The sequence below is a fragment of the Nonomuraea sp. NPDC003754 genome (genome assembly GCF_053605785.1).
The window spans coordinates 84,364-131,544 of sequence record NZ_JBSGJX010000015.1 but is presented as its reverse complement, the minus strand read 5'-3'; the positions used below and the strand labels follow the sequence as shown (position 1 = coordinate 131,544).

Below are 47,181 nucleotides of genomic sequence, written 5' to 3'. Positions count from 1 at the left end.
GGGTGGGAGTGGCTGAGGGGCTGAGGGCTCAGGTGGTGGGGAGGGTGCGGGCGACCTCGTGCGCTTCCTTCACCGCTGCCGGAATGTCCAGGACGGGGAAGATCGTGTGCCGGATCACCCGCTGCCCGTCCACCACCAGGATGAGCCGCTTGAGCCGTACCGTCTGCCCCGCCCTGAACGTCGGCAGCCGCAGGGCCGCCGCCAGCCGCGACTCGGTGTCCGACAGCAGCGGGAACGGGATCCCCTCCAGTTCCGCGAAGACCGCCTGCTCGTCGGGACGCTGCGTGCTCACTCCCCGAATCGCGATCCCGTCGCCCGCGAACGCGGAGGCGTGGTCCCTGAACAGCCGGTTCTCCAGGGTGCAGCCCACCGCCCCCGGCACCTCGTTCCATGCGGGCGGCAGCGGCGACGGCACGCCGGTGGCCGGGTAGGTGAACAGCACCGTGGGACCGTCCACCAGCTCGACGGGGCCGGAGGCGCTCGGCAGTTCCACCGGCGCCGGGATCGTGGTCCCGGCCAGCGCCCGCACCCGCTGGGCCTCCGGGCTGCCGGGCGGTGCCACCCCGGTCAGCGTGCCGTCCCCGGCGAGCCAGCGGTCGCCCCAGTCCTGCAGGGAGATCAGCACCGGCGCCAGGGCCCATCCCACGTCGGTGAGCACGTACTCGTGCCGGACCGGCCCCGACTGGTACGGCCTGCGCTCCAGCACCCCGCGCTCGACCAGGTGCCGCAGCCGTTCGGTGAGGACCTTGCGGGAGATGCCCAGCTCGACCAGCAGTTCCTCGAAGCGCCGGCGCCCCCGCGCGGCCTCGCGCACGATCAGCAGGCTCCACCAGTCGCCGACCACGGACGCGGCCTGCGCGATCGAGCAGGGGATGTCCTGTCCGCGAAGGACTCGGTTCATGTCCTCACTGTACGCCTGGGCGAGTCTCTAAAGGAGACTGAGAATGCGCACCAGCGCGCTCTCCAGCGTGCCCGCCGGGTCGAGGTCGGGGCCGGCGCTGCGCCAGGCGACGTACCCGTCGGGGCGCACGAGGACCGCGCCGGCCTTGCCCACGCCGTACCGCTCCAGCCACTGTCCCTCGACGTCCAGCAGTTCGCCGCCGATGCGGTGCGGCGCCAGACGCACGCCGAGCTGGTCCCTGACGGCGCGGCCGGCGTCCACCCAGCTCTGCCCGTACGGCCCGGCGAGCAGCACGAACCCCGACCCGAACAGGTCGAGTGTCGAGATCGTGCGCCCGTCCCAGTCGAGGACGACGTGCGGGGCGCGACCGCCGGGCCGGCCCGTGGCGACGCGCGGGTCCTCCAGCAGCGAGCCGTCGTCGTCCGGCTCCGACAGGATCGCGGCGGAGTGGTACCGGCACCCGAGGATGGCGGCGAAGGGGTCCTCGAGCGGCTCGGGGTAGTCGACCTGCTCCGCCGGCGGCATGCGGAAGCCGAGGTTGGCCAGCTGGGCGTCGGCGACCAGCTCGCCGACCGGACGGCGTTCGGCGTCGTAGGAGTCGAGGAAGGCGGGATCGGCCTGGCCCGAGACGACCAGCCAGAGCCGCCAGGCGATGTCGCAGCCGTCCTGCAGCGCGGTGCTTCCGCCCTGCCCGCCGGTCGGCGGCATGGTGTGGGCGGCGTCGCCGGCCAGGAACACCCGTCCCACACGGTAGGTGTCGGCCAGGACGTGGCCGATGGCGAACGACGTGGTGTCCAGGACGGTGACGTCGAGGTCGGGCACGCCGACGCCGAGCCGTACCATCTCGACGTCGTCGAAGCCGGGCTCCTCGCCGTCGTAGTTGACGCCGAGCACGTGGGCGCCGACGCCGGTGCCGGTGATGAGCGCGCCGGTGAAGGCGGTGTTCTGCAGGAACCAGAGGGTGACCTCGCGCTCGTTGACCAGGGCGGTGAGGTCGGCGTCGAACATGATCGCGCGCATGTGGCCGAGCACCCCCTTGCCCGAGGTGGTGACGCCGAGTGCGGCCCTGATCGGGCTGCGGTAGCCGTCGGCGGCGATGACGTAGTCGGCCCGCACGGTCGTCTCGACGCCGTCGGCGCGGAGCAGGGCGGTCACGCCGTCCTCGTCCTGCTCGAGCGACACCAGTTCGGTGGAGAAGCGCAGGTCGGCGCCCAGTTCTTCGGCCTTGCGGCGCAGGATCCGCTCGACCTCGGCCTGGGGGGCGCCCAGGTCGGGCGCGGGCGACAGGTGCCGGGGGAAGGGCATGGTGCTGGTGTCGAGGATGATGTTGGCGTCGGGGTCGGTGAGACTGGCCGCGATCGCGATGCGCATGCTCTCGCCGATGCCTTGCCAGATACTTCGGAGCTCTTCCTCCAGGCCGGAAACGGGGCGCAGCAGCTCGACGGCGCGCGTGCTGACGCCGAACGCCTTGGGCTGGATCGAGGTGCTCGCGTGCCGCTCGACCAGCATGACGGGGACGCCGCGCCAGGCGAGCATGGTCGCGGCGCTGAGGCCCGCGTAGCCGCCGCCGACGATCAGTACGGGAACTCGCATCGTTCGCTCCTTCGAGACATATCGCGTATCGTCAAGATATGACGCGACTTCTCGATCGTCAAGATATATCTCGACTTGCTCGACTCGTCGGCTTCGGGTCAGGGTTCCGGCTCGGGGTTCGGTCCGTACGGCTCCCGCACGGGCGTCGCACCCCCTGAGCGGTCCTCGCCGCGGCAACGCCCCAAGTGGACTCAGTAGTCAGCGGGGGCCTCGCCACGCCCGTCACACCTTCGTGACGACGCGGCAGCGCCCAGCGCGGGTCCAGTCCGCCACCTGGGCTGCGCATCGCAGGCGCCCGAGAGCGGGCCACCTCGCTCGGAATGTCCGGCGTGCCTGCTCCGGCGCGGGTGGTGCGCGATCAGTCGCGCAGGTGCTGCTCCAGCCGTTCGACCTTGCTCGTCATGCCGTCGGAGACGCCCGGCCGGACGTCCGCCTTCAGCACCAGGCTGACCCGGGGAGCGACCTCGCCCACGGCCTCGACGGCCCGCTTCACCACGTCCATCACCTCGTCCCATTCGCCCTCGACGGTGGTGAACATGGCGTCGGTCCGGTTGGGGAGCCCGCTGTCGCGGACCACCTTGACCGCGCGCGCCACCGGCTCCGAGACTCCCTCGCCGACCCCGAGCGGCGTGATGGAGAATGCAACGATCATGACTCGATCCTAGCCGCGAGAAACCACCAGCCACCGAGCCGGCTCGCGCTTCGCGCGCGCACCAGCCAGACCGATCGGCTCGGGCTGCGCTTCCGTATCGGGTGCTTGATCGGTTCGGGCTGCGCTCGCGCGCCGGGTGACCGATCGGCTCGGGCCGCTTGTCCACCGGGTGACCGATCGGCTCGGGCCGCGTTCGGGCGCCGGGCTGCCGGGTGACCGATCGGCTCGGGCCGCGTTCGGGCGCCGGCCTGCCGGGCGGCCCCGCGCTGCTCTTGCCTGCCGGGCTGCCGGCTTGCTGCGCTTTCCTCGCCCGGCTGCCGGTCGGTTCGCGGTGCGCGACGTTTCCGGTTTACTCAGGCGGTTACGTTGGCGGGCTGTCCGCCGGGCCGGCGCGTCGGCGTCGCGGTCCCGTGGGAGCCGCGTCCCCGGCCGCGCATGCCGGAGGATCGCCCTTCCCGGGGAAGGGCCGTGGGTGGGAGCGGTGGCTCCCACCCCTGAGCCTCAGTGGTCGTGACCTTCGTGGTCATCCTCGTCCTCGTCGCTGGGCCCCTCGGAGGGCTCAACGCCCAGAACGGCCTCGCGCGGCTCGACCTCCTGGATGTGGTCGATCAGCGACAGGACATGGTCGGGCTCGATAAGCCACTGCAGCGCGGTCGCGCCCGTCTCGTCGGAGCTGACCAGCTCCGCCTGCTCCTTGCGCTCGTCCTCGTCGAGGTCGGCGTCAGGGTGCCGGATCTCGGCGAGGGCGGCCGCCTGCAGGGCGGCGACGTCCAGCACCTCGACGGTCAGCTCGACCGTGAGGCGGAGGAACTTTTCTTCATCACTCATGGCAGAAGAGCCTAGGGCAGCTTCCACTCCACGGGCGTCGCGCCTTGCTGGACGAGCAGCTCATTGGCCCGGCTGAAGGGGCGCGAGCCGAAGAAACCGCTGCGGGCCGACAGGGGCGACGGGTGGGCGGACTCGATGCGCGGCACCTGTCCGAGCATGGGCGCGAGGTTGCGGGCGTCGCGGCCCCACAGGATCGCCACCATCGGCTTGTCACGCGCGACCAGTGCGTGGATGGCCTGCTCGGTCACCTCTTCCCAACCCTTGCCGCGGTGGGAGGCCGGCTTGCCCGGCATGACGGTCAACACCCTGTTGAGCAGCAGGACGCCCTGCTCGGCCCATGGGGTCAGGTCACCGTTGGACGGCATCGGCAGGCCGAGGTCGGTCTCCATCTCCTTGTAGATGTTGCGCAGGCTGCCGGGCAGCGGGCGCACGTCGGGGGCCACGGAGAAGGACAGCCCCACGGGGTGCCCTGGCGTGGGGTAGGGGTCCTGGCCCACGATCAGCACCTTGACCTCGTCGAAGGGCTGGTTGAAGGCTCGCAGGACGTGGGAACCGGAGGGAAGGTACTGCCTGCCCTCGGCGATCTCGTTGCGGAGGAAATCTCCCATGTCCGAGATGCGCTGGGCGACGGGCTCGAGAGCGCTGGCCCATCCAGGTTCGACTACTTCGTGTAGGGGACGACCGACCATGGACATGCACCCTACCGATCAGCTCCGACAAACCGCAGGCCGTACCGAAAAGATCACAAAGCGGGCTTGCCCGGTGTGTACAGCCAGGTATCGAACAGGGTGTCGAGCTGCTTGCCGGAGATTCGTTCCGCCAGGGCGACGAAGTCGGCGGTGGTGGCGTTGCCGTACTTGTGGTCGGTGACCCAGGTGCGCAGGATCCTGAAGAACGTCTGGTCGCCGACCGCCTTGCGCAGGACCTGGAGGGTCATCGCGCCGCGTACGTAGACGGCGTTGTGGAAGAGGTGCTTGGGGCCGCCGGGGTCGGCGGGCGGAATCTTCCAGAACGGGTCCTCGGCGGGCTTGGCGTAGGCGTCGGCGAAGGCGGACGACAGGCGGACGGTGCCGAGCCTGTCGGCCCACATCCATTCGGCGTAGGTGGCGAAGCCCTCGTTGAGCCAGATGTCCTTCCAACGGGTGGGGGTGACGGCGTCGCCGAACCACTGGTGGGCCAGCTCGTGCGAGAGCAGGACGTCGTCGGGGACGTTCGGGTAGACCGGCCTGGTCTGCGCCTCCAGCGCGTAGCCGACGGTGGGGACGTTGTCGGCGATGGCGCCGGTGGTGGAGAACGGGTAGGGGCCGAACATCCGGCTGAAATAGGCGAGCAGGGGGCCGTGCCGTTGGGCCAGGCGCTTGCCGGCGTTCCCGAGCGCGGGATCGACGGCCACGATCGTGCGCAGGCCGTTCACCTTGGTGTCGGTGATGGTGAAGGCGCCGATGGTGACGGTCGCCAGGTAGCCGGCCATGGGCTCCTTGGCGGACCAGACGTAGGTCGTCTTGCCCATCGCGGCGTTCTTGGAGACCAGTTCGCCGTTGGCCACCGCGACGCGGTCGTTCGGCACGGTCACCCTGAACCGGTAGCCGGCCTTGTCGGTCATGTGGTGGTTGCCGGGGTACCAGCTCATGGCCCCCTGGGGCTGGTTGGCGTTGAACACGCCGTCCGGGGTGCGCACCCAGCCTTCCTTGGAGCCGTCGGGGTCGACGACGTAGGTGGGCCGGCCGTTGTAGGTCACCGCGACGGTGAACGCCTTCCCCTTGGCGATGCCGGCGGCCGGCGTGACGACCACCTCGTCGTTCCTGCGGGTGAACCGCGCGGCCGTCCCGTCGACGGTGACGGAGGAGACGGTCATGGTCCTGACCAGGTCGAGGTTGAACCGGCTGAGGGCCTGGGTGCTGCGCGCGCCGATCGTCGCCGTGCCCTGCAGGACGCGGGTGCGGGGGTCGTAGTCGAGCGCCAGGTCGTAGTGGCGGGCGTCGTAGCCGCCGTTGCCCTGCGCCGGGAAGTACGGGTCGCCCGCGCCCGGGGCGCCGGGGGAGTCGGCCACGGCGGAGGCGTGCGGAAGGGCGATGACGGTGAAGGCGGCCAGGGCGAGAAGACGCTTCATAGAGCGATTCTCGCGCACACCCACCGCCCGCTCGGAGCGCATGCCCGCCGCCCGCCGCCCCGCTGGGAGCGGCGCGCCTCTGTTCCAGGCGGAAGCCAGGCGCCCATTCCGGGCGGAAGCCAGGGGCCCATTCCGGGCGGATGTCAGAAGGCGCCCCCGTTCCGGGAGCGCGTCGCCAACCCCGGCAGCGCCCGCCCGCAGCGCGCGCCGCCCTCCCGGAGCACGCGGGCCGAGCGCTGCCAGGAGCGCGCGGGGCCGGAGGCCGCCCGCGGGTGGCGAGCGGCGCCGGCCGAGTGATCCACGGGCGCCCGCCGCCCCGAGCCAGGCGGGCGCCCGTGGATCAGTGCAGGTGGCTCACTTCACCGAGCCGGCCATCATGCCCTGCACGAAGTACCGCTGGAAGGCGAAGAACAGCACCAGCGGGATGATCAGCGACAGGAACGCGCCCGGCGCGATGATGTCGACGTTGGTGCCGAACTGCCGCATCTGCGACTGCAGCGCCTTGGTCATCGGCTGGGACGCGGTGTCCGCGAAGACCAGGGCGATGAGCAGGTCGTTCCACACCCACAGGAACTGGAAGATCCCCAGCGAGGCGATCGCGGGCTTGCCCAGGGGGAACACCACGGTCGAGAAGATCTTCCACTCCGACGCGCCGTCCATCCTGGCCGCCTCCAGAAGCGAGGAGGGGATGCCGACGAAGAAGTTGCGGAGCAGGAAGATCGCGAACGGCAGTCCGAACGCGACGTGGAACAGCACCACGCCGGGGATCGTGCCGAAGATGCCGACCTGGCCGTAGAGGGTGGCGATCGGGATCAGCGCGATCTGGATGGGCACGATCAGCAGGCCGACGACGACCAGGAAGAGCGTGTCGCGGCCGGGGAACTCGATCCAGGCGAAGGCGTAGGCCGCCATCGCCGCGATGCCGATCACCAGCACCGTGGTCGGCACGGTGATCAGCACCGTGTTCCAGAAGGAGGCGGTGAAGCCGCTGGCCAGCAGGTTGGTGTAGCTGCTGATCGTCAGCTCCGCCGGCTTGGTGAAGATCGTCCACCAGCCCTCGGAGTTGTTCACCGTCTCGTCGCGCAGCGACACCACCAGCAGGCCGAGGGTCGGGACCAGCCAGAACAGCCCGATGAGGATCATCACGACCTGGACCGCGCCGCTGCCGAGGCGGTCGACGAGCCTGCCGATGGGGCCTCGCCGTACGGCTCCCGCGTGAACGTGAGCCATCACTGCTCCCTCCTGAACCGGCGGATGTTCATGATCATGAACGGCAGGACCAGGATGAGCAGGAAGATCGCGAGTGCGCTGCCCAGCCCCTGGTTGTTGCCGCCGCCGAAGGAGACTCGCCACATCTCCAGCGCGATCACGTTCGCGTTCGGCTGCACCGATCCCGGCGCGATGATGAAGACCAGGTCGAAGACCTTCAAGGTATTGATGATCATCGTGACGAACACGACGAGAAGCACGGGCGACAGCAGCGGCACGGTGATCTTCCTGAAGACCTGCCACTCGGTCGCGCCGTCGATGCGGGCCGCCTCCAGCGCGTCACGCGGGATGCCCGCCAGGCCCGCGGCGATCAGCACCATCGCGAAGCCCGCCCACACCCAGACGAACGCGCCGATGATGGCGGGCGTGATCAGGGTCGGGCCGAGCCAGGTCAGGCCGTTGAACGGCGCCTCGAAGTTCGACTGCGGCAGCCGTACGGTGTAGGAGCCGGGTGCCAGGCCCGCGAAGGTGAAGGTGCCGTCGGGTCCGGTGGTGGCGGTGGCCGCGACGGAGTCGCCGCTGACCGCCTCCACGGTCACCCCTGGCAGGCCCTTCTCGCTGCCGTCGACCTGGCCGGCCTTGCCGCCGCCGCCGGGCGTGAAGTCCAGCCAGACGGTGCCGCTCAGCCCCTGTCCCGAGGCCGCCGCGGCGGGCTCGGCGTCGGCGGGCACCGCCTCCGGCTTGAGCCCGACCAGCGGGATCAGCACCGGCTGGCCCGCCTGGGCGGGCTGCTTGGTGACGACGGCGCCGTCCTGCTCGGCCACGGGCGAGGCGTCGTTCTCCCTCGGTCGCGCTCCCTCCAGGCCGCCCCCGCTGGAGAACACGCTCGAGACCGTCGACATGAGCGCGTTGGCCACGCCGCGGTCCGGGTCCTCCTCGTAGACCAGGCGGAAGATGACGCCGGCGGCCATCAGCGAGACGGCCATCGGCATGAACACGATGAGCTTGAAGGCGGTGGCCCACTTGATGCGCTCGGTGAGGACGGCGAAGATCAGGCCCAGGGTGGTGACCACGATCGGGCCCACCACCACCCAGATCAGGTTGTTCCTGATCGTGGTGAGCGTGCCGGAGTCGGTGAAGATGGTGCCGAAGTTCTGCAGCCCGACGAACTGGGTGCCGGTGGCGTCGTAGAGGCTGCGGAAGATCGAGTAGACGATCGGGTAGATGACCCAGATGCCCAGCAGGAGCATCGCGGGAAGGACGAAGAACCAGGCCACGATGGCCGAGGGGCCCAGCTTGCCGCGGCCGGGCTTGGCGGCGGCAGGGCGGCTGCTCGTCTCGGTGGCGGTGGCGGCGCGTGCGGTCGCGCCGGCGCCGGCGGGATCGGGGTTCTCGGTGGGGGAGGTGCCCGACTCCGTCTGGGGGGTGGGTTCTGGCCCGGGGGTGGACCCGCGCGACGTGGTGTCGCGCGGGCCGGTCGGGCCGTTCAACCGGTCGGTCACGGCCTCGCCCCTTTACTTCCAGGCCTTGGCGGCCTCGGTCTCAAGGGCCTTGGCGGCGGCCTTGGCGTCCGCGGGGTTGCGCAGGAAGTCCTGAAGGACCTTCCACTCGCCCTTGCCGTCGGTGCCGCCGAAGGCGCTCGGCGCGAGGTCGGACATGTCGTACCGGACGCTCTCACCGGCGGAGATGATCGTCTGCGCCAGCTGCTTGGTCATGTCGCTCGGGTAGTTGTCGGGGGACACGTTGCGGTTCGGCGACAGGTAGCCGGGCAGCTTGGCCCACACCTCGCCGCCCTCCTTGGAGGCCAGGAACTCCAGCAGCGCCATGGCGCCGGGGGAGTCCTTCAGCGCGACCGCGATGTCACCGCCGAGCACGACCGGCGCGGTGTCGCCGACCTTCGGGAAGGGGAACACCTTGGCCGTCTCGCCGATCTTGGCGCCGGACTGCGTGGCGGAGGCGGCCACGAAGTCGGCCTCGATGACCATCGCGCCCTTGTCCTGGCCGTACACCTGGGTCACGCAGGTCGGGAAGTCGGTCTGGAGGGCGCCGCTGTTGCCGCCGACCATGTACTCCTTCTTGCCGAAGATCTGCGCCATCTTCTCCAGCGCGGTCACGACGGAGGCGTCGGTCCACGGGATCTCGTGCTTGGCGAGCTGGTCGTACTTCTCCGGGCCCGCGCTCGACAGGTAGACGTTCTCGAACAGGTCGGTGAGGGTCCAGCCGGAGGCGCCGCACAGCGAGAACGGCGGGGTGCCGGAGTCGGCGATGGCCTGGGCGGTCTTCATCAGCTCGTCCCAGGTGGTCGGAGCCTGCACGCCGGCGTCGGTGAACGCGGCGTCGCGGTACCAGACGATCGACTTGTGCGCGGCCTTGACGAGCACGCCGTACACCTGGCCGTCGGCGGAGCCGAGCTCCTTCCAGTACGGGGTGTAGTTGTCGTCGATCTGCTTCTGGACCTCGGCGCTGAGGGGCTTGAGCGCCTTCTGGTCGGCGTACTGCTTCACCAGGCCGGGCTGCGGGAGGATCGCGATGTCCGGCGGGCTGCCGCCCTGGATGCGGGGGCCGAGGTAGGCGCCGGTGTCCTCACCGGTGGAGGCGTAGGTGACCTTGGCGCCGGTCTTGTCCTGGAAGGCCTTCAGCACGGTCTCGAAGTTCGTCTGCTCCTCGCCCGTCCACTTGGCGGCGACCTCGATGGTCACCCCCTCGAGGGGCTTGGCACCGGCGGCCGGGGCGGAGCTGGCCGCGCCGGTCTGCTGGGGGGTGGTCGTTGGGGCGTTGCCGCAGGCGGCGATGGCTACCGCGAGCCCCGCCAGAACAACTGCTTTGCGCATGATGCCTGACCTCGAATCACTGGGTTGCGATGATCTCGGCTAGCTCTGCCTTCATGGAGGCCGCCACGTCATCGGTTGATTGGTCGTACGGCGGGCTGAGCGCCTTGGAGACCGCGCTGGCGATCACCAGGCTCAGCTGGTCGTAGTTCGCGCTGACCGGTCGCGGCTTGGCCGCGAGGATGCTCTCCTTCAGCACGGGCAGATAGGGGAAGCGCTTGATCAGCGAAGGATCGTCATAGAGCTCGGCCCACACCGGAGGGAAGGAACCCTCGGTCAGGACGCGCCGCTCGTTCTCCAGACTGGTGAAGTACTTGATGAACTCCTGCGCGGTGTTCTGCCGCTTGGAGTAGGCGCTGATGGCCAGGTTGGCGCCGCCCAGCGAGCTCGATCCCGGTCCGTCGGGTCCGGGGAGCCTGGTCACCGCGAACTTGCCGGCCACCTTGGACTGGGTGGCGGGCCCGTACGCGTGGGGCCAGTTGCGGGCGAAGACCAGCTGGCCGTTCTGGAAGGCCAGCCTGGACTCCTCCTCCTTGTAGTTCAGCGCCTGCGGAGGTATCCATCCCTCGCGCAGGCCCTGGGTGAAGAAGTCGAGCGCCTGCTTCGCCTTGGCCTGGTCCAGGTCGGGCAGCGTCCCGCCCGCCGACTGGACCGCTTCGGCGAAGTTGACCGTCAGTCCCTCATAGGCGGCCAGCTGTCCCGCGTAGCCGCCGATGTCGTGTTTCTTGGTGATCGCAAGGGCCTGGGCGCGAAGCGCGGCCCAGGTCGTGGGCGGCTTCTTGACCAGGTCCTTGCGGTAGTAGAGCAGCCCTGCGTTGCTCGTGTACGGCACCGCCCAGAGCTTGCCCCGGTAGACCGCGGTGTCCACGACGGGCGGCAGGAACCTGTCGAGCGGGAACTGCCCGCGCTCCAGGGGGATGATCCAGCCGTTGTCGGCGAACTCCGCCGTCCACACCACATCGAGTCCGAGCACGTCGTAGCGGTCGCTCCTGGCCTGCAGGTTGGCGACCAGCTGCGCGCGCTGCTCGTCGGCCGCTTCCGGCAGTTCGAGCAGCGTCACCTTCTGTGCCGGGTGCGCCTTGTTCCAGCGGTCCAGCAGGGGCTGCAGGTAGCCGGTGGTGTCGCGCCCGGTGGCGAAGGTGATCGGACCGTTGGGGTCCTCCCCGCCCTCTTCCGTTACCGACGCGCATCCGGCCACCAGGAGCGCGATCAGCATCACGGACATGGGGCGGAACACGTATGACCTCCACATTCCGACCGGATTACATTCGTGTTAGGTAGATGCATTCATGTTATGCACAGCGCTAATCTGAACGTCAACGGATATGTCCGTAACGAGCGCGTAACGAGGAGGTGGGGCGTGCGGTTGCACCTGCTGGCGCTCCTCGCGAAGGAACCCGCCCACGGGTACGAGCTCAAGCAGGCTCTGGAGCAGACGTTCGGCACGGCCTACCCCTCACCCAACATCGGCCAGATATACGTGACGCTCGGCCGTCTGGAGAAGGACGGCCTGGTCAGAGCCGTTGACGTGGAGCAGTCCAACCGGCCGAACAAGAAGGTCTACTACCTGACCGCCAAGGGCCGCGACGTGCTCACCGACTGGGTGGACGAGCCGACGGAGGGCCCGAGGGTGCGCGACGAGTTCTTCATGAAGCTCGTGCTCGCGCCCCTGACCGGCATCGCCGACCGGATGGCGTTGATCAACCGCCAGCGCCGCCACTACCTTGCGCTGATGCGCGATCTCAACGAACTCGCCGAGCGGACCGATCCGGGGAATCAGGTCGCGCTCCTGCTGATCGAGGGCGCCATGCTGCACCTGCAGGCCGACCTCGACTGGCTCGAACGCTGCCAGGAGGACCTGACGTGACCGTGCTCAAGACCGTCAACCTGGTGAAGATCTACCAGAACAACCACGTGCCCGTGCCCGCCGTACGAGGGGTGGACCTGCAGGTCGACGAGGGCGAGTTCGTCGCCATCATGGGTCCTTCGGGCTCCGGCAAGTCGACGCTCGTGCACATGCTCGGCGGGCTCGACTCCCGCACCAGCGGCGAAATCTGGCTGGACGGCAAGCGCGCCGACACCCTCTCGGAGAGCGCCTGGGCGCTGCTGCGGCGGGAGAAGATCGGCTTCGTCTTCCAGTTCTTCAACCTGGTCGCCAGCATGACCGTCGCCGACAACGTCGAGCTGCCCGCCCTGCTGGCGGGGGCCTCGCCGAAGGAGGCGCGCGAGCGCAGGGAGTACCTCCTCGACGCGCTCGGCCTCACCGAGCGGGTCGAGGCCGCCCCTGCCCAGCTGTCGGGTGGCGAGCAGCAGCGGGTGGCGCTGGCCCGCGCCCTGTCCAACAAACCCAGCCTGCTGCTGGCCGACGAGCCCACCGGCAACCTCGACAGCCGCAACACCCGAGACGTGCTGCGCCTGCTCAGCGAGGTGCACCGCGAAGGGCAGACGATCGTCCTGGTCACCCACGACGCCAGGGTGGCCAGCCTGGCCGACAGGGTCGTCTCGCTGCTCGACGGCCAGATCGTCGACGACGGCAAGATCGTCCGCAGGCGGCCCGGCAGGGGCGGCGCCGGAGAGGTCATCGACCTGCGATGAGAGCCGGCCTCCGATGGATCAGGGCCGACCTGCGCGCCAGGCGCGGACAGGCCCTCCTCACCGTGCTGACGATCGCCGGGATCGTGGCCGCGCTGATCACCGCGGCCACGCTGCTCGAGGACGGCACCAACCCGTGGCGCGGCCTGTTCGCCGAGACCAACGGCGCCCACCTGTGGATCCACACCAAGGACCGGCCGCAGGTCGTCGCGCTCAGGCAGATCGACGGGGTGGAGCAGGCGACCGGGCCGTACCGCTCGGCGCCTGTGACCGTGCTCCAGGAGCGCAGGAAGGCCCCGGCCGCGCTGCGCGCCATGCCGGTCGCCGCCCCCGAGGTGGCCAGGCCGGTGGTCGCCGAGGGTGCCTGGCTCGACCGCGCCCAGCCCGACAGCGTGGTCGTCGAGCGTTCCTTCGCCAGGGCGCTCGGGCTGCGCCTGGGCAGCGCGGTCACCGTGACCGCGCTCAGCGGCGCCCGCCACGTGCTGTACGTGCGGGGCATCGCCGACTCGGCCGACCAGGGGTTCTATCCCGAGTGGACGCCCGGCCTGATCTGGGTCCTGCCCGAGAAGCTCGACCGGGTCGAGCCTGAGCTCGGCCGCAGCGAGTGGGTGACGGGCCTGCGCCTCGAGGACCCCGAGGCCACCCAGTTCGTCTCCCAGCGCGTCGTGGTGATGCTGGACGAGGAGGTCCAGCGCGTCTACACCTGGCGCGAGGTGCGCGCCGCCATGGAGCTGGACAACCGGCTGCTCGGCACGCTGCTGGCGCTGTTCGGCATCGTCGGCCTGGTGGCCGCCGTGCTGGCGCTGGCCAACGCGGCCGGCGGGCGCGTGCTGTCGCAGCTGCGCGACCTGGCGACGCTGAAGTCCATGGGCTTCACCAGGGGCCAGGTGGCGGGTCTGCTGCTGGTCGAGCACGGCGCGCTCGGCCTGCTCGGCATCGCGCTGGGCGTGCCGCCCGGCTGGCTGGTGACCTGGCTGGTGCTCGACACGACCTCCGTCGCGCTCGTGCCGCTGCTGGCCATCACCGCGGGCACCGCGCTGGTCGTGCTGGTGGCCGTCGGCGTGCCCGCCTGGCGCGGCAGCCGTACGCCGCCCCTGCCCGCCGCGCCCGCGGCGCCGCCCCGTGGCCGCCTGTCGCGCCTGGCCAGGCTGGCCCTCCTGGTACGGCTGCCGCCCGCGCTCGTGCTGGGCGCCCGCGACGCCTTCTCCAGGCGGGTGCCCGCCTTCCTGACGGCGTTCGGCCTGGCCGTGCCGATGATGATGATCACCATCGGGCTCGGCGTCTGGGCCACGCTCGACGGCTTCCTCGCCCACCCCGAGCAGGTCGGCCAGCACGCCCGGCTCCTGGTGCGCCCGGACAAGCTGACCCCCGAGCAGGCCAAGGCCCTGTCCGAGCGGGATCCGGCCGTCCTGCAGGTCTATCCGGGGGCCGAGGTCGACGCGCTGGTGCCCGGCGAGGCCCGCTCGATCAGGGTGCGCGCGATCGGCGGTTCGGCCTCGCCGTACCCCTTCCCGGTGGTCGAGGGGCGCATGTACGCCGACAGGGGTGAGGCGGTCGCCGGACAGGGCCTGCTCGACCTGCTGCGGGTGAAGATCGGCGACCGGGTGTGGCTGTCGGTCGGCGGCACCCCGCTGATCGTGCGGATCGTCGGCAGGACCGTGGAGCCCGACCTCGACGGCCAGGTGCTCTCGCTCGGCGTGGACAGCCTCGCGGCCAAGGACGTGGTGCCGCCGGAGTTCTGGGGCCTGGCGCTGAAACCGGGCGCCGACCCCGCCGAGGTGCGCGACCGGCTCCTGGCGGCCTCGGGCGAGGGGCTGGAGATCCAGCGCGTGGTCAACCCCGCCGAACGCCTGGCGGTCATCCGCGTCGTCATCGTCGCGCTCGTCGCCGTGCTCGCGCTGATCGGCCTGGCCAACCTGTTGACGGCCAGCGCGCTCGGGCTGCGCGACCACGCCTACGACCTCGCGGTGCTGAAGGCGATGGGGCTCACCCCGCGCCAGGTCATGGCCACGCTGGTCATGGGCACGGGGGTGCTGGTGGTGCTCGGCGTCGTCGCCGGCACCGCGGCGGGCTCGTTCGTCGTGCAGGGCCTGATCGATCTGCAGGGCCACACCAGCGGCGTCGGGGCGGGCATCGCCCGTCCGCCCTCGCCCCTCGTGCTGGCCGTGGCGGTGCTGGTGGCCATCGGGGCGGCGCTGGCCGTCGCCCTCATCCCCGCCCGCAGGGCCGCCCGCGCGCAGGTGCCGATCACCGCCAGGTAGCCGCAGGGGTGCCTGTCGCCGTTGACAGGCACCCGCGAGAGCGCGCCCCGGAGGGCGCGCTCAGCCGGCCTTGAGCGCGAACCAGTAGAAGCCGTGCCCCGGCAGGGTCAGCATGTACGGCGACTCGCCGATCCTGGGGAAGCGGACGCCGCCCCTGGCCTCGACGGGCACCATGCCCTCGAAGCGCCGCAGGTCGAGCTCGACGGGCTGCGGGAACTTCGACAGGTTGTTCACGCACAGCATCAGGTCGTCGCCCTCCTCACGCACGAACGTGAGGACGGCCGGGTTCGACGACCACATCTCGGTGTAGGCGCCGGTGCCGAAGACCGGGTGCTGGCGGCGGATGTGCAGCATCTTCCTGGTGAAGTGCAGCAGCGAGGCCTCGGTCTTCTGCTGCGCCTCCACGTTGACCGCCTGGAAGCCGAAGATCGGGTCCATGACCGCGGGCAGGTAGAGCCGGCCGGGGTCGGCCGTCGAGAAGCCCGCGTTTCGGTCGGGGCTCCACTGCATCGGCGTGCGGACCGAGTCGCGGTCCTCCAGCCAGATGTTGTCGCCCATGCCGATCTCGTCGCCGTAGTACATCACCGGCGAGCCGGGCAGGCTCAGCAGCAGCGCCGTGAACAGCTCGATCAGGTCGCGGTTGTTGTCGAGCAGCGGGGCCAGACGCCGCCTGATGCCCAGGTAGGCCCGCATGCGCGGGTCCTTGGCGTACTCGGCGTGCATGTAGTCGCGCTCTTCCTCGGTCACCGTCTCGAGCGTCAGCTCGTCGTGGTTGCGGAGGAAGATGCCCCACTGGGCGTTATCGGGAAGCTTGGGGGTGCGCGACATGATCTCCGAGATCGGCTCGCGCGTCTCCTTCTTCACCGCCATGTAGATGCGCGGCATCAGCGGGAAGTGGAAGGCCATGTGGCACTCGTCGCCGCCCGTCGTCGGGTCGCCGAAGTACTCGACCACGTCCTCGGGCCAGCCGTTCGCCTCGGCCAGCAGCACCCTGTCGGGGTAGAGGCGGTCCACCTCCGCGCGCACCTTCCTCAGGTACGCGTGGGTCTCGGGCAGCCCGCTGCAGCTGGTGCCCTCCCTCTCGAACAGGTACGGCACGGCGTCCAGCCGGAACCCGTCGATGCCCAGGTCCAGCCAGAACCGCAGGACCTCCAGCATCGCCTCCTGGACGGCCGGGTTGTCGTAGTTGAGGTCGGGCTGGTGGTGGAAGAAGCGGTGCCAGTAGTACTGCTTGCGCACCGGGTCGTAGGTCCAGTTGGACTCCTCCGCGCCGATGAAGATGATCGGCGCGTCGGGGTAACCGGTCGGCTCGTCCGCCCACACGTAGAAGTCGCCGTAGGGCCCCTCGGGGTCGTGGCGCGAGGCCTGAAACCAGGGGTGCTGGTCGCTGGTGTGGTTCATCACCAGGTCGGTGATGATGCGGATCCCGCGCGCGTGCGCCGACTCGATGAGCTGGACGAAGTCTCCGAGATCACCGAAGTCCGGGAGGATCTTCCCGTAGTCGGAGATGTCGTAGCCGCCATCGCGCAGCGGCGACTCGTACAGCGGCAACAGCCACAGGCAGTCGACGCCGAGCCACTGGAGGTAGTCGAGTTTCTCGATGAGACCGCGCAGGTCTCCGGTCCCGTCGCCGTTGGAGTCCTTGAACCCCCGGACGAGCACCTCGTAGAACACCGCCCGCTTGTACCAGCGTGGATCGGCCGAGACGAAGGCCTCGGAGACCGATGGGTTGTTCATATGACGCTCACAGAAGGAGATGTGGGCAGGACGAAGTCACCGGTTTCCCCGGCGTGTTGTGTGGTGACCGCGTCGCATGGAGTCGTCATCCCTGCGATCTCCATGCCCGGCCGAGACCAGATTTGTGATCTGATGCCCCGGTTCTTGCGACGCTCTCGGGCCGAACACTACCAGCCCCATGGCCCTCCGGAACCCGCTTCTTTGTAGCGGTCGTAATACCCACGAGATCCGTATGTAACCGCTCTGTAACCCTGCGTTCTCCCGGGGGATGCCCGCAGGTCAGAAGGGTGGCGTCAGCTCGGCGAGGTCGCTCTCGTAGTCCGTCAGCCAGGCGCCGAAGAGCACCAGGCCACGCACCCAGAACCGGTCGTTCCACCCGGTGAACCGGGTCAGCGCGTCCGGCCCCGAGGCGATCACCTCGTGCAGCGTGTCCGAAAACAGGCTCGGCACCTTTTCGGTCACCTTCACCAGCATCCGGTGCGAGTAGTCGCGGGCCGGGGCCGCGGTCGAGCGCAGCGGCACCCGCTGGAGCGGCTGCTTGACCACGTTCGTCGACGGCAGCGCGGCCACCCTCGGGTTGGCCGCGTGCAGCAGCTCCCGGTAGAAGCGGCCCTTGTCCTTGCGGGCCACCCCGACCGACAGGGCGGCGTCGAAGAAGTCGGGGTGGATGAACGGCGCCGCGAAGCCGGCCTCAGGGCCGACCAGGTTGACCGCCGAGCGGGCGATGCCGCGCACGGTACGGGTGTGCAGCACCGACAGCGGCAGCTCGGCCCGGTGCCCGTGGAGCATCGAGGTGGCGGCGGCGAACTGCTCACGCACGACGTCGCCGATCCACGCCTCGGCCGCGGGCGACAGGAAGGGCACCGAGGGCGCGCCGAGCGACAGCGAGCCGAGCACGGCCGCCGAGCGCTCGGCCTGCGTCCTGGCCTCCAGCGCCGCGCCGCTGACCATGAAGTTCTTCAGCAGCGGGCCGCCGGCCAGGCCGTCGACGAGCACGCGGCCCGCGCCGTGCACCTGCTTGGCGAAGGGTGCGTACCAGGCGTGGTGCGGGGTCATGAACTCCAGCCGCCGCGCCACCTCGAGCGCGTCGCGCGGATAGGCGGCGGCCTCCTGGGTGATGACGCGGTGCCGTACCCCCAGCTCGCGGGTGATGGCGCGGGCGAAGGCGATGTCGGTGTCGGTGCCGTCGTCGGGGCTGGTCGTCCACGACTCCACGTCGGCGCCGCGCGCCACCGCGACCGAGCACAGCAGCCGCGAGTCGTAGCCGCCGCTGACCGGCACCAGCAGCGGGCGCCCCTCGTAGTCGTCGTAGACCCCGTGCAGGATCTCCAGCAGCTCACCGGCGCCGCGCCAGGCCTCGTACGGCTCCTGCCGCAGCCAGCGCGGCAGCCGCCGCTCGGTCGAGAGCCTGCCGTGGGCGTGGACCAGCGCGCTGGAGCCCGGCAGGCGGCTGATCCCCCGGTACGGCGTGGCGTCGCCGAGCGGGAACGTCACCTGGATGATCGACGCCCACGCCGCCCAGTCGATGTCGACGGGCACCAGCTCCAGCAGCGGCTTCAGCAGCGAGGAGAAGTAGACCGCCTCGCCCACGCGCACGTAGTAGACGTCGACCAGGCCGAGCGCCCCCGCGTGCAGCACCGTGCGGGCGCCGTCGCCGATCAGGCCGGGCGTCTCGTAGGTCTCGGCGACCGTGATCCAGTCGGCGGGCGCCGCGGGCCTGCGCTCGCCCCACGCGAACGCGAACGTGCCGTCGGCGCGGTGGTAGGGCGGCAGCGGCTGGGAGCTGTAGAGCGCCGCCTCGGCCGTCTGGAGGGCGGGCCTGACCTTGGGCCCCGACCCCGCGAGCTTGTCGAGCAGGCCCGCATCGAGCCGGCCGAGGGCGCCGCACACGTACGGCCTCACATTGAACGCCGGCCACTGCACGCGATCTCACTCCTCAACGCCGATTCCAAGCGAAAGAGTATCCTTTGCCGGGCCGAGAGACGGAGGGCCTGTGACTACTGAGCTGGAGAGCACGCGACGCGCGCTGCGTGACGCCATCGCCGAGGCGGAGCGCGCGGCGGAGCTGGCCAGGCTGCTGGACGCCGCCCAGGCCAGGCTCGCCGCGGCCGAGCGGGCCACCGAGGAGCTCAAGACGATGGGCGAGCGCCTCGCCGAGGCCGAGAGCGAGCTGGAGCGCGAGCGCGCCGCGGCCGAGAAGCTGCGCAAGGAGCTGGCCGAGCAGCGCTACCAGGCCGAGGTCGCCCAGTGGAAGCTGTCCTCCATCAAGGTCGCCCGGTGGAACCGCATCGGTGACGCGATCAAGACGGGCAAGCGCAACCCGGTCCGCCTCGCCAAGGGGCTGAAGGGCGCGACCAGGCCGGTCAAGCGTCCCGTGGCGCCCAAGCGCAAGCCTCTGGCCGTCAGCGCGCCGAAGGACGAGCGTCCCGGAGCCGCCTTCCAGGCCACCAGCACCACCAGGACGGTCGAGGGCACCTCGGTGCGGCTCAAGCCGTTCCGGATCCCGACGGGCCCCAACACGCGCCCGCACCTGACCGCCGCCGTGATCGCCGACCCGCACGCCGAGGCGCTGCTGCGCTACGAGTGGCGGCAGACCACGGGCTTCACGCCCCGCGACTTCGCCCGCGTCCTGGCGGCCGAGGTGCCGCACCTGCTGGTCGTCGAGTCGGTCACGGAGGGGCCGTGGGCCGAGGAGGTCACCGGCGAGCCGGGTGAAGGGCTGCGCGAGCTGCTGGCCTGGTGCGCCGAGCGCGGCATCCGCACCGTCTTCTGGCACACGCAGGGCACCGTCGCCGACTACGCCGCCGCCGCCGAGCTGTTCGACCACCGTTTCACGACCGACCTGGCCGCCGGCTGGCCCCGCCTGCCGTTCGCGGTCCAGCCGCGCGTCCACAACCCGCTGCCGCTGTCCGGCGGGCGCTACGGCCGGGTGCTCACCCTCGACCAGTTGCTGCCCGACCATCTCGGCTACCCCGACGTGCTCACCTCCTACCGCTGGCCCATCGCCGTCGACTGCCCGCCCGGCACGCCGCAGTGGCGGCTGGCGGAGCTGGCCGCCTGCGGCACCTCCATCGGCCCTGAGGGCGACTCCAGGCGCGCGCACGCGGCGCTGCGCAGGGCCTACGCCATGGGCACCATGAGTGAGCGCGTCGACGAGCTGCTGGAGGCCATCGGGCTGCCGAGCGCCCACGCGACGCTCAACGTCTCGGTCATCCTCCCGGTCCTCGACCCGGCGCTGCTGGAGCACGGCCTCGCCCAGGTCGCCAAGCAGTCGGGCGTCACCCAGGTGATCGTCTTCGGGCCCGCCGGCGGGGAGGAGCGGGCGCGGGAGGTGCTGGCGCCGCGCGAGGTCGTCTACCGCGAGCCCGACCCCGTCTCCAGCACGGGAGCCCTGCTGAACAGAGGGCTCGACCTGTGCGAGGCCGACCTGGTCGCGATCATGGACCCGCGCGACGTCTACGGCTCCCACTACCTGGACGACCTCAGCCGCGCCTTCCTGTTCACCACCGCCGACATCGTGGGCAAGGCCTGCTTCTACGCCCACCTGCGCACCGCGCACGCCACGCTGCTGAAGCAGCCGGAGGCGGAGTACACCTACACCCCCGAGGTCGCAGGGGCGACGCTGCTGGCCAGGCGGCACGCGTTGCGGGCGGTCGGGTTCGCCGACCTCACCGAGGGGTGGGACGAGGTGCTCATGCGGCAGTGCCGTACGGACGGGGTCAAGGTGTTCTCCGCCGACAGGTTCGGCTACGTGCGGGTGCGCGACGAGGACCGGTGGCTGCTCGGCGCCGCCCACCTGGTCGAGTACGGCTCCGCCGAACCCCACGCCCTCATCTGACCGCACCCCGCGCCGCGCCGGGGCGCCCGCCGCTCCCCGGCCGCGGGCGGGGGTCTACGCTCGGCTCGTGAGACCGAGACGGCTGGCCGAGGTGCTCGGCGCCGCGCCGGCTCCCGAGGGGAGCTGGGCGGAGGAGGGCGTCTACCTGTCCACCGCCGCGCTGCGCCGCGGCATCCCGGCCGAGCGGCTGGCCGCCGACGTCAGCGCCCTTCCCGGCGTGCGCGCGGTGACGGTCTCCGGCAGGGGGTTCCTGCGCATCACCGTCGACGACCCGGGGGAGGTGCTCGACGAGCCCTTCGCGCGGATCCCGGTCGAGGACGCGTGGCCCGACCTCCCGCGCACCTGGGACAACCCGGGCTTCGTCGTGCGATACGCCCACGCGCGGGCCGCGGCGGTCATCAGGTGGGCCGCCGACCTGGGCGTGCCCGGCACCGGCCGCGACCCGCGGGCGCTGGCCGATCCGCGTGACCGGGCGGTGCTCAGGCTGCTGGCCGAGATCCCCGGGCGCGAGGCGAGCCGCGATCCCGGGTGGCAGTCCTACCTTCCCCGGCTCGCCCTCGCCTACCACGACGCCCACGAGCACGCGCCCGCCGTACCACGGGGGGACGGAAGGCCGGAGCCCGTGCACACGGCGCGCGTCCGGCTGGCGGCGGCCGTCTGGACCGTGCTCCCCGGACCAGAGCGAATCTGAAAATATCCGGTCATTACACGATTTAGGGCAAAAATTTCCTCTCCATTCCGCGATCTCGTCTCGATCCGTGGTCGGGCGTCCCATCAGCTGCACCACGTCCGATAGCCTCGATCGGGTGAGTCGATTCGCCCATCCAGCCGGGGACAGGCACGCTGAGATGCTGCCCCACGAGCGCCCGCCGCTGGCGCCCGCCGACCTCAACCGGATCAACCCCTCGATCTGGCCGCGAACGTCGACGCGAACGGATGGCGCGCTCACGATCGGCGGCGTCGACGTGCGCGACCTCGCCCAGCGGTACGGCACGCCGCTCTACGTCATCGACGAGGACGACGTCCGCTCCCGGATGCGCGAGTACGCCACCGCCTTCGCCGGCTCCGACGTCCACTACGCCGGCAAGGCGTTCCTGTGCAAGGAGATCGTGCGCTGGCTGATGGACGAGGACCTGGGCCTCGACGTGGCCAGCGGCGGCGAGCTGGCCGTGGCGCTCAGCGTCGGCTTCCCGCCCTCGCGCATCACGCTCCACGGCAACAACAAGTCGGTCGCCGAGCTGTCGCGCGCTCTCGAGGTCGGCGTCGGCCACATCGTCGTCGACTCCTTCGAGGAGATCGCCCGCCTGGGCTACCTCGCCGAGGAGAGGGGCGTGCGGCCCCGGGTGATGGTCCGCGTGACCACCGGCGTCGAGGCGCACACCCACGAGTTCATCGCCACCGCGCACGACGACCAGAAGTTCGGCCTGTCGCTCAGCTCGGGCGCCGCGGCCGAGGCCGTCCGGCGCATCCTGGCCCTGCCGCAGCTCGAACTCGTCGGCCTGCACTCCCACATCGGATCGCAGATCGTCGACACCGCCGGCTTCGAGGTGGCCGCCAGCCGGCTGGCCGGCCTGCTGGTGCAGATCAAGGACGAGCACGGCGTCGTGCTGCCCGAGCTCGACCTCGGCGGCGGCTACGGCATCGCCTACGTCGACGAGGACGAAGCCCCCGACATCAAGGTGATCGCCGACGCCCTGCGCGAGATCGTCGCCAAGGTCTGCACGGGCGCCGGGCTGCCCGTGCCGCGCCTGACGGTCGAGCCGGGCCGGGCCATCGTCGGCCCCGGCGGGGTCACCCTCTACGAGGTCGGCACGGTCAAGGACGTCGAGGGCCTGCGCACCTACGTCAGCGTCGACGGCGGCATGAGCGACAACGCCCGCACCGCCCTCTACGGCGCCGAGTACACCACCGTCCTCGCCTCCCGCGCCTCCGCCGCGGCCCCCATGCTGTCGCGCGTGGTCGGCAAGCACTGCGAGAGCGGCGACATCGTGGTCCGCGACCACTACCTGCCCGCCGACCTCGTGCCCGGCGACCTGATCGCCGTGGCCGCGACCGGCGCCTACTGCAGGTCGCTGGCCAGCAACTACAACTACCTGCCCAAGCCCGCCGTCGTGGCCGTCTCCGGCGGCCAGGCGCGCGTCATCGTGCAGGGTGAGACCGAGGATGACCTGTTGAGGGGACAGCTATGAGTGGCAAACCGCTGAAAGTCGCGCTCCTGGGGTGCGGCGTCGTCGGGTCCCAGGTCATCAGGCTCATGGAGGAGCAGGCCGACGACCTGGCCGCGCGCATCGGCGCCCCGCTGGAGCTGGCGGGCGTCGCGGTCAGGAAGCCCGGCCGCAAGCGCGACGTCCACTTCGACCCGGCCCTGCTGACCAGCGACGCGGAGGGCCTGGTCACCCGCGACGACGTCGACATCGTCATCGAGGTGATCGGCGGCATCGAACCGGCCCGATCGCTCATCCTGGCCGCCATGGCCAGCGGCAAGGCGGTGGTCACCGCCAACAAGGCCCTGCTCGCCGAGGACGGCGCCACCATCCACGCGGGCGGCGGCGACCTCTACTACGAGGCCAGCGTCGCCGGCGCCATCCCGCTGCTGCGCCCGCTGCGCGAGTCGCTGGCCGGCGACCACGTCAAACGGGTGCTCGGCATCGTCAACGGCACCACCAACTACATCCTCGACAAGATGGACTCCACCGGCGCCTCGTTCACCGACGCGCTCGAAGAGGCCCAGGCCCTCGGGTACGCCGAGGCCGACCCCACCGCCGACGTCGAGGGCTTCGACGCCGCGGCCAAGGCCGCCATCCTCGCGGGTCTCGCCTTCCACAGCCGCGTCACCGCCGCCGACGTGCACCGCGAGGGCATCACCGAGATCACCGCGACCGACGTGGCCAGCGCCAAGGCCATGGGCTACGTCATCAAGCTGCTGGCCATCTGCTCCCGCTCCGACGACGGCCGCTCGATCGGGGTCCGCGTCCACCCGGCGATGATCCCCAGGTCGCACCCGCTGGCCGGGGTCCGCGAGGCCTACAACGCGGTCTTCGTCGAGGCCGAGTCGGCCGGGCAGCTCATGTTCTACGGCAAGGGCGCGGGCGGCGCCCCGACCGCGTCCGCGGTGCTCGGCGACCTGGTCGCGGTGGCCCGCAACCGGATCGCGGGCACCAGGGGCCCCAGCGAGTCGATCTACGCGTCGCTGGCCGTCCACCCGATGGGCGAGACCGTCACCCGCTGCCACGTGTCCCTGGACGTCGCCGACAAGCCGGGCGTCCTGGCGCAGGTGGCGACGCTGTTCGCCAAGCACGACGTGTCCATCCAGACGGTCCGCCAGGAGGGCCACGGCGACGACGCCCAGCTCGTCATCGTCACGCACCGGGCGACGGACGCGGCGCTGTCGGCGACGATGGAGGGGCTGCGCAACCTCGACATCGTGCGGGCGATCGCCGGCGTGATGCGGGTCGAGGGCGACGACTGACCCGGCAGGCACGGGGATTTCTTGCGGGATTTGGTGCGGGGCCGGTGACCGGCCCCGTGGAAATGGCGGATCGCTGATCTGATTCGCCGGGCGAAGAGATGCTCGATGGGCGATTCTTGAAGAGCGCCCATCGAGAGATCGTGACGACCATGGTCATGCCGTCGGTGATGCAGGCACCCAGGTCGCCCGGGGCGCGGTCGTGCACGGATATCCCTTTTCCGCCGAGAGGCGCGCCACGCTCTCGGTTCCCCACCGAAGGAGATCCCCTTGTCGTGCTCGCCGCCTTTTGGTGAAGAGGGTGGAGAAACAAGCCGTTTCTCCGCCTATGTGGATGCAGTCGAGCGAAGGATCGACAGAGACCTCCTCGAGGAGGCTCTGCGGCAGAACGAATCGGCGGCCGAGTCCGCCGAAGTGTCGGACCGTGGCGATGGCTGAGGCGTCGCGACCCGGCGCGGCGTACCGGGACGACCCGGCGCCCTAGCGACACACCCGAAACCGCGACGACCCGGCCTGCCGTACCCGGGAGGAACGGCAGGCCGGCGCCATGCCCGGAGGGGCACAGGGGCATCAGGCGCGCTGCCGGCGTTGAGGGTCGCCACCCGACGCGGCGCGCCGACCGTCACCCGTGGAAGACACCGTGCACCCGTCATGGCATCATACGGAACTAAGAGTTCCGAAACTCATGGTTCCGTTAGGAGCGAGCATGGACGTCTCTGTCACCTCCCCGCACCGCACGGTCGTTCTCGCCGGCCGGATCATCGCCTTCCTCGGCGTGTTCCACATGGCCGTCACCGTCGCCTTGAACATCCGGTACCTGCCCACCTGGTTCTCGGGCGGGCTGTGGTTCCCCGCCAACGGCCTGGGCGAGCTCCCTCCCGCACTGGGCGGCTTCTGGCTCACGATCGGGTCCTTCGCCCTGCCGCTGTTCGCGCTGGGCCTGCTGATCGACTGGACCGGCCGGCGCGGCGCGACTCCTCCGGCGTTCGTGGCATGGTTGCTCGGCGTCTGGGGCACGATCGGAGCGCTCACCTTCGAGCCGTCGCCGTTCGTCGCCGTCTGGGTGCCCGCCGTGATGCTGCTCGTCGCGGCCGGGAATCGCCGGTGAGCGCGGCTCCCGCAGCCGACCGGCGGCGCGGGCAGGCCGGAGGGCCGGGCGCGGACCAGGGGCCGCGGTGACCGGGAAAGGAACGCCAGTGGAACGGCAGGGCACGCGGGCCGCGCAGGCAACGCAGACAGGACGGCCGAGAGACAGCAGGGTCGACGCGGCCGTCCTGGTCGCGACCAGGGACGTGCTCGCCGAGACCGGCTACGCCCGCCTCACCGTCGACGCGGTCGCCGTACGGGCGGGAGTCGGCAAGGCCGCCATCTACCGCCGCTACGCCACCAAGCAGGAGATGGTCTTCGCCGCCACCGTCCACTCCATGGCCCTGGAGATCCCGCCCGACACGGGCTCCTTCGTCACCGACCTGGTCGCGCTCGTCGACGACGTCCTCGCCACGCTGGGCAACCCGGTCGCCCTGGTCACGGTTCCCGGGCTGCTGGCCGACGTCGTCGCCGACACCGACCTGACGGCCAGGTTCCAGCGGACGTTCATGGAACGGCAGCGCGACTGCGTCACGGCCGTCCTGGACCGCGCGGTCCAGCGGGGTGAGCTCGCGGAGCGGCCCGAGCTGGACGTGGTCCACGCCCTGCTGGTCGGTCCCGTGTTCGCCTGGCTGTTCCTGATCCGCCACCAGGAGCGGGACGTCTTCGCCCGGGAACTGGCCGCCCGGCTGGCCGCCGCGCTGACCCGCACAGGCGGGCCGCTCCCCGCCTGAGAGGCGGCCTTCCCCACGCTGACCGCACGGGCGGGCCGCTCCCCGGCAGGGCGGCCTCCCCACGCTGGCCCGCACGGGGCCGCTTCCCCGGCTGAGGTGAGCGTCCTCTGGCACGCCGGCCCGCACGGGGCCGCTCACCTGCGAAGGGGAGCGGCCTCCCCCGCGCAGGGGAGGGGCGCCGGGCCCGCACGGAGCAGGCTGGTGGCCATGACAGAGAGTGTGAGCGCGGCCGCCACGGCACGGGGCCGGACGCGGGGCCGGACACGGTGGGCGGCGTCGGCGGCGGCGGTGTGGTCGGTGGCGTTCGCGGCGGCGGGCGCCTACTGGGCGGCGTGGGGCGCCGGCTTCCCGTTCGGCGCGGGCGATCCGCGAGCCGAGCAGGTGGGCTCGCTGTTCGCGGCGGCGGAGCCGGGGCCGGTGGGCGCGGCCATGGCGGTGCTCGGACTGCTCGGCGCCGTGGTCGCGGTGGGGATGGCCCGCGCCACCCCGGCCAGGGGGCCGCTCGTCTTCGCGTGGGCGATGAGCGGCGCGCTGCTCGTCGCCGTGCCCGACATCAGGGTGATCCAGAACTTCGCCTACCTGTTCATGGGATACACCGGCCTGTGGGACGGGCCCCTGCTGTTCATGGTGTTCTGCATCGCGGGCGGAGCCCTCTGGGCGGCGGCGGCCTGGGTCCACCAGGGCGGCGGCACGCGGGAACCGGTCCGATGGGGCAGGCCGGTGACCTACGCGGCCGCGCTGCTGGCCCTGCCGTACGCGATCTCGCGCATCTCGTGGGCGGCGGGCATCCCGCTCGGGATACCGGCGGAGGACATCGCGGCGGGGAACGCCGATGGCGGGTGGATCTCCGAAACGGTGCTCGGCGGCCTGTGCGTCGCGGGCGCCGTCCTCACGATCGGTCTGGTGCGGCGCTGGGGTGAGGTCTTTCCCCGGTGGATCCCGTTCCTGCGCGGCAGGCGGGTGCCGGTCTGGTTCGCGGTCGTGCCGGGGCTGGCCGCGTCGGTCATGCTGGTCCAGGCGGGCGCGCGGCTGTACCTGGCGATGCTCACCGGGGACATCACCATCACCGCCGAGCGCTGGGGCACGTTCCTGCCCGGCCTGGCGTGGCTGCCCTGGGGGCTGGCCCTGGCCGCCGCCACCTACGCCTACTACCTGCGCCGGCGGGCCTGAGCACCACCCGCCTGCGCCGGCGGACCTGAGCACCACCCGCGCCGGCGGACCTGAGCACCGGCCCGCCTTCCCCGGCCTGGTCAGCGGGCGAAGGTACCCAGCTTTCCCGACCGGTTCAGCGGCCGGGGAAGGTCAGGCTCCGGACCCGCCGGACCGCGCGGTTGAGGACGGTGCGGTTCCGCTCCCGGGCGAGCCTGACGGCCTCCCGCCGCCAGTGCTCGGCCTTCTCCTTCCATCTGGCGGTGTCCCTGCGCCCCTTGGCCGCCTCCCTGCGCAGCTGGGCGACCTCGGCGCGCAGCGCGGCCGCCCGCTCGCGCAACCTGGCCAGCTCCTTCTCCCGCTGCCGCGCCAGGCGCTCGTGCTCGGGCAGCGGGCGCCTGCGCGGCGGGTAGACGCGCGGCCGGCGCGTGAAGCCGAACTCGGCGCCGTCCACCCACTCGACGCCGAACACCTCGTCCAGCACGTCGTCGAGGATCTCGCCGGGGCGGATGACGAGCGCCGCGCGCGACAGCGCCGCCGTCCGCTCCAGCCGCGCCGCCACCACCCCGTCGGGCCGCTCGCCGAGCGCGACGCACAGGACGCCGCCGTCGCTGTCCTCGAGGTGCGCGACCAGCCGCTCCACCGTGTCGTGTCCCGGCATCCAGCCCGGCGGGCACAGCAGCCGGAACGGCGCCACGCCGGAAGGCGGGCCGTCCAGCCGTACCCGGGGGTCGTGGGTGAACTGCGCGTGCAGCAGCCGCAGGTCGAGCAGCGGATCGGCGAGCGGGGAACGGCGCGCGTCGGTCAGCCACTCCCACGGCCCGGTGACCGTGACCCTGACGTCGGGCAGCGACCCGGCCAGCAGGCCGTCCACCGTGGCGCGGACGTCCTCGTAGGAGCCCGCCTCGACCACCGCGTCCACGTACGGCACCAGCCACTGCCGCCCCTGATCGCCCCGCAGGTAACGCCGGTACGGCACGCGGTCGGCGACGAACGGGTCGTTGTAGCGCTTCAGCTCGGCGAACGAGCGCATGGCCGTCGGCAGCCCGAGATGCCAGGCGCGCGCCTCGGGATCCGGCACGAAGACCGCGCCGGCCTGCGTCAGCCGGTAGCCGAGCTCGGTGTCCTCGGCGAGCTTGAGCGAGACGTCCATGCCGCCGCACGCGCGCAGCAGCCACGCCGGATACGACGCGGTCGCGCCCACGTGCACCCGCGACACCAGCGAGCTGGGCGCGGACCTGAGCCCGTCGTGCGCGGCGATGATCTCCTCCGCCCAGTCGTGCCGGTGCGGGGACATCGGGAACAGGTCCTTCGCCCCGGCGGCCACCTCGGCCGGGGTGGGCGGCGACTCGGGCTGGGTGAAGTCGATCCAGCCGAGGACCACCAGGTAGGGGGCCAGGTGGTGCCACCGCATCTGGGCCTCGACGTGGTCGGGGTGCGGCACCATGTCGGCGTCGAGCACCAGCACGACGTCACCGGTGGCCGCCTCCAGGCCCGTCTGGACCGCCGCGGCCCTGCCCCAGCTGTCCCGCACCCGCTCGACCCGCACGCGGGCAGGACGCGGCGGGTCGCCGGGCCGGGAGGCGTGGCGCGGCGGTTCTCCAGGGCCGGCCGCCTGGAGCGGTGGGTCGCTGCCGTCGTCCACCACGACGACGTCGAGCAGGTGGGCGGGGTAGGTCTGCGCCGACAGGGCGGCCAGCGTGAGGTCGAGCGTCTCCTGGCAGTCGTGGGCGGGGATCACCACGGTCACCGTCATGGTCGGCTCCCAGGTGCCGAGCTCGGGCGGACTGAGCACCCCGAAGTCGTTGCGCCTGATCCTCATGGCGCCAGCTCCATCAGCGCGCTCGGCCGGAAGCCCCGCCACTGCCGCCGGTTGCGCCGCAGGAACGTGCCGATCGGCTCCTGCCAGGTGTGGTCGGCGGCCGGTCCCCTGCGCAGGACGTAGCCGAGGCCGTGGGTGCGGTAGATCTGCCCGCCCGCCGCCTGCAGCGCCTCCTGGAACTGGGTGTCGACCGAACGGCGCAGCGGCCGGAACCCGCCGACCGCCTGGAACGCCGACCGCTCGACCAGGATGGTGCCGCCCGCCACGAAGCTGGTGATCTGCTCGGTGACCTGGCTGCGGTGCACGGTCACGTCGATCGAGGTCAGGTAGACGAACTCGGGCACGGTGCCGACGACCTGCGCGCCGGAGTAGGAGTGCGCCAGCAGCAGGTCGGACAGGAAGTCGGGCCCGTACCAGTCGTCGTCGTCCATCTTCAGCAGGAACGATCCGGAGGCGCGGGCCGCCGCGTCGTTGAGCACCTCGCCGAACACCGACTCGGTCTCGAAGACGGTGATCGGCCGGTCGAAGCGCTTGACGGCGTCCACGACGTCGGCGTGCGAGGCCGGGAACCCGTGCAGGGCCAGGATCACCTCGAGCTGCACGTCACGCTGCCTGGCCACCTGCTCCAGCGCGAAGCCGACCATGGCAGGCCGGCGTGTCGCCAGCAGCACCGAGGTCAGCGGGGGAGCGGGAGCCGGCGCGCCGAGCTGCTCCCAGCGGGCGGCCACGCCGTGGGTGCGCAGCGCCTCGCGGCGCAGCCTGACGCTGTGCTCCTCGCGCCGCAGGTCGTCGGCCAGGTCGACGGGTGAGGTGACGAGGCGGGCGAGCGGTTCGCCGAGCGCGCCGGCCCAGCGCGGCACCTCCTGGGCGACCAGCGGCACTCCCGCCGCGGCCAGCCCGGCCAGCACCCGCACGGCCGCCAGCGGCCCGCTGTGCGCGTGGTGCCAGTCGATCGTCACGCCGCGCACCTGCCGCAGCCTGGCCACGTCGGCGTCGGTCACGCCACCGGAAGCGGCGAACGTCACCACGGGCCTGCCGTCCAGCACGACCGACCACCGGCCGCCCGACTCGGCCAGCATCGCCGTCCCCCGCGACGGCGTGGTGACGAAGCCCATGGGGTTCACCAGGCGCTCGTCGACCGGGGGGATCATCGAGGGCTCGGCGAGGACGGCGGCCAGACCGGTGCCGCCAGGCCGGCCGATGCGCTCCCAGCTGGTCGCCCCGGCCGTCGGCCGGTCCACCGGCGGCTCGTCCTCCGTCCACTCCACCTCGGTCTCGACCGTACGCAGGACGATGTCGCCGCCCGGCGCGCCGACGCGTTCCGGCACGGGACCGGTCAGGTCGGCGGGAGTCGCGTTCGGGTCGCCCGGACGCCAGTCCGCCGCGCCGACGCCCGCGATGGCCGCGGCCGGCGCGGCGATCACGTCGAGCCGGTGCCCGGCGAAGGCGCGGGCGGTCGCGGTGACCGTACGGCCGGCCGGGGTGGGCGCCGAGAACCGCGCGTCGACCACCCACACCCGGTCCTTCGGCCGGTGGACGCGCAGCTCGGCCAGTGACCGCCAACGATGGGCGGGGGTGGGCGTGGGCACCGGGGCCGGGTGCGCGGCAGGGGTGTCGGCGACCGCGACGACGACCCGCTCGGCTTCCGGCAGCACCTTGTGCAGCGTGGCGATCCTGCGCAGGTCGGCGGGCGTGCCGGCGAGCACCAGCACCTCGGCGACCCGTTCGGCGGCCGGGGGCGGCTCGACCAGCTCGTGGTCGAGGTCGGTGCCCTCGACGTCTACGTCGAGCCCCGCGTGGAAGACGCGGACGTCCGGGGTGCGGGCCAGGGCCTCGGCCACCAGGTCGGCGATCATATGACGCGCCTCAGGAACGTCGACAGGCCGCCCCGGCGCGGCGGCGCCACCGTGGCGGGGGTGTCGAGCTGCCGCTTCAGCCTGCTCACCTCGGCCTGCAGCGCCTTGATCTCGTCCTTGCGCCGGGCGGCCAGCGCCCGCCACTTGGCCGGATCGCCCGCGAGCGGCTCGGCCTCCTCCGCGGTGGTGACGCCGTACTCGGCCGCGCCGACCCACAGCGACCCGAACATCTCATCCACCAGCGCGTCGAGGTCCCCGCCGATCCTGCGCGCCCTGGCGAAGGCGGCCGTGCGCTCCAGACGCGCGGCGACCACCCCCTCGGCCGCCTCGGCCAGCGCCACGCTGACCAGCCCCTCCTCGCGGGCGACGAGCCGGGCGACGGTGTCGGCGCCCAGCACCCACCCGCGCGGCACGGTCAGCAGGTACGGCGTCGGCGCCACGCCGACCGGCGCGGCCGCGGCGAAGTCGACGCGCGGCTCGTGCTCGTACAGGTTGCGCAGCAGCCGCAGGTCGAGGTGCGGGTCGTCGAGGCTCGACCGCCGCCCGCCGGTCAGCAGCGACCAGGGACCCACCAGGGTGACCGCCACGTCGGGCACCGAGCCGGCCAGCGCCGAGTCCACCGTGGCGCGGGTCTCCTCGTAGCCACCCGCCTCGACCACGACCCGCACGTACGGCACCAGCCACTGCCGGCGCGGGTGGCCGCGCAGCCAGCGCAGGTCGGGGATGTGGTCGCCGAGGAAGGACCAGTTGTGCCGGTGGACCTCCTGCTGCCTGCGCATCACCGTCGACTCCCCGACGTGCAGGCTGCGCGCCTCCCCGTCGGGGATGAAGACCGCGCCCGCCTGCGCGAGCCGGTAGCCGAGCTCGGTGTCCTCGGCCATGTTCAGGCGCGGGTCGACGCCGCCCGCGTCGGCGAGCAGGCGTGCCGGGACCGATGTCGTCGCGCCGGTGTGCAGCAGGTAGGCACTGGCGCCCGCGTCCTTGAGCCGCCGGGTCTCGGCCAGCATCTTCGCCGTGTACGGCTGCGCCGCCCCGTCGGCGAAGCCGGTGCCGAACACGATGTCGCCGATCACCACCGCGTGGTCGATCAGGTGGTGCCACCGCATGTGCGCCTCGATGTGGTCGGGCGCCAGGATCATGTCGGCGTCGAGCCAGTGGATCACCTCGCCCGTCGCGGCCCGCGCCCCGGTGTTCCTCGCGTTGCCGCGGCCCCAGCCGTCCTCGACCCTGACGACCCTGACGGCCAGGGGGCCGGTGGGCCGCGCGCGCAGGGGCGGGTCGCTGCCGTCGTCCACGACGACCACGTCGAGCAGGTGCGCCGGGTAGGTCTGCGCCGCCAGCGTGGCCAGCGTCCGGTCGAGCTCGTCCTGGCAGTCGTAGGCGGGGATCACCACCGTGACGGACAGCTCAGGCGTCCACGCCCCGATCACTGGAGGGCTGAGCACACCGTAGTCGTTGTGGCGGATCCTCATACGCTCTCCCTGCGCAGCTCTCTGAGCTCCGCTCTGAGCAGGGCCACCTCCTCGGCGTGGGCCATCGCGTTGACGCGGTCCTCGCCGAGGGAGGCGAGGATGGCGCTGAGACCCTCGGTGCGCCCGCGCGCGACCTCCTCCACGGCGGCCGTGAGCGCGTCGATGCGGGTCTCGATCCGCTTGAGTCCCGCGCCGGTCTGCGCGAGGCCCGTCTCGATCTTCTTGACGCGCAGGTCGATGCGGTGCGCCTTGCCGTCGAGGCGGCGTACGGCCAGCATCAGGAAGGCCAGCACGCACAGGGACAGGAGGACGGCGGTCGCGGCGAGGGCGGCGGTGAAGGACAGGACGCCCGTGTACACCGTTATCGCCAGCGCGCCGAGCACCAGAGCTCCGAGGATTGCGGTCGCGGCCAGCCGGCGGGGCGAGAGCATCCGCGCATACCTTTCCATGTTTGAACGCCAACCTGGGAAAAGTCTGGATATTTACACCATAGTCAAGGCTGGTCACTACCGTGCCACAAGTTTCTGGAGGATCCCTGGGAACCTTGGGCTCCACGTGCCCGTTGGGCATGCCCCCTCGGCCGCGCTTGTCAGAGCGGCGTAAAGTGGGCGGGCTCGACGATGAAGGCAGGAGGAGTCCCCCCATGACCGCCACCCCCTTCGTGGGCACGCAAGGGGCTGCCGGCTACCTGCGCACCCCGGCGAAAGGGATCGCGACGCTCCGATGGGAGAGCGCGCGGTGGACCGTCGAGGGGGCGCCGCTACCCGAACTCGACACGCTCAGGCCGCTGGCTGGGCTGTCGGTCGAGTGGCCGGCGGCCGAGGAGATGGGGCCGGCCGAACGGCGGGCGGCCGGCGACGGGCTGCTCGCCCTCGCCTGCGCGGGCGTGCCGCTGACCGCCGAGCCTTCCGCGCCGGTCCCGTCCTGGGTGCCTGCCGAGCTGGGCGGGCTGCTCGCCGACCGGGCATGGCTCGCCGTACGGCGGGAGCCGGGGCCGCGTTGCGTCGCCGACCTGCGCCGCGAGGAGCACAGCGTGCGGCTGCGCAGGCTCGCGCCCAAGCCCGCGCTCGCGCCCACGGTCAGCGTCGTGATGTCGAGCATGCGGCCGCACCTGCTCGGCTCCGCGCTCGACCAGATCGCCCGGCAGCGCCACGTCCAGGTGGAGGTCCTGCTCGGCCTGCACGGCATCGAGGACCATCCGCTGGCCCGCAGGGCCGTCGAGACCTGCGCGGCGCCGATCCGCGTGGTGTCGGCGGAGGCGGGCGTGCCGTTCGGCGCGCTGCTGAACCGCGCTGCCGCGCACGCCTCCGGCGAATTCATCGCCAAATGGGATGACGACGACTGGTACGGCCCCGAGCATCTTTCCGATCTTCTGCTCGCCAAACGCGCGTCCGGCGCCGACATCGTCGGCACGGCCGCCGAATTCTTCTACCTCGAGCCGCTCAGGACGACGATTCGTCGGACCTCCTACAAGAGCGAGGTGTGGAGCGACTTCGTCGCCGGCGGCACGATCCTGCTCGGCAGGGACGCCTTCCCCGGTTTCGAGCCGCTGACGCGCGGCGTCGACGCGGCGCTGCTGAAGTCGCGGCACGCCGAGGGCGCGCGGATCTACCGCGCCCACGGCCTCGGCTACGTGCTGCGCCGCTCGCTCAGCGAGGGTCACACCTGGCAGCTACCGCTGGCGCACTTCCTCAACGTCGCCCACAACCAGTGGCGCGGCTTCCGGCCCAGTCTGCTCCTGGAAACCACATGATCCCTCCCCGGGTGCGGGGCAACGACTACCGCACGCTCGACGTGCCCGCGCTCGGCTCGTGGACCCCCACCATGAGCGTCAGCGTGGTCATCCCCGCCTACGGCGACCAGGACAAGCTCGATCTGGTCGTCGAGGCGCTCGGCAGGCAGAGCTACCCGCGTGACCTGACCGAGGTCATCGTGGTCGACAACGGCAGCGAGCCCGCCCTGCGCGTCCCGTCGTGGGTCAAGCTCGTCGTCTGCGAGCGGCCGGGCCGGGCCTGCGCGCGCAACGCCGGGCTCGAGGTGGCCTCGGGCGAGGTCGTCCACTGGCTCGACTCCGACGTGGTGCTCACGCCGCGCGCCATCGAGGCCCACATGCGCTGGCACCACGCCGCGCCGTACCTGGTGGTCACCGGCTACATCCGCTTCACCTCCGCGCCCGTGCCCGCGCAGCTGCCCGACGACCTGGAGAAGAGCTTCGAGCCGGCCGAGCCGCACCAGTGGATCGTCGACCTGGTCGAGCGGACCGACGGTCTCACCGCCAATCCCACGCGTCCCTTCAGCCTGCACGTGGGTGGCGCCACCTCCGTCAACGCGCGCCTGATCGCCGCCGCGGGGCCCATGGACGAGGAGCTCATCCTCGGCCAGGACACCGAGATGGGCTACCGGCTGGCCCAGGCGGGCGCGGTGTTCGTGCCGGAGCCGCTGGCCCGCGCCTACCACCTCGGTCCCACGATGCGCATGCGTGACAAGGCGCCCATCGACCGGGTCAGCCACGCCACCGTCGCCGACCGCATCCCCGCCTACCGGTGGCTGCGCTCGCACCCCGGCCGCCAGTGGAAGGTGCCCTTCGTCGAGGCCGTCGTCCACGCCGCCGGTTCCAGCTACGAGGACGTGCGGGCGACCGTGGACGCGCTGCTGGCGGGCACCGTCCCCGACGTGCGGGTGGCGCTGGTCGGGCCGTGGGACACGCTCGAGCGTGACAGGAGGGCGCCGCTCAGGGACCCCTGCCTCGACCTGGTGCTGGTGCGGGGGCACTACGCCTACGAGGGCAGGGTGCGCCTGGTGACCGGCGACGCGGTCGACCCGGCCGTGCCGTACGTGCTGAGAGTGCCGGCCGGGTGGGTGCCGGGCCCCGACTCCCTCGCCCGCCTGATCGAGCTGGCCACGACGGAGGGGCAGGGGCTGGTCGACGTGCTGCTGTCGGAGTCGGCCGCCGGCGTCGTCACCGCCAGGTTCGAACGCGCGGCCGCCTTCGCCAGGGCCGCGATCGTGGCCGGGCCGGAGGAGGACCTCGACGACGCGGTGGACACGGTGTCCGGGGTGCGCTGGGTGGCGGGGGAGACGTACGGGTTCGCCCGGCAGGGCCGCGAGATCCCCGGGCGCGGCAGCGTGTACCGGGCCAGGCTCGACGCGCAGGCGGAGGTCGCGAAGCTGCGCGCCGACGTGGAGCGGCTGCGGGGACAGGTCGAGCGGTGGCGCGAGGAGTCGGGCAAGTGGCGCAGGAACGCGGTGGAGCTGCGGCGCGAGGTCGGCACGCTGCGCCGCCAGCTCGCCGCCGCGGGGCGGATGCAGCGCGGACTGCGCGCCGCGCTGGCCACCTCGCTGCGCCGCGCCCTGCGCAAGAAGGACTGACCCTCTTTTCCCAGGTCAGACGCCCGCTCGTCAGACCCCCAGGACCTGGAGGATCTTGTCGGCGCTCGAGACCACCTTGGCCGTGCCCACCACCGGCGCGACCGCGACGAGCGTCCCCCTGATCTCCTCCAGAGAGACGCCCATCTCACCCGCCGCGCCGACGTTCAGCAGGTAGGACGGCTGCGAGGCGTCCAGCGCGACGAGCGCGGCGATCCGCACGAGGATGTAGGTCTTGGGGTCGAGCCCGGACCGCTCCATCGTGTTGACCGTCATCTGGGTCAGCGTCTCCAGCACGGGCACGTCGCCCCGCGCGAGAGCCTCGAGTCCGTTGGCCGGTTCCCCCATGATCCTCACCTCGTTCGTCTCGTGCTTGTCCAGGTGCACGGGGGGAGGACCTGACGCTCGTTACGAAGCTACCCAGGCGGGAATCGGGACGAACCTGTCAGGCGGGACGCGGCCGGGGCGCCTCAGTTGGGCCGCAGGGCCGACCTGAGACGGCGCAGGAGGGTGCGCTCCTCGGGGGTGTCCGCCGGCGGGGTGGGCACGGGCGCGGGGATCGACACCGGCGCGGGCGGGGCGGGCGCCGGCCAGTAGCGGTCCGGGCCCTCACGCCTGATGCCGTGGGTGGCCTCGATGACCTCGTCGGGGTCGGTACCGGCGGCGGCCAGCAGCCGCGCGCGGCCCAGCGCCGACGTGCGCTCCAGCCGGGCCGTGCGCCCGTCGGGCAGGTCGACGACCAGCACGCCGACCAGGTCCTTCTGCACGGACTCGACCATCCGCTCCAGCGTGGCCCGGTGCAGCGGCACGTCGACGGGACCGACGTAGCGGAACGGCGTCGGCGAAGGCGTCGGCGCGGCCTCGTCGATGAGCCTGACGCGGTCGTCGTGCGCGTACAGCTCGCGCATCACCCTGAGCTCGAAGCAGGCGTCGCCGAGCACCGAACGCCTGCCCTCGTGCAGCCGCGACCACGGCCCGACGAGCGTCACGACCACGTCCTGCAGCTTGCCGTCGAGCGCCGCCGACACGGCCTGCCGTACCGTGGCCTCGCAGGTGTCGGTGACATCCAGGACGATCTCCACGTACGGCACCAGCCACCGCCTGCCCTTGTCCTTGCGCAGGTCACGGCGGAGCGGGATGCGGTGCGCGAGGAACGGCTCGACCACCCGCACCGCCCGTTCCCGGTCGCGGTGCTGCGCGGGCAGCCCCAGGTGGACGGCCCGCGCCTCCATCTCGGGCACGAACACCACGCCGTGCATGGCCAGCCGGTAGGCGAACTCGGTGTCCTCGCCGCGCAAGACGTGCGGGTCGAGGCCGCCCACCGCGTGGAACACCTCCCGGGGCAGGGCGAACGTCGGGCCCGTGCACACGTGGTAGGGATTGCGGCTCTTGCGCAGCCCGTCCGTCTTCTCGATCGTCGCCTCCGTCGAGCTGGGAAGCGCCGACGACAGGTCGAACAGCTCGCCCAGGTCCGTCGCGCGGCGGACCTGCTTCGGCGTCAGCGGCGGGGCCTCGACGAACCTCTTCATCCCGATCGACACCACGTAGTCCGACACGTGGTGCCATCTGGCCATCGCCTCGATGTGCTCGCGGCAGGCCACCATGTCGGCGTCGAGGCGCTGGATGATCTCGCCGTCGGCGGCCTTCACCCCGGTGTTGACCGCGTCGGAGATGCCCCAGCCGTCCGTCACGCGGACGATCCTCGTGTTGACCGGCCGGATCTCCGGCAGCCTGATCGGCGGCTCGCTGCCGTCGTCGACGACCACGACCTCCATGAGGTGCTCGGGATAGCTCTGCCCGGCCAGCGCGGCCAGGACGAGGTCGAGATGCGGGCCGCCGTGGGCGGGGACGACCACGCTCACCGACAGGGAGGGCGACCACGCGCCCAGCCGCGGCGGCGTCAGCGCGGAGTAGTCGTTCTGCCTCATCGCAGTCATGGTGTTTCCAGCCCTCCCCGTCCCCTGTGGGAGACCTTATCCGGGGTTGCTGGGTATTGGCGGAGAAGTCTGTCCAACAAGTGGACGTGCGTTCCGCCGGGCGAGCCGGGTGGCCGTAGACTCTGTGCCCAACACCGCAGGTAGTCGCAGGAGCACATCATGACCAGGGCATGGCGAGGCCTCATCGAGGAATACCGGGACCGGCTGCCGGTGAGCGACAAGACGCCCGTGGTGACGCTTCTCGAAGGCGGCACGCCGCTCGTCCCCGCCCACCGCGTCTCGGCTCTGACCGGCTGCGAGGTCTACCTGAAGGTCGAGGGTGCCAACCCGACCGGCAGCTTCAAGGACCGCGGCATGACCATGGCCATCAGCAAGGCCGTGGAGGAGGGCGCCAAGGCCGTCATCTGCGCCTCGACCGGCAACACCTCCGCCTCGGCCGCCGCCTACGCCGTACGCGGGGGGCTGACCTGCGCGGTGCTCGTGCCGCGCGGCAAGATCGCCATGGGCAAGCTGGCGCAGGCGCTCGTGCACGGCGCGACGCTGCTGCAGGTCGAGGGGTCCTTCGACGACTGCCTCGAGATGACCAGGAAGCTGTCGGAGAACTACCCGATCGCGCTGGTCAACTCGGTCAACCCGTACCGCCTGCAGGGCCAGAAGACGGCCGCCTTCGAGATCGTCGACGCGCTCGGGGCCGCCCCCGACATCCACTGCATCCCCGTGGGCAACGCGGGCAACATCTCCGCCTACTGGATGGGCTACCAGGAGTACGGCACCGCGCCGCGCATGTTCGGCTTCCAGGCCAGCGGCGCCGCGCCCATCGTCAACGGCGCGCCCGTCACCCACCCGCACACCATCGCCACCGCCATCCGCATCGGCAACCCTGCCTCGTGGAAGCTCGCCGAGGCGGCCCGCGACGAGTCCGGCGGGCTCATCCAGGCGGTGACCGACCGGCAGATCGCCGCCGCCTACAAGCTGCTGGCCCAGGAGGAGGGCGTGTTCGTCGAGCTGGCCTCGGCGGCCAGCGTCGCCGGCCTGCTCCACGCCCACGCGCAGGGGCTGGTCGAGCCGGGCCGGCGCATCGTCTGCACGGTCACGGGCAACGGCCTGAAGGACCCCGACTGGGCGATCTCGGGCGCTCCCGCGCCCGTCACCATCCCCATCGACGTCCACGCCGCGGCCTCCGCCCTCGGCCTCGAATGACCTTGTCCTCCCCTACGGCAAGCGGGCCCGGCGCCTCCGTGGTCACGGGGCGCCGTCCGCCGAAGGCGCGCCGCCCAGCAGGACTCCGGCGCCCGCCGTCACGGCGACCCTGAGGAGACGCATGACCGACAGCAGGGTGATCGTCCGGGTTCCGGCGACATCGGCGAACCTGGGTCCCGGGTTCGACTCCCTCGGCCTGGCGCTGAGCCTCTACGACGAGATCGAGGCGTCACTGTTCACGCCGCCCAGCGGGCAGCGCGTGGTGGAGGTCTCGATCGAGGGCGAGGGCTTCGGCGAACTCGACCTCGGTGACGAGCACCTCGTCATCCAGGCCGTGCGCAAGACCTTCGACCGGATGAACGCCCCTCGGCCGGCGGGGATCCGCCTGCACTGTCGCAACCGCATCCCGCACGCCAGGGGGCTCGGCTCGTCGTCGGCGGCCATCTGCGCGGGCATCCTCGCCGCCAGGGCGCTGGCGGGCATGCCGTACACGGCCGAGGACGGCACGGCGCTCGGCTCTGAGCGAACAGCCGACCTGAGCGACGAGGCGGTCTTCGCGCTGGCCACCGAGATGGAGGGGCATCCCGACAACGTGGCCCCCTGCCTGGCGGGCGGGCTCACCGTCGCCTGGAGCGACCACGGTGGAGTTCCGCGTATGGTGAAACTGGTCCCCGACGCGAACATCAGACCTGTGGTGCTGATACCCGCCACGCGGCTGTCCACGGAGACGGCAAGGGGACTGCTACCCAAGGACGTGCCCCACACGGACGCGTCCTTCAACGCGGGGCGGGCCGCACTGCTGATCGCCGCCCTGACCCGGCTGCCCGATCGCGAGCTGCTGCTGGCCGGCACGGAAGATCGTCTCCACCAGGACTATCGCGCGCCTGCCATGCGGCGGACCGCCGATCTGGTGGAACGACTGCGTGCCGTGGGGGTACCCGCCGTCGTTTCGGGAGCAGGTCCCACAATTCTTGCGTTTTCGACACCGGATGCGCAGGATTTGATCGCGCCAGAAGTGGGTAATGACTGGCACATCCAGCAAATGGACGTCGACCACGATGGTGCGAGCGTTCAGTTCCCCGAGACACGCTGATGCCTCTTAGACCTTCAGGGAATAGCCGTGTGCGCTGGTGATGTTAGGCTGGTAGCCGCACCAGATGCCCCCTTGTTGGGTGCGTGCTTGTCAGCCACACATCGCTGCATCATGCTTCACGTCGCGAGGCGTGAGCAGCATGGCTGTCTCCCCGAATCCGTTCGCCCCGTTCGGCCCACAACCGGTCGGCGCGACGCGAGGCGGCGAATCCGGGGAAGTGCGCGTTCGAACCACCTCGACATCTGGCTGGCGACAGCAATCTGGGGGGTTCATTCCACGTGCCACTGTCCTGTGGCGGCCTGGACGAGCCCCTCCCCAACCGTGGCGGCCGTCCTGCGCGGCGGCCGAAGATCGCAAAGTGCACCTCGACCCGGTCTGTCCCGCCGGATCGACAGCACCTCCAGGACGATCGGCTGATCACGGCCGACGCCCGACCCCTGGGAAGGACCCTTAGTTGAGCGACACCACCGAACTCCTCTCCGACGCTTCCGGCTCCGCCGCGAGCGCGTCCGGCGACACCCCCACCCGCGCCCCGGCCAAGCCTCGCGCGCGTCGCTCCGGCACCGGACTGTCCGCGAAGGTGCTGCCCGAGTTGCAGAAGATCGCCGCCGAGCTCGGCATCAGCGGGACCGGGCGGATGCGCAAGAGCGAGCTCATCGCGCGTATCCAGGAGAAGCAGGGAGTCGGCGCCGGTGACAGTGCCCCGGCGCCCGCCGAGACCGCCGCGCCCGCCGAGGCGCAGCCTGTGGCCGAGCGTCCCGCCCGCAGCCGCCGGGAACGTTCCCGCCCTGCGCCGGCCGCCGAGCCCGTGACCGCCGCCGAGCCCGTGGCGGCCCCCGAGCAGCCCGCCGTGGCCGCCGCCGCGCCCGTCGTCGAGCAGCCGCAGCAGCCGGCCGTCGAGCAGGCGGACCAGCAGGCCGAAGGCCGCGCCGAGCGTGGCGAGAGCCGCCGCGAGCGCGGCGAGCGCCGCAGCCGCCGCGAGCGTGGCGAGCGCGGTGACCGCCAGGAGCGTGGCGGCGAGCGCCAGGAGCGTGGCGAGCAGCAGCCGCAGCGCACCGACCGCGGCCAGGACCGTCAGGACCGTGACCGTCAGGACCGTGACCGCCAGGACCGTCAGGACCGTCAGGACCGTTCGCAGGATCGCGTCCAGGACCGTTCGCAGGACCGTTCGCAGGACCAGCGCGGCGGCGGCGATGACGACGAGCGCGGGCGCGGCAGGCGCGGTCGCTTCAGGGAGCGCAACCGCGGCCGCGGCCGTGACCGCTTCGACAGCAACGAGCCCGTGATCGGCGACGACGACGTTCTCATCCCGATCGCCGGCATCCTCGACATCCTCGACAACTACGCCTTCGTCAGGACCAGCGGCTACCTGCCCGGCTCCAACGACGTGTACGTGTCGCTGGCCCAGATCCGCCGCAACGGCCTGCGCAAGGGCGACGTCATCACCGGCGCCGTCCGCCAGCCGCGCGACGGCGAGCGCAGGGAGAAGTTCAACGCCCTGGTCCGCCTCGACACCGTCAACGGCATGGACCCGGAGCAGGCCCGCAACCGGCCCGACTTCAACAAGCTCACCCCGCTCTACCCGCAGGAGCGGCTGCGCCTGGAGACCGAGCCCAACATCCTGACCACGCGGATCATCGACCTCGTGTCGCCGATCGGCAAGGGCCAGCGCGGCCTCATCGTCTCCCCGCCCAAGGCCGGTAAGACGATGGTGCTGCAGTCGATCGCCAACGCGATCACCCGCAACAACCCCGAGTGCCACCTCATGGTCGTCCTCGTCGACGAGCGGCCCGAAGAGGTCACCGACATGCAGCGCTCGGTCAAGGGCGAGGTCATCCACTCGACCTTCGACCGGCCCGCCGAGGACCACACGACCGTCGCCGAGCTGGCCATCGAGCGCGCCAAGCGCCTGGTCGAGCTGGGCCACGACGTGGTCGTCCTGCTCGACTCCATCACCCGCCTCGGCCGCGCCTACAACCTGGCCGCCCCGGCGTCCGGACGCATCCTGTCCGGTGGTGTCGACTCGACCGCGCTCTACCCGCCGAAGCGTTTCTTCGGCGCCGCGCGCAACATCGAGAACGGCGGCTCGCTGACGATCCTCGCCACCGCCCTGGTCGAGACCGGGTCCAAGATGGACGAGGTCATCTTCGAGGAGTTCAAGGGCACCGGCAACATGGAGCTCAAGCTCAACCGCTCCCTGGCCGACAAGCGCATCTTCCCCGCGGTCGACGTCGACGCGTCCGGCACGCGTAAGGAAGAGATCCTCATGGCCAAGGAGGAGCTCCAGATCGTCTGGAAGCTCCGCCGCGTGCTCCACGCACTGGACATGCAGCAGGCGCTCGAGCTGCTTCTGGAGAAGATGAAGGAGACGAAGTCCAACGCGGAGTTCCTCCTTCAGGTCCAGAAGACGACGGTCAGCTCCGACCGCGACTAGCGCGACGTCACGCGAAAGCGCCTCGGGTCTCGCACCCGGGGCGCTTTCGGGCTTCCAGGGCGCGTGCCGGGGATCGGGCCGCGCCGTGCGGACGGTTGCCGCCGGACCGTCCGCTGGGCTCTGCGGTTGCCGGCGGGGGTTCGGGCCCATCGGCCGCCGGACACAGGAAAACGGCCCGCCCCCTGGAAAGTGCCGTGAGGGGAGCGGGCCGTTCGTGCCGATCAGGGACGCCGTTACTTCACGTCCACGTACTCCTGGGCCGACCAGGAGCTGTACGTCTTGCCGGACGCCGGCACCTTGGCGCGCCAGTAACCGTCGTAACGCTGCTTGACCGCCTTGGTGTACTTGCCGGTCGACGTGGCCTTCGCGAAGCCCATGAACTTGTACGACTTGGTGCCCTTCTTCTTGAAGTACACCTCGACGACCTTGCCCGAGTACGCCTTGGTCCCCCGATAGACCTTGCCGTAGATCTTGAAGGCCTTGCCGGTCGTCGCCTTGTTCGGCGCGGTCAGCGTGATCTTCGACTTCGACTTCTTCGACGTTCCGCCGGCCGGCGCGTTGACGGTGAACGAGCCGACGCCCTTGAGGGTCTCGTTGCCGCGGCTCGCGGAGATCTCCAGCGTCCACGCGCCGGGCGCGCTGTCGTCGGTGAAGTAGACGGCGCCGGTGTAGTAGCCGTCGGTGTCGACTTCCAGGCTGCCGAGGTCGTAGTACTCGGAGGTGGTGTCGCTGACCATCTTGCCGCTGACGAGCGTGGCGTCCTTGACGGCGGCGCGGACGGAGACCTTGACCTCCTTGCCCTTGATCAGGTCGACCGGGTTGGGGGTGATGGAGGCGCCGGTGATTCCCTGCTTGGCCGCGACCTTGACGGTGAAGTTGTTCGTGCCGCGAGAGGTCACGATGGTCAGGGTCCAGTCGCCGGACGGGTCGTCCTTGGAGATGGTGAACTTGCCGCTGCCCGGCGCGGAGGCGGGGCGCGGCTGGTTCTCGCCCACGTGGGCGGGCGCGGTGTAGGAGACGTTCAGCGGCCTGGCGCTCTTGCCGGGCGGGGTGATGGCGGCCGAGCCGATCGTCACCTTGTCGGCGTCCGTCGTGGCGGCGGTGCCGGTGCCGAGCGGGTTCGACACCTGGAAGGTGAACGAGACCTCGATCTCCTTGTCAGCGGGCACGTACGCGTTGCCGACGGACACACTGGTGATGTCGTCGGCCACCGCGTGGACCGCCCGCGACACGGATGCGCTGGCCGAGGAGAGGCCGGCACCCCCGACGAGCACAGCCACCCCCGTTGCGGTCGCCAGCAGCAACCGCATCCTTCTTTTCATGTGATGGGGCCCCTTGCATCAGTTTGAAATGTAACAAAAGTTACGGTTTGGACACCGGAGCCTAGTGTGCCTGGGGTGACCCGTCCACAAGATCGGCGGGAATCGCTCGTGGCCTGGGATGGTTCAAGGATCTGGCACACTGGTAGCTGAACCGAAGCGGTACCGGTTCCCGCAGCGCGCGACCGACCGTGTGCGACCGCGCGCAAGCCGTACGGAGCGACCCGGCGACCGCATCTCGAAAGGACAGCCATGAAGCGCGACATCCACCCCGAGTACAACGTGACGCAGGTGACCTGCACCTGCGGCAACTCCTTCACCACGCGCAGCACCGCGAAGAACGGCGTCATCCACGCCGACGTGTGCTCGGCCTGCCACCCGTTCTACACGGGCAAGCAGAAGATCCTCGACACCGGCGGTCGCGTGGCGCGCTTCGAGCAGCGCTTCGGCAAGAAGGCCAGCAAGTAGCTTCCCTCACGCCGGCCCGGAGACGCGCGTCCGCGCTCCCGGGTCGGCGTTCGTGGTGAAGAGGGCGGCGACAAAGCGGAAGAAGGACGCACGGTGAATCTCGACGAACTGCTCGGTGAGTACGCCGAGCTGGAGCAGCAGCTCGCGGACCCCTCCGTGCACGCCGACCAGAACAAGGCCCGCACGCTCGGCAGGCGCTACCGTCAGCTGACGCCCGTCATCGGCACCTACCGGGAGCTCGAGGCCGTCCGCGACGACCTGGCCGCGGCCAAGGAGCTGGCGGCCGAGGACGCCGCCTTCGCCGAGGAGGCCGCCCAACTGGAGGAGCGCGTCCCCAAGCTGGAGGACAAACTCAAGCACCTGCTCATCCCGCGCGATCCCAACGATGACAAGGACATCATCATGGAGATCAAGCAGGGTGAGGGCGGCGAGGAGTCGGCGCTGTTCGCCGGCGACCTGCTGCGGATGTACCTGCGCTACGCCGAACGGGTCGGCTGGAAGACCGAGATCATCGACGCCCAGCACTCCGACCTCGGCGGCTACAAGGACGTCACGATCGCCATCAAGGCCAAGGGCGACGAGGGCGTCTGGTCGCGGCTGAAGTACGAGGGCGGCGTGCACCGCGTGCAGCGGGTGCCGGTCACCGAGTCGCAGGGCCGGATCCACACCAGCGCCACCGGCGTGCTGGTCTACCCCGAGGCCGAAGAGGTCGAGGTCACCATCGACCCCAACGACCTGCGCGTCGACGTCTACCGCTCCAGCGGCCCCGGCGGGCAGAGCGTCAACACCACCGACTCGGCGGTCCGCATCACGCACCTGCCGACGGGCGTGGTCGTCTCCTGCCAGAACGAGAAGAGCCAGCTCCAGAACAAGGAGTCGGCGATGCGCATCCTGCGCGCCAGGCTGCTGGCCGTGGCGCAGGAGGAGGCCGAGGCCGCCGCCCAGGCCGAGCGCAAGTCACAGGTCCGCACGATGGACCGCTCCGAGCGCATCAGGACCTACAACTTCCCCGAGAACCGCATCTCCGACCACCGCGTCGGGTTCAAGGCGTATAACCTCGACCAGGTGCTCGACGGAGAACTGAGCGCTGTCACCCAGGCCCTCATCGACGCCGAAATGGCGGAGAAGCTCGCACAACACTCATGACATTCCTGCTGGACGAGATCGCCCTCGCAACCGCTCGGCTGGCCGAGGCCGGGGTGCCGTCGCCGCGCACTGACGCCGAGGAGATCGCGGCGTTCGTCCACGGCGTGCGCAGGAGCGCGCTCCACACGGTCAAGGACGCCGACTTCGACGCCCTCTTCTGGGAGGGCGTGGCCAGGCGCGAGGCCAGAGAGCCACTGCAGCACATCACCGGCCACGCCTACTTCCGCTACCTGGAGCTGGCGGTCGGCCCCGGCGTCTTCGTGCCGCGCCCCGAGACCGAGGTCGTCGCGGGCTGGGCGATCGAGCGCCTGCGCGAGATGGACGTCGCCGAACCGCTCGTGGTCGATCTCGGCACCGGTTCGGGCGCCATCGCGCTGTCGATCGCGCAGGAGGTCGCGCTCGCCCAGGTGCACGCGGTCGAGGTCGACCCCGACGCGTACGGCTGGGCCAAGCGCAACATCGCCGAGCACGGCCAGGGCCGGGTCCACCTGCACCCCGAGGATCTCGCCGACGCGCTGCCCGAGCTGAACGGCAAGGTCGACCTCGTCATCTCCAACCCGCCCTACATCCCGCCCGGCGCGATCCCGCGCGACCCCGAGGTGCGCGACTACGATCCGGCGCGGGCGCTGTACGGCAGCGGCGCCGACGGCCTCAACGAGGTCAGAGCCGTCGAGCGTACGGCTCGCCGCCTGCTCAGGCCGGGCGGCCTGGTGGCCGTCGAGCACGCCGACGAGCAGGGCCAGGCCGTCTACCGGCTGTTTCCCGAGGACAAGGGCTGGCGCGACGCCCGGCTGCGCCAGGACCTCACCCGCAGGGACCGCTTCGTCACCGCCAAGTTCGGCCAGGAATAGGATGCACGCCGTGGGACGACGTTACGACTGCGCAGACCCCGACCAGCGGGCCGCGGGCCTGACCGACGCGGCTTCGGCCGTACGCAAGGGTGAGCTCGTGGTGCTGCCCACGGACACCGTCTACGGCATCGGCGCCGACGCCTTCACCCCGTCGGCGGTGACCGCGCTGCTCGAGGCCAAGGGCCGGGGGCGCGACATGCCGCCGCCCGTCCTCGTCGGCACCGTGCGCGCGGCCAACGCCCTGGTGGAGGACCTAGGCCCGTACGGCCAGGACCTCATCGACGCTTTCTGGCCCGGCCCGCTGACGCTGGTGTGCAAGGCGAACCGGTCGCTGTCGTGGGACCTCGGCGACACCAAGGGCACGGTCGCGCTCCGGATGCCGCTCCACCCGGTCGCGCTCGACCTGCTGAAGGAGACCGGGCCGATGGCCGTCTCCAGCGCCAACCGGTCCGGCGCGCCCGCCGCGACGACCGCGAGCGACGCCGAGCAGCAGCTCGGCGACTCGGTGACGGTCTACCTGGACGGCGGCGCGTGCGCCGACAACACGCCGTCGACGATCATCGACCTGACCACGGCGGTGCCCCGCCTGCTCAGGAAGGGCGCCATCCCGGTGGAGAAGCTGCGCGGCATCGTGGGCTACGTCGCCACCGACGATTGATGCCGTCTGTTTATCCCTGAGGCGGGGGGCTCCGCCTGCACCTACCGTGTGGCCCATGGGCTCGTTGGACGGTATGGATCCGACCCTGGTACGCGACCTGCTGGCCGAGGTACGGCGGGCCGCCGAGCAGATGCGCACGATCGAGGCCAGGGTCGCGCAGGTGACCAGGACCGCGGGGCTGGCGACACCCGCGACACACCGGCCCTCGCAGGTGGCCGACGCGTGCGAGACCATGGCGCGCGACGTCACGGCGCGGCTCGCGCTGCTGGAGAAGAAGGAGGCCGCGCCCCGGGCGGGGGAGCAGGCCAAGGACGTGTCGATGAACGGCACGCCCGCCTCCGGCAAGGACGAGGACCCGGACCGCGACCGCCCCACCCCGAAGGACGCGACGGAGCACCGCCCCTCTCCGAAGGAGCCGCACGAGAGTCCCCAGGATCAGCGGAACGTCGGCAGGGACCCGCGGGAGGACCCGAAGGAGCGGCGTGACGTCGGCAGGGAGCCGCGGGAGGACCCGAAAGAGACGCGTGACGTCGGCAGGGAGCCGCGGGAGGACCCGAAAGAGACGCGTGACGTCG

Annotated in this window: 39 protein-coding genes; 20 read left to right on the top strand and 19 right to left on the bottom strand. The window is 71.5% G+C overall.

What is annotated here, in order from left to right; all coding sequences use genetic code 11:
- Nucleotides 1–28 precede the first annotated feature (28 nt).
- The 10 genes from ACWEVS_RS20485 to ACWEVS_RS20440 all read right to left on the bottom strand — a co-directional run bounded on the left by ACWEVS_RS20485 (nt 29) and on the right by ACWEVS_RS20440 (nt 11,346).
- The gene (locus tag ACWEVS_RS20485; protein ID WP_452552786.1) at nt 29–901 is read right to left on the bottom strand and encodes a winged helix-turn-helix transcriptional regulator; all 873 of its coding nucleotides are present in this window, start codon (nt 899–901) and stop codon (nt 29–31) included.
- A 27-nt stretch (nt 902–928) separates the two neighbouring features.
- Nucleotides 929–2,494: an FAD-dependent monooxygenase gene (locus tag ACWEVS_RS20480; protein ID WP_452552784.1), complete on the bottom strand. Its 1,566-nt coding sequence runs from the start codon at nt 2,492–2,494 to the stop codon at nt 929–931.
- 358 nt (nt 2,495–2,852) lie between these two features.
- The gene (locus ACWEVS_RS20475) at nt 2,853–3,146 is read right to left on the bottom strand and encodes an MTH1187 family thiamine-binding protein (protein ID WP_452552782.1); all 294 of its coding nucleotides are present in this window, start codon (nt 3,144–3,146) and stop codon (nt 2,853–2,855) included.
- A gap of 501 nt (nt 3,147–3,647) precedes the next feature.
- On the bottom strand, nt 3,648–3,974 hold the full coding sequence (locus tag ACWEVS_RS20470) for a hypothetical protein (protein ID WP_354917124.1): 327 nt from the start codon (nt 3,972–3,974) through the stop codon (nt 3,648–3,650).
- An 11-nt stretch (nt 3,975–3,985) separates the two neighbouring features.
- On the bottom strand, nt 3,986–4,663 hold the full coding sequence (locus ACWEVS_RS20465; RefSeq protein ID WP_354917126.1) for a uracil-DNA glycosylase: 678 nt from the start codon (nt 4,661–4,663) through the stop codon (nt 3,986–3,988).
- A 53-nt stretch (nt 4,664–4,716) separates the two neighbouring features.
- On the bottom strand, nt 4,717–6,084 hold the full coding sequence (locus ACWEVS_RS20460; protein WP_452552780.1) for a M1 family metallopeptidase: 1,368 nt from the start codon (nt 6,082–6,084) through the stop codon (nt 4,717–4,719).
- A 354-nt stretch (nt 6,085–6,438) separates the two neighbouring features.
- The gene (locus ACWEVS_RS20455) at nt 6,439–7,314 is read right to left on the bottom strand and encodes a carbohydrate ABC transporter permease (protein ID WP_452552779.1); all 876 of its coding nucleotides are present in this window, start codon (nt 7,312–7,314) and stop codon (nt 6,439–6,441) included.
- Entirely contained in the window at nt 7,314–8,795 is a 1,482-nt protein-coding gene (locus ACWEVS_RS20450) for an ABC transporter permease subunit (RefSeq protein WP_452552777.1), read from the bottom strand. Before ACWEVS_RS20450 ends, ACWEVS_RS20455 begins: the two co-directional genes overlap by 1 nt.
- A 12-nt stretch (nt 8,796–8,807) precedes the next feature.
- Nucleotides 8,808–10,124, bottom strand: a complete 1,317-nt coding sequence (locus ACWEVS_RS20445) for an ABC transporter substrate-binding protein (RefSeq protein ID WP_354917138.1) — start codon at nt 10,122–10,124, stop codon at nt 8,808–8,810.
- A 16-nt stretch (nt 10,125–10,140) separates the two neighbouring features.
- Entirely contained in the window at nt 10,141–11,346 is a 1,206-nt protein-coding gene (locus ACWEVS_RS20440) for an ABC transporter substrate-binding protein (RefSeq protein WP_354917141.1), read from the bottom strand.
- A gap of 135 nt (nt 11,347–11,481) precedes the next feature.
- Between ACWEVS_RS20440 and ACWEVS_RS20435 the strand changes: the two genes are divergently transcribed.
- The 3 genes from ACWEVS_RS20435 to ACWEVS_RS20425 are packed head-to-tail and all read left to right on the top strand — an operon-like array spanning nt 11,482 to nt 14,974.
- Nucleotides 11,482–11,988 (top strand): PadR family transcriptional regulator, encoded by a 507-nt coding sequence (locus tag ACWEVS_RS20435; RefSeq protein ID WP_354917144.1) that lies wholly within the window; start codon nt 11,482–11,484, stop codon nt 11,986–11,988.
- Complete coding sequence (locus tag ACWEVS_RS20430) at nt 11,985–12,716, top strand: ABC transporter ATP-binding protein (RefSeq protein ID WP_449926712.1); 732 nt, start codon at nt 11,985–11,987, stop codon at nt 12,714–12,716. The genes ACWEVS_RS20435 and ACWEVS_RS20430 overlap by 4 nt, the downstream gene beginning before the upstream one ends.
- A complete protein-coding gene (locus ACWEVS_RS20425) occupies nt 12,713–14,974 on the top strand; it encodes an FtsX-like permease family protein (RefSeq protein WP_449926709.1) in 2,262 nt (753 codons plus the stop codon). The genes ACWEVS_RS20430 and ACWEVS_RS20425 overlap by 4 nt, the downstream gene beginning before the upstream one ends.
- 60 nt (nt 14,975–15,034) lie before the next feature.
- Here ACWEVS_RS20425 and treS read toward each other — a convergent pair whose 3' ends face one another.
- Both treS and ACWEVS_RS20415 read right to left on the bottom strand, forming a co-directional pair.
- A complete protein-coding gene (gene treS, locus ACWEVS_RS20420) occupies nt 15,035–16,711 on the bottom strand; it encodes a maltose alpha-D-glucosyltransferase (RefSeq protein WP_354917152.1) in 1,677 nt (558 codons plus the stop codon).
- A 279-nt stretch (nt 16,712–16,990) separates the two neighbouring features.
- Complete coding sequence (locus ACWEVS_RS20415; RefSeq protein ID WP_452416903.1) at nt 16,991–18,634, bottom strand: asparagine synthetase B family protein; 1,644 nt, start codon at nt 18,632–18,634, stop codon at nt 16,991–16,993.
- Nucleotides 18,635–18,704: 70 nt separating this feature from the next.
- On the opposite strand from ACWEVS_RS20415, the gene ACWEVS_RS20410 reads away from it, so the two are divergent.
- The 7 genes from ACWEVS_RS20410 to ACWEVS_RS20380 all read left to right on the top strand — a co-directional run bounded on the left by ACWEVS_RS20410 (nt 18,705) and on the right by ACWEVS_RS20380 (nt 27,005).
- Entirely contained in the window at nt 18,705–20,549 is a 1,845-nt protein-coding gene (locus ACWEVS_RS20410) for a hypothetical protein (RefSeq protein WP_452552775.1), read from the top strand.
- Nucleotides 20,550–20,616: 67 nt separating this feature from the next.
- Entirely contained in the window at nt 20,617–21,240 is a 624-nt protein-coding gene (locus ACWEVS_RS20405; protein WP_452552773.1) for an anticodon-binding protein, read from the top strand.
- A gap of 115 nt (nt 21,241–21,355) precedes the next feature.
- On the top strand, nt 21,356–22,738 hold the full coding sequence (gene lysA / locus ACWEVS_RS20400; RefSeq protein ID WP_452416905.1) for a diaminopimelate decarboxylase: 1,383 nt from the start codon (nt 21,356–21,358) through the stop codon (nt 22,736–22,738).
- Nucleotides 22,735–24,018 carry a homoserine dehydrogenase gene (locus tag ACWEVS_RS20395; RefSeq protein WP_449926695.1) on the top strand — a complete coding sequence of 428 codons (1,284 nt, stop codon included), beginning with the start codon at nt 22,735–22,737 and terminating at the stop codon, nt 24,016–24,018. The genes lysA and ACWEVS_RS20395 overlap by 4 nt, the downstream gene beginning before the upstream one ends.
- Nucleotides 24,019–24,721: 703 nt before the next feature.
- Nucleotides 24,722–25,123 carry a DUF6463 family protein gene (locus tag ACWEVS_RS20390; RefSeq protein ID WP_452552771.1) on the top strand — a complete coding sequence of 134 codons (402 nt, stop codon included), beginning with the start codon at nt 24,722–24,724 and terminating at the stop codon, nt 25,121–25,123.
- Nucleotides 25,124–25,211: 88 nt separating this feature from the next.
- Nucleotides 25,212–25,835, top strand: a complete 624-nt coding sequence (locus tag ACWEVS_RS20385) for a TetR/AcrR family transcriptional regulator (RefSeq protein WP_452552769.1) — start codon at nt 25,212–25,214, stop codon at nt 25,833–25,835.
- 207 nt (nt 25,836–26,042) lie between these two features.
- Nucleotides 26,043–27,005: a hypothetical protein gene (locus ACWEVS_RS20380; RefSeq protein WP_452552767.1), complete on the top strand. Its 963-nt coding sequence runs from the start codon at nt 26,043–26,045 to the stop codon at nt 27,003–27,005.
- Between the two features lie 115 nt (nt 27,006–27,120).
- Here ACWEVS_RS20380 and ACWEVS_RS20375 read toward each other — a convergent pair whose 3' ends face one another.
- Genes ACWEVS_RS20375 through ACWEVS_RS20360 form a run of 4 tightly spaced genes read right to left on the bottom strand, consistent with a single transcriptional unit; the run spans nt 27,121 to nt 32,565 of the window.
- A complete protein-coding gene (locus ACWEVS_RS20375) occupies nt 27,121–28,806 on the bottom strand; it encodes a glycosyltransferase (protein ID WP_452552765.1) in 1,686 nt (561 codons plus the stop codon).
- Nucleotides 28,803–30,662, bottom strand: a complete 1,860-nt coding sequence (locus ACWEVS_RS20370) for a glycosyltransferase (protein ID WP_449926680.1) — start codon at nt 30,660–30,662, stop codon at nt 28,803–28,805. Before ACWEVS_RS20370 ends, ACWEVS_RS20375 begins: the two co-directional genes overlap by 4 nt.
- Nucleotides 30,659–32,134, bottom strand: a complete 1,476-nt coding sequence (locus ACWEVS_RS20365; protein ID WP_449926677.1) for a glycosyltransferase — start codon at nt 32,132–32,134, stop codon at nt 30,659–30,661. Before ACWEVS_RS20365 ends, ACWEVS_RS20370 begins: the two co-directional genes overlap by 4 nt.
- The gene (locus tag ACWEVS_RS20360; protein WP_452552762.1) at nt 32,131–32,565 is read right to left on the bottom strand and encodes a hypothetical protein; all 435 of its coding nucleotides are present in this window, start codon (nt 32,563–32,565) and stop codon (nt 32,131–32,133) included. Before ACWEVS_RS20360 ends, ACWEVS_RS20365 begins: the two co-directional genes overlap by 4 nt.
- 212 nt (nt 32,566–32,777) lie before the next feature.
- Between ACWEVS_RS20360 and ACWEVS_RS20355 the strand changes: the two genes are divergently transcribed.
- Nucleotides 32,778–33,887 carry a glycosyltransferase family 2 protein gene (locus ACWEVS_RS20355; RefSeq protein WP_452552760.1) on the top strand — a complete coding sequence of 370 codons (1,110 nt, stop codon included), beginning with the start codon at nt 32,778–32,780 and terminating at the stop codon, nt 33,885–33,887.
- The gene (locus tag ACWEVS_RS20350; protein ID WP_449926668.1) at nt 33,884–35,503 is read left to right on the top strand and encodes a glycosyltransferase; all 1,620 of its coding nucleotides are present in this window, start codon (nt 33,884–33,886) and stop codon (nt 35,501–35,503) included. Before ACWEVS_RS20355 ends, ACWEVS_RS20350 begins: the two co-directional genes overlap by 4 nt.
- 30 nt (nt 35,504–35,533) lie before the next feature.
- Here the strand turns inward: ACWEVS_RS20350 and ACWEVS_RS20345 are convergent, their stop codons facing one another.
- Both ACWEVS_RS20345 and ACWEVS_RS20340 read right to left on the bottom strand, forming a co-directional pair.
- A complete protein-coding gene (locus tag ACWEVS_RS20345) occupies nt 35,534–35,887 on the bottom strand; it encodes a carboxymuconolactone decarboxylase family protein (RefSeq protein WP_354917196.1) in 354 nt (117 codons plus the stop codon).
- An 83-nt stretch (nt 35,888–35,970) separates the two neighbouring features.
- Entirely contained in the window at nt 35,971–37,428 is a 1,458-nt protein-coding gene (locus ACWEVS_RS20340; protein WP_449926665.1) for a glycosyltransferase, read from the bottom strand.
- Nucleotides 37,429–37,596: 168 nt separating this feature from the next.
- Between ACWEVS_RS20340 and thrC the strand changes: the two genes are divergently transcribed.
- From thrC to rho, 3 genes are all read left to right on the top strand, one after another.
- Complete coding sequence (gene thrC / locus ACWEVS_RS20335) at nt 37,597–38,637, top strand: threonine synthase (protein WP_449926662.1); 1,041 nt, start codon at nt 37,597–37,599, stop codon at nt 38,635–38,637.
- Between the two features lie 121 nt (nt 38,638–38,758).
- Nucleotides 38,759–39,730, top strand: a complete 972-nt coding sequence (gene thrB, locus ACWEVS_RS20330; protein WP_452552758.1) for a homoserine kinase — start codon at nt 38,759–38,761, stop codon at nt 39,728–39,730.
- 454 nt (nt 39,731–40,184) lie between these two features.
- A complete protein-coding gene (gene rho / locus ACWEVS_RS20325; RefSeq protein WP_449926656.1) occupies nt 40,185–42,164 on the top strand; it encodes a transcription termination factor Rho in 1,980 nt (659 codons plus the stop codon).
- Nucleotides 42,165–42,397: 233 nt separating this feature from the next.
- On the opposite strand, the gene ACWEVS_RS20320 is transcribed toward rho, so the two are convergent.
- Complete coding sequence (locus ACWEVS_RS20320; RefSeq protein ID WP_452552755.1) at nt 42,398–43,486, bottom strand: hypothetical protein; 1,089 nt, start codon at nt 43,484–43,486, stop codon at nt 42,398–42,400.
- A gap of 249 nt (nt 43,487–43,735) precedes the next feature.
- On the opposite strand from ACWEVS_RS20320, the gene rpmE reads away from it, so the two are divergent.
- The 5 genes from rpmE to ACWEVS_RS20295 all read left to right on the top strand — a co-directional run.
- A complete protein-coding gene (gene rpmE / locus ACWEVS_RS20315; RefSeq protein WP_354917212.1) occupies nt 43,736–43,951 on the top strand; it encodes a 50S ribosomal protein L31 in 216 nt (71 codons plus the stop codon).
- Nucleotides 43,952–44,044: 93 nt separating this feature from the next.
- Nucleotides 44,045–45,097, top strand: a complete 1,053-nt coding sequence (gene prfA / locus ACWEVS_RS20310) for a peptide chain release factor 1 (protein ID WP_449926650.1) — start codon at nt 44,045–44,047, stop codon at nt 45,095–45,097.
- A complete protein-coding gene (gene prmC, locus ACWEVS_RS20305) occupies nt 45,094–45,948 on the top strand; it encodes a peptide chain release factor N(5)-glutamine methyltransferase (RefSeq protein WP_354917218.1) in 855 nt (284 codons plus the stop codon). The genes prfA and prmC overlap by 4 nt, the downstream gene beginning before the upstream one ends.
- Nucleotides 45,949–45,958: 10 nt before the next feature.
- Nucleotides 45,959–46,606 (top strand): L-threonylcarbamoyladenylate synthase, encoded by a 648-nt coding sequence (locus ACWEVS_RS20300; protein ID WP_354917221.1) that lies wholly within the window; start codon nt 45,959–45,961, stop codon nt 46,604–46,606.
- A gap of 55 nt (nt 46,607–46,661) precedes the next feature.
- Nucleotides 46,662–47,181 (top strand): hypothetical protein (locus ACWEVS_RS20295; protein ID WP_452552753.1); only part of this gene is annotated, 520 nt, incomplete at its 3' end.

Bases quoted from the DNA above. Each gene is read 5' to 3' on its own strand.
- ACWEVS_RS20440 (WP_354917141.1), bottom strand. From the start codon at position 11,346: ATGTCCGTGATGCTGATCGCGCTCCTGGTGGCCGGATGCGCGTCGGTA.
- ACWEVS_RS20340 (WP_449926665.1), bottom strand. From the start codon at position 37,428: ATGAGGCAGAACGACTACTCCGCGCTGACGCCGCCGCGGCTGGGCGCG.
- ACWEVS_RS20475 (WP_452552782.1), bottom strand. From the start codon at position 3,146: ATGATCGTTGCATTCTCCATCACGCCGCTCGGGGTCGGCGAGGGAGTC.
- ACWEVS_RS20375 (WP_452552765.1), bottom strand. From the start codon at position 28,806: ATGAGGATCAGGCGCAACGACTTCGGGGTGCTCAGTCCGCCCGAGCTC.
- thrC (WP_449926662.1), top strand. From the start codon at position 37,597: ATGACCAGGGCATGGCGAGGCCTCATCGAGGAATACCGGGACCGGCTG.
- ACWEVS_RS20350 (WP_449926668.1), top strand. From the start codon at position 33,884: ATGATCCCTCCCCGGGTGCGGGGCAACGACTACCGCACGCTCGACGTG.
- ACWEVS_RS20320 (WP_452552755.1), bottom strand. From the start codon at position 43,486: ATGAAAAGAAGGATGCGGTTGCTGCTGGCGACCGCAACGGGGGTGGCT.
- ACWEVS_RS20395 (WP_449926695.1), top strand. From the start codon at position 22,735: ATGAGTGGCAAACCGCTGAAAGTCGCGCTCCTGGGGTGCGGCGTCGTC.
- ACWEVS_RS20480 (WP_452552784.1), bottom strand. From the start codon at position 2,494: ATGCGAGTTCCCGTACTGATCGTCGGCGGCGGCTACGCGGGCCTCAGC.
- ACWEVS_RS20380 (WP_452552767.1), top strand. From the start codon at position 26,043: ATGACAGAGAGTGTGAGCGCGGCCGCCACGGCACGGGGCCGGACGCGG.
- ACWEVS_RS20360 (WP_452552762.1), bottom strand. From the start codon at position 32,565: ATGCTCTCGCCCCGCCGGCTGGCCGCGACCGCAATCCTCGGAGCTCTG.
- ACWEVS_RS20365 (WP_449926677.1), bottom strand. From the start codon at position 32,134: ATGAGGATCCGCCACAACGACTACGGTGTGCTCAGCCCTCCAGTGATC.
- ACWEVS_RS20370 (WP_449926680.1), bottom strand. From the start codon at position 30,662: ATGATCGCCGACCTGGTGGCCGAGGCCCTGGCCCGCACCCCGGACGTC.
- ACWEVS_RS20425 (WP_449926709.1), top strand. From the start codon at position 12,713: ATGAGAGCCGGCCTCCGATGGATCAGGGCCGACCTGCGCGCCAGGCGC.
- ACWEVS_RS20470 (WP_354917124.1), bottom strand. From the start codon at position 3,974: ATGAGTGATGAAGAAAAGTTCCTCCGCCTCACGGTCGAGCTGACCGTC.
- ACWEVS_RS20460 (WP_452552780.1), bottom strand. From the start codon at position 6,084: ATGAAGCGTCTTCTCGCCCTGGCCGCCTTCACCGTCATCGCCCTTCCG.
- treS (WP_354917152.1), bottom strand. From the start codon at position 16,711: ATGAACAACCCATCGGTCTCCGAGGCCTTCGTCTCGGCCGATCCACGC.
- ACWEVS_RS20445 (WP_354917138.1), bottom strand. From the start codon at position 10,124: ATGCGCAAAGCAGTTGTTCTGGCGGGGCTCGCGGTAGCCATCGCCGCC.
- rpmE (WP_354917212.1), top strand. From the start codon at position 43,736: ATGAAGCGCGACATCCACCCCGAGTACAACGTGACGCAGGTGACCTGC.
- thrB (WP_452552758.1), top strand. From the start codon at position 38,759: ATGACCGACAGCAGGGTGATCGTCCGGGTTCCGGCGACATCGGCGAAC.
- ACWEVS_RS20465 (WP_354917126.1), bottom strand. From the start codon at position 4,663: ATGGTCGGTCGTCCCCTACACGAAGTAGTCGAACCTGGATGGGCCAGC.
- ACWEVS_RS20355 (WP_452552760.1), top strand. From the start codon at position 32,778: ATGACCGCCACCCCCTTCGTGGGCACGCAAGGGGCTGCCGGCTACCTG.
- prmC (WP_354917218.1), top strand. From the start codon at position 45,094: ATGACATTCCTGCTGGACGAGATCGCCCTCGCAACCGCTCGGCTGGCC.
- ACWEVS_RS20485 (WP_452552786.1), bottom strand. From the start codon at position 901: ATGAACCGAGTCCTTCGCGGACAGGACATCCCCTGCTCGATCGCGCAG.
- ACWEVS_RS20455 (WP_452552779.1), bottom strand. From the start codon at position 7,314: ATGGCTCACGTTCACGCGGGAGCCGTACGGCGAGGCCCCATCGGCAGG.
- ACWEVS_RS20390 (WP_452552771.1), top strand. From the start codon at position 24,722: ATGGACGTCTCTGTCACCTCCCCGCACCGCACGGTCGTTCTCGCCGGC.